57 protein-coding genes (1 of these 57 running past the window's edge) are annotated in these 57,671 nt (G+C 45.3%); 21 read left to right on the top strand and 36 right to left on the bottom strand.

Annotation, left to right across the window (positions count from 1 at the left end):
• Window positions 1-369 carry the 5' portion of an MlaD family protein gene (locus D2V93_RS08825; RefSeq protein WP_072879077.1) on the bottom strand. The gene continues 600 nt to the left of window position 1, outside the view, so the window shows 369 of its 969 coding nt (coding positions 1-369); the start codon lies at window positions 367-369; its stop codon lies off the left edge, out of view.
• Between the two features lie 70 nt (window positions 370-439).
• Window positions 440-1,645, bottom strand: a complete 1,206-nt coding sequence (locus tag D2V93_RS08820; RefSeq protein WP_119619208.1) for an N-acetylmuramoyl-L-alanine amidase family protein — start codon at window positions 1,643-1,645, stop codon at window positions 440-442.
• A 181-nt stretch (window positions 1,646-1,826) separates the two neighbouring features.
• Between D2V93_RS08820 and D2V93_RS08815 the strand changes: the two genes are divergently transcribed.
• Window positions 1,827-4,466, top strand: coding sequence for a putative LPS assembly protein LptD (locus tag D2V93_RS08815; RefSeq protein ID WP_245978157.1), 2,640 nt, complete (start codon window positions 1,827-1,829; stop codon window positions 4,464-4,466).
• Between the two features lie 52 nt (window positions 4,467-4,518).
• On the top strand, window positions 4,519-4,899 hold the full coding sequence (locus tag D2V93_RS08810) for a RidA family protein (RefSeq protein ID WP_119619206.1): 381 nt from the start codon (window positions 4,519-4,521) through the stop codon (window positions 4,897-4,899).
• Here the strand turns inward: D2V93_RS08810 and D2V93_RS08805 are convergent.
• The 4 genes from D2V93_RS08805 to D2V93_RS08790 all read right to left on the bottom strand — a co-directional run bounded on the left by D2V93_RS08805 (window position 4,892) and on the right by D2V93_RS08790 (window position 12,365).
• On the bottom strand, window positions 4,892-5,743 hold the full coding sequence (locus D2V93_RS08805) for an N-acetylglucosamine kinase (protein WP_072879070.1): 852 nt from the start codon (window positions 5,741-5,743) through the stop codon (window positions 4,892-4,894). The two genes, D2V93_RS08810 and D2V93_RS08805, sit on opposite strands and share 8 nt — an antisense overlap.
• Window positions 5,744-5,819: 76 nt before the next feature.
• Window positions 5,820-6,821 (bottom strand): type I glyceraldehyde-3-phosphate dehydrogenase, encoded by a 1,002-nt coding sequence (gene gap / locus D2V93_RS08800; protein WP_072879068.1) that lies wholly within the window; start codon window positions 6,819-6,821, stop codon window positions 5,820-5,822.
• 25 nt (window positions 6,822-6,846) lie between these two features.
• Entirely contained in the window at window positions 6,847-7,833 is a 987-nt protein-coding gene (pfkA, locus tag D2V93_RS08795) for a 6-phosphofructokinase (RefSeq protein WP_072879066.1), read from the bottom strand.
• A gap of 131 nt (window positions 7,834-7,964) precedes the next feature.
• Window positions 7,965-12,365 carry a translocation/assembly module TamB domain-containing protein gene (locus D2V93_RS08790; RefSeq protein ID WP_182849982.1) on the bottom strand — a complete coding sequence of 1,467 codons (4,401 nt, stop codon included), beginning with the start codon at window positions 12,363-12,365 and terminating at the stop codon, window positions 7,965-7,967.
• 128 nt (window positions 12,366-12,493) lie between these two features.
• On the opposite strand from D2V93_RS08790, the gene tsaD reads away from it, so the two are divergent.
• From tsaD to D2V93_RS08765, 5 genes are all read left to right on the top strand, one after another.
• Window positions 12,494-13,522, top strand: coding sequence for a tRNA (adenosine(37)-N6)-threonylcarbamoyltransferase complex transferase subunit TsaD (tsaD, locus tag D2V93_RS08785; RefSeq protein WP_119619204.1), 1,029 nt, complete (start codon window positions 12,494-12,496; stop codon window positions 13,520-13,522).
• A gap of 28 nt (window positions 13,523-13,550) precedes the next feature.
• Window positions 13,551-14,255 (top strand): 16S rRNA (uracil(1498)-N(3))-methyltransferase, encoded by a 705-nt coding sequence (locus tag D2V93_RS08780; RefSeq protein ID WP_119619203.1) that lies wholly within the window; start codon window positions 13,551-13,553, stop codon window positions 14,253-14,255.
• Between the two features lie 68 nt (window positions 14,256-14,323).
• A complete protein-coding gene (locus D2V93_RS08775) occupies window positions 14,324-14,971 on the top strand; it encodes a DUF4159 domain-containing protein (protein WP_119619202.1) in 648 nt (215 codons plus the stop codon).
• A gap of 6 nt (window positions 14,972-14,977) precedes the next feature.
• Window positions 14,978-16,078, top strand: coding sequence for an AI-2E family transporter (locus tag D2V93_RS08770; RefSeq protein ID WP_119619201.1), 1,101 nt, complete (start codon window positions 14,978-14,980; stop codon window positions 16,076-16,078).
• 7 nt (window positions 16,079-16,085) lie between these two features.
• The gene (locus D2V93_RS08765; RefSeq protein ID WP_119619200.1) at window positions 16,086-17,270 is read left to right on the top strand and encodes a class I SAM-dependent methyltransferase; all 1,185 of its coding nucleotides are present in this window, start codon (window positions 16,086-16,088) and stop codon (window positions 17,268-17,270) included.
• Here the strand turns inward: D2V93_RS08765 and D2V93_RS08760 are convergent.
• From D2V93_RS08760 to D2V93_RS08745, 4 genes are all read right to left on the bottom strand, one after another.
• Complete coding sequence (locus tag D2V93_RS08760; protein WP_245978155.1) at window positions 17,267-18,142, bottom strand: alpha/beta hydrolase; 876 nt, start codon at window positions 18,140-18,142, stop codon at window positions 17,267-17,269. The two genes, D2V93_RS08765 and D2V93_RS08760, sit on opposite strands and share 4 nt — an antisense overlap.
• A 66-nt stretch (window positions 18,143-18,208) precedes the next feature.
• Window positions 18,209-18,931: a M15 family metallopeptidase gene (locus D2V93_RS08755; protein WP_119619348.1), complete on the bottom strand. Its 723-nt coding sequence runs from the start codon at window positions 18,929-18,931 to the stop codon at window positions 18,209-18,211.
• Window positions 18,932-18,936: 5 nt separating this feature from the next.
• Window positions 18,937-19,650: a carboxylesterase family protein gene (locus D2V93_RS08750; RefSeq protein ID WP_182849973.1), complete on the bottom strand. Its 714-nt coding sequence runs from the start codon at window positions 19,648-19,650 to the stop codon at window positions 18,937-18,939.
• 25 nt (window positions 19,651-19,675) lie between these two features.
• On the bottom strand, window positions 19,676-20,197 hold the full coding sequence (locus D2V93_RS08745; RefSeq protein WP_119619197.1) for a 5' nucleotidase, NT5C type: 522 nt from the start codon (window positions 20,195-20,197) through the stop codon (window positions 19,676-19,678).
• Window positions 20,198-20,467: 270 nt separating this feature from the next.
• Here D2V93_RS08745 and D2V93_RS08740 point away from each other — a divergent pair, with 270 nt between their 5' ends.
• The 5 genes from D2V93_RS08740 (at window position 20,468) to D2V93_RS08720 (ending at window position 28,562) form a co-directional block, all read left to right on the top strand.
• Window positions 20,468-20,944 (top strand): CAP domain-containing protein, encoded by a 477-nt coding sequence (locus tag D2V93_RS08740; protein ID WP_119619347.1) that lies wholly within the window; start codon window positions 20,468-20,470, stop codon window positions 20,942-20,944.
• 326 nt (window positions 20,945-21,270) lie between these two features.
• Window positions 21,271-24,165: an Ig-like domain-containing protein gene (locus D2V93_RS08735; protein ID WP_245978153.1), complete on the top strand. Its 2,895-nt coding sequence runs from the start codon at window positions 21,271-21,273 to the stop codon at window positions 24,163-24,165.
• Window positions 24,166-24,199: 34 nt separating this feature from the next.
• Window positions 24,200-25,129: a PorP/SprF family type IX secretion system membrane protein gene (locus tag D2V93_RS08730; RefSeq protein ID WP_119619195.1), complete on the top strand. Its 930-nt coding sequence runs from the start codon at window positions 24,200-24,202 to the stop codon at window positions 25,127-25,129.
• 32 nt (window positions 25,130-25,161) lie between these two features.
• Entirely contained in the window at window positions 25,162-27,108 is a 1,947-nt protein-coding gene (locus D2V93_RS08725) for an OmpA family protein (RefSeq protein ID WP_119619194.1), read from the top strand.
• A gap of 161 nt (window positions 27,109-27,269) precedes the next feature.
• Window positions 27,270-28,562, top strand: a complete 1,293-nt coding sequence (locus tag D2V93_RS08720; RefSeq protein ID WP_119619193.1) for a M20/M25/M40 family metallo-hydrolase — start codon at window positions 27,270-27,272, stop codon at window positions 28,560-28,562.
• 120 nt (window positions 28,563-28,682) lie between these two features.
• On the opposite strand, the gene D2V93_RS08715 is transcribed toward D2V93_RS08720, so the two are convergent.
• The 5 genes from D2V93_RS08715 to D2V93_RS08700 all read right to left on the bottom strand — a co-directional run bounded on the left by D2V93_RS08715 (window position 28,683) and on the right by D2V93_RS08700 (window position 32,489).
• Entirely contained in the window at window positions 28,683-30,266 is a 1,584-nt protein-coding gene (locus tag D2V93_RS08715; protein ID WP_119619192.1) for an amidohydrolase family protein, read from the bottom strand.
• Between the two features lie 332 nt (window positions 30,267-30,598).
• Window positions 30,599-30,736 carry a hypothetical protein gene (locus tag D2V93_RS18650; protein ID WP_182849972.1) on the bottom strand — a complete coding sequence of 46 codons (138 nt, stop codon included), beginning with the start codon at window positions 30,734-30,736 and terminating at the stop codon, window positions 30,599-30,601.
• 84 nt (window positions 30,737-30,820) lie between these two features.
• Window positions 30,821-31,105, bottom strand: coding sequence for a hypothetical protein (locus D2V93_RS08710; RefSeq protein ID WP_072879026.1), 285 nt, complete (start codon window positions 31,103-31,105; stop codon window positions 30,821-30,823).
• A gap of 255 nt (window positions 31,106-31,360) precedes the next feature.
• On the bottom strand, window positions 31,361-31,678 hold the full coding sequence (locus D2V93_RS08705; protein ID WP_119619191.1) for a Cif family virulence factor: 318 nt from the start codon (window positions 31,676-31,678) through the stop codon (window positions 31,361-31,363).
• Between the two features lie 28 nt (window positions 31,679-31,706).
• Entirely contained in the window at window positions 31,707-32,489 is a 783-nt protein-coding gene (locus D2V93_RS08700) for an SDR family oxidoreductase (protein WP_119619346.1), read from the bottom strand.
• 135 nt (window positions 32,490-32,624) lie between these two features.
• On the opposite strand from D2V93_RS08700, the gene D2V93_RS08695 reads away from it, so the two are divergent.
• Window positions 32,625-32,879, top strand: a complete 255-nt coding sequence (locus tag D2V93_RS08695) for a winged helix-turn-helix transcriptional regulator (protein ID WP_245978151.1) — start codon at window positions 32,625-32,627, stop codon at window positions 32,877-32,879.
• Here D2V93_RS08695 and D2V93_RS08690 read toward each other — a convergent pair.
• Window positions 32,857-33,105, bottom strand: a complete 249-nt coding sequence (locus D2V93_RS08690; protein WP_119619190.1) for a GDP-mannose 4,6-dehydratase — start codon at window positions 33,103-33,105, stop codon at window positions 32,857-32,859. The genes D2V93_RS08695 and D2V93_RS08690 overlap by 23 nt on opposite strands.
• Window positions 33,106-33,795: 690 nt before the next feature.
• On the opposite strand from D2V93_RS08690, the gene D2V93_RS08685 reads away from it, so the two are divergent.
• The 4 genes from D2V93_RS08685 to D2V93_RS08670 all read left to right on the top strand — a co-directional run bounded on the left by D2V93_RS08685 (window position 33,796) and on the right by D2V93_RS08670 (window position 36,374).
• On the top strand, window positions 33,796-34,044 hold the full coding sequence (locus tag D2V93_RS08685; RefSeq protein ID WP_147377391.1) for a hypothetical protein: 249 nt from the start codon (window positions 33,796-33,798) through the stop codon (window positions 34,042-34,044).
• Between the two features lie 7 nt (window positions 34,045-34,051).
• Window positions 34,052-34,258 (top strand): hypothetical protein, encoded by a 207-nt coding sequence (locus D2V93_RS08680; protein ID WP_072880063.1) that lies wholly within the window; start codon window positions 34,052-34,054, stop codon window positions 34,256-34,258.
• Between the two features lie 125 nt (window positions 34,259-34,383).
• On the top strand, window positions 34,384-35,325 hold the full coding sequence (locus D2V93_RS08675; RefSeq protein ID WP_220473633.1) for an SDR family oxidoreductase: 942 nt from the start codon (window positions 34,384-34,386) through the stop codon (window positions 35,323-35,325).
• A gap of 140 nt (window positions 35,326-35,465) precedes the next feature.
• Window positions 35,466-36,374 carry a helix-turn-helix domain-containing protein gene (locus D2V93_RS08670; protein ID WP_119619188.1) on the top strand — a complete coding sequence of 303 codons (909 nt, stop codon included), beginning with the start codon at window positions 35,466-35,468 and terminating at the stop codon, window positions 36,372-36,374.
• A gap of 20 nt (window positions 36,375-36,394) precedes the next feature.
• Here the strand turns inward: D2V93_RS08670 and D2V93_RS08665 are convergent, their stop codons facing one another.
• Window positions 36,395-36,718, bottom strand: coding sequence for a winged helix-turn-helix transcriptional regulator (locus tag D2V93_RS08665; RefSeq protein WP_072880461.1), 324 nt, complete (start codon window positions 36,716-36,718; stop codon window positions 36,395-36,397).
• A 109-nt stretch (window positions 36,719-36,827) separates the two neighbouring features.
• On the opposite strand from D2V93_RS08665, the gene D2V93_RS08660 reads away from it, so the two are divergent.
• A complete protein-coding gene (locus D2V93_RS08660) occupies window positions 36,828-37,586 on the top strand; it encodes an SDR family NAD(P)-dependent oxidoreductase (RefSeq protein WP_119619187.1) in 759 nt (252 codons plus the stop codon).
• 239 nt (window positions 37,587-37,825) lie between these two features.
• Here D2V93_RS08660 and D2V93_RS08655 read toward each other — a convergent pair whose 3' ends face one another.
• The 12 genes from D2V93_RS08655 to D2V93_RS08600 form a co-directional block, all read right to left on the bottom strand.
• A complete protein-coding gene (locus D2V93_RS08655) occupies window positions 37,826-38,794 on the bottom strand; it encodes an aldo/keto reductase (RefSeq protein WP_119619344.1) in 969 nt (322 codons plus the stop codon).
• Between the two features lie 82 nt (window positions 38,795-38,876).
• Window positions 38,877-39,446 carry a Crp/Fnr family transcriptional regulator gene (locus D2V93_RS08650; RefSeq protein ID WP_119619186.1) on the bottom strand — a complete coding sequence of 190 codons (570 nt, stop codon included), beginning with the start codon at window positions 39,444-39,446 and terminating at the stop codon, window positions 38,877-38,879.
• A 138-nt stretch (window positions 39,447-39,584) separates the two neighbouring features.
• Entirely contained in the window at window positions 39,585-40,076 is a 492-nt protein-coding gene (locus D2V93_RS08645; RefSeq protein WP_119619185.1) for a lipocalin-like domain-containing protein, read from the bottom strand.
• A 112-nt stretch (window positions 40,077-40,188) separates the two neighbouring features.
• A complete protein-coding gene (locus D2V93_RS08640) occupies window positions 40,189-41,088 on the bottom strand; it encodes a helix-turn-helix domain-containing protein (protein WP_119619184.1) in 900 nt (299 codons plus the stop codon).
• Window positions 41,089-41,100: 12 nt separating this feature from the next.
• Window positions 41,101-41,451, bottom strand: coding sequence for a hypothetical protein (locus tag D2V93_RS08635; protein WP_119619183.1), 351 nt, complete (start codon window positions 41,449-41,451; stop codon window positions 41,101-41,103).
• A gap of 67 nt (window positions 41,452-41,518) precedes the next feature.
• Window positions 41,519-42,502, bottom strand: a complete 984-nt coding sequence (locus tag D2V93_RS08630) for an MBL fold metallo-hydrolase (protein ID WP_119619343.1) — start codon at window positions 42,500-42,502, stop codon at window positions 41,519-41,521.
• A gap of 203 nt (window positions 42,503-42,705) precedes the next feature.
• Complete coding sequence (locus D2V93_RS08625) at window positions 42,706-44,004, bottom strand: MFS transporter (RefSeq protein WP_119619182.1); 1,299 nt, start codon at window positions 44,002-44,004, stop codon at window positions 42,706-42,708.
• 17 nt (window positions 44,005-44,021) lie between these two features.
• Complete coding sequence (locus D2V93_RS08620; RefSeq protein WP_119619181.1) at window positions 44,022-44,453, bottom strand: DUF2147 domain-containing protein; 432 nt, start codon at window positions 44,451-44,453, stop codon at window positions 44,022-44,024.
• A complete protein-coding gene (locus D2V93_RS08615; protein WP_119619342.1) occupies window positions 44,450-45,388 on the bottom strand; it encodes an NmrA family NAD(P)-binding protein in 939 nt (312 codons plus the stop codon). The genes D2V93_RS08620 and D2V93_RS08615 overlap by 4 nt, the downstream gene beginning before the upstream one ends.
• A 13-nt stretch (window positions 45,389-45,401) precedes the next feature.
• Window positions 45,402-46,184: an SDR family oxidoreductase gene (locus D2V93_RS08610; RefSeq protein WP_119619180.1), complete on the bottom strand. Its 783-nt coding sequence runs from the start codon at window positions 46,182-46,184 to the stop codon at window positions 45,402-45,404.
• 27 nt (window positions 46,185-46,211) lie between these two features.
• Window positions 46,212-48,611 carry a TonB-dependent receptor gene (locus D2V93_RS08605; protein WP_119619179.1) on the bottom strand — a complete coding sequence of 800 codons (2,400 nt, stop codon included), beginning with the start codon at window positions 48,609-48,611 and terminating at the stop codon, window positions 46,212-46,214.
• Between the two features lie 146 nt (window positions 48,612-48,757).
• The gene (locus tag D2V93_RS08600) at window positions 48,758-49,615 is read right to left on the bottom strand and encodes a DUF2306 domain-containing protein (RefSeq protein WP_220473632.1); all 858 of its coding nucleotides are present in this window, start codon (window positions 49,613-49,615) and stop codon (window positions 48,758-48,760) included.
• Window positions 49,616-50,434: 819 nt separating this feature from the next.
• Here D2V93_RS08600 and D2V93_RS08595 point away from each other — a divergent pair.
• Entirely contained in the window at window positions 50,435-51,331 is an 897-nt protein-coding gene (locus D2V93_RS08595) for an NAD(P)H-binding protein (RefSeq protein ID WP_119619177.1), read from the top strand.
• A gap of 9 nt (window positions 51,332-51,340) precedes the next feature.
• On the top strand, window positions 51,341-52,252 hold the full coding sequence (locus D2V93_RS08590) for a helix-turn-helix domain-containing protein (RefSeq protein WP_119619176.1): 912 nt from the start codon (window positions 51,341-51,343) through the stop codon (window positions 52,250-52,252).
• Between the two features lie 301 nt (window positions 52,253-52,553).
• Here the strand turns inward: D2V93_RS08590 and D2V93_RS08585 are convergent, their stop codons facing one another.
• The 7 genes from D2V93_RS08585 to D2V93_RS08555 form a co-directional block, all read right to left on the bottom strand.
• Entirely contained in the window at window positions 52,554-52,934 is a 381-nt protein-coding gene (locus D2V93_RS08585) for a RidA family protein (RefSeq protein WP_119619175.1), read from the bottom strand.
• Window positions 52,931-53,458, bottom strand: coding sequence for a cupin domain-containing protein (locus tag D2V93_RS08580; protein WP_119619174.1), 528 nt, complete (start codon window positions 53,456-53,458; stop codon window positions 52,931-52,933). The genes D2V93_RS08585 and D2V93_RS08580 overlap by 4 nt, the downstream gene beginning before the upstream one ends.
• Before the next feature lie 130 nt (window positions 53,459-53,588).
• Window positions 53,589-54,044, bottom strand: a complete 456-nt coding sequence (locus tag D2V93_RS08575; RefSeq protein ID WP_119619173.1) for a DoxX family protein — start codon at window positions 54,042-54,044, stop codon at window positions 53,589-53,591.
• Window positions 54,045-54,062: 18 nt separating this feature from the next.
• Window positions 54,063-54,800 (bottom strand): SDR family oxidoreductase, encoded by a 738-nt coding sequence (locus D2V93_RS08570; protein WP_119619172.1) that lies wholly within the window; start codon window positions 54,798-54,800, stop codon window positions 54,063-54,065.
• Between the two features lie 8 nt (window positions 54,801-54,808).
• Window positions 54,809-55,216, bottom strand: coding sequence for a darcynin family protein (locus D2V93_RS08565; RefSeq protein WP_119619171.1), 408 nt, complete (start codon window positions 55,214-55,216; stop codon window positions 54,809-54,811).
• 70 nt (window positions 55,217-55,286) lie between these two features.
• A complete protein-coding gene (locus D2V93_RS08560; RefSeq protein ID WP_119619341.1) occupies window positions 55,287-55,862 on the bottom strand; it encodes a Crp/Fnr family transcriptional regulator in 576 nt (191 codons plus the stop codon).
• Between the two features lie 143 nt (window positions 55,863-56,005).
• Window positions 56,006-56,902: a LysR family transcriptional regulator gene (locus tag D2V93_RS08555; protein ID WP_119619170.1), complete on the bottom strand. Its 897-nt coding sequence runs from the start codon at window positions 56,900-56,902 to the stop codon at window positions 56,006-56,008.
• A gap of 81 nt (window positions 56,903-56,983) precedes the next feature.
• Here D2V93_RS08555 and D2V93_RS08550 point away from each other — a divergent pair, with 81 nt between their 5' ends.
• Entirely contained in the window at window positions 56,984-57,604 is a 621-nt protein-coding gene (locus D2V93_RS08550) for an NAD(P)H-dependent oxidoreductase (RefSeq protein ID WP_119619169.1), read from the top strand.
• Window positions 57,605-57,671: the final 67 nt, after the last annotated feature.

Genomic DNA, 57,671 nt, shown 5'->3' with positions numbered 1-57,671 from the left:
CCCGGACTTGGCATTGGGTGCTTGATCAAAAACAGGGATGATCTGTATGCCCTTGCCCCCGATAATACCCGTATCGAAAAGTTCCGCTACGCTATTCTCAGAAAAATCAAATTCGTTGCTCACGGTAAAAGTGACCAAAAGTTTACCTGAACTGTCCTTAAAATTGATTCCGGTCACATTGCCTACACCATAGCCGTTGATGGATACCTGTGTGCCGGCCTGTAACCCGCCCACATTGTCATAAACAGCATAAAATGTCTTGTTATTTTCAAAAAGTGGGGAGGATTTTAGATAGCTCAGCCCAAAAATAAAGGCCACAATCCCTACAATCACGATAATCCCAGTTTTAATTTCCCTGGATAGTTTCAAAAGATTCGGTTTATGGTTTAAAACAAAATTAGGAATATTTTTTACAAGGTACCCACAGATATTTTTTCTCTCAATCTTGGGCTTGGGACAAGGGGACCCTGTTCCCATCCTTATAGGCCACGATATAGGAGGTGGTATAGCCCTTGGCATCTGCTTTTGCCTTGAGGCGTTTGGCTTCTTCCAACGTGTTGGCATTGCCGTACAGGTAACGGAAAAGGTTCTTGTAGGGTTCCTTGGACAGTTGGTCCAATCCATTGAAATTTTCCCCCTTCAACGGAATGTTCTTTGCACTGGCCATGAGTTGCACCTTGAACACCACACCCGATTTTGAAACGGGCGCCTCTTCTTCCTTGACCGGCTTAGTGGCTGTAATGGTTTCTTTCTCTTTCTGCACTTTCTTAGTACTGGTCTCTTCCTTCTGTTCAACAACTTCTGGAACAGTTTTGGGTGTCTTGGCTTCTTTGACCGCCGGGGTACCGACACTTGCATCGCCCCCTATGCCCATTTCAGCCTTGTAGGCCAATATGGCATCGGCGATGGCCGTTCCCATTTCGTCCTGCCCCTTCTTGGAATTGAGATATCCACCCTCGCTCTTATTGGTCAAGAAGCCTGCTTCCACCAAAACGCTGGGCATGAAGGTCTGGTGCAGTACAATGAATCCTGCCTGCTTTACTTTTCTGTCCTTTCTACTGAGTTTTTTGGTAAAGTTGTCCTGGAGTTTTTTTCCCAATTGAATGCTCTGGTCCAAAAATTCCTCTTGCATAATGGTCAATCCAATAACGGATTCTGGGGAATTGATGTCATATTCGGCATAGCGTTGCTCATAATCGTCCTCCAAATAGATCACGGAGTTTTCCTTTTTGGCCACCTCAAAATTTTGTCGATTGGCGTGCAGTCCCAACACGTAGGTTTCCGCACCATAGGCATCCGAACTGTGTGCATTGCAATGCACCGACACAAAAAGGTCGGCCCCGGCCTCATTGGCTATCTTTCCCCGAACAAAAAGGTCGATAAAGGTATCATCGTCCCTGGTATAGACCACTTTGATGCCCGGATGCTTTTTGAGTTCCTCCCCGATCTTGAGCACAATGGCAAGTGAAATATCCTTTTCCAGATAACCATTTCCAATGTTCCCCGGGTCATGCCCACCATGGCCAGCGTCCAGTACCACCACAAATTCATCCTGCGGGGGGGCTTCGGTTTCATTTTTTGCAAAAGAGTTCAACGGAAGGACCAATAGGATGAAAACTAAAAATGCAGACCGACTTTTATTCATAAGAACTGAGTAATTATAGTGTTCCTTTAAGGTTAAAAATATTGTAATCCCCCATAAGTAGAACAAAAAATATATGTAAGTTTGAGGCCAAAAACTGGGCCAAACTAGCACAAAAATAGGATTTATCACGTTGCAAGCAAATAAACATCTTTTAGTTTTCCTATTTGTTCTACTATGTGGCATGGCAACCCTGACGGCTCAGGAAAACCCTATTGTACCTTTGCCCATCAAGGCCGTGGGCGACACCTTGACCGCACCGCTTCTCCCTGCAAATATCCTGAACGATACCATTGCCATTGATTCTGTTGAAACCGATACCGTGCCCAAAAAACAGCCCCTTCTGTTGGACAAAATCAAATACAAGGCCAAGGATTATGTGAAGCTCAGCCAAAAGGACAACAAGATTTACCTGTACGATGAAGCGGAAATCTATTACCAGGACACCGAGCTCAAAGCAGGGGTCATTGTGATGGACTATGTGAAAAATGAGGTCTATGCCGGACGGATGAAGGATTCCTTGGGCAATTATTCCCAATTGCCTTATTTCAAACAAGGGGAAAACGAGGTGAGACCAGACTCCATCCGTTTTAACTTTGACACCCAAAAAGCACTTATTTGGAACTCTAGGACCGAACAGCAAGCTGGATTGGGGCAAATGGGCAGTGATGCGATGAAGGTTTATGCCGAGGTAACCAAAAAAGAGAACGATTCCGTGTACTTTCTGTATGAAGGAAAGCTAACCACGTCCAAGGACACTGTTGACCCAGACTACTATATCAGGGTCAGGAAAGCCAAGTTCGTACCCAAAAAGAAGATCATTGCAGGATATAGCAATATGTACATTGTGGACGTGCCTACTCCCATTGCACTGCCCTTTGCCTATTTTCCTTTGACCACGGGACGTGCACCGGGCTTGATCTTCCCCACCTTCGGCAACGATCCCCGAAGGGGATATTTTATACAGAATGGCGGATATTACCTTCCCATCAGTGAATATGTGGACTTGGCTGTCACAGGGGATTTCTATACCAATGGAAGCTATGGTTTTAGGGGACAGTCCATCTATTCCAAGCGCTACAAGTTCAGGGGCAATGTCAATGTGAGCTACGAAAACCTCATCCAGAGCCAGCTTGGTTTTAGCGATTACAATCGCACGAGCAACTATAACATCCGGATATCACACACCCAAGATCCAAAGGCCAGTCCAAATTCACGGTTTTCGGCCTCTGTGAACCTGGGAAGCAGTCAGTTTTATACGAACTCGCTCAATCAGGTGAACCGAAACAATACGCAAACGAATACCTTTGCCTCGTCCATCAGCTATTCCAAGACTTTTCCGGCCTATCCTTCGGTCAACACCAGTTTGACCCTGAGCCATACCCAAAACTCCAGGACGCAACAGATCAATATGTCATTGCCCACCTTCCAGGCGAGCATGGAGCGTATTTTTCCCTTTGCCAAGCGGGACGGCATCAAAAAAGGGGTCATCCAAAATGTGAACTTTCAATATGATGTGAACGCCCAGAACAGCATCACTACCACGGAAGAGGACTTTTTTACCAGCAAAATGTTCGATGATGCGAAAATTGGTGCACGGCATAGGATTCCCATCGGCACCAACTTCAAAGTGGCCAAGTATTTCAGTGTGAGTTTGAACGGTAGCTATGAGGATGTCTGGACCTTGGAGACCATCCGTAGGCAATACAACGCTGAAGAAGAACGCGTGGTGACGGATACCATTCCAGGGTTTGACCGTTTTAATCGGTACAATCTTGGAGCCAGCATTGGTACCACCATGTATGGTACCTGGAATTTTGGTGAGGGAAAAAAAATACAGGCCCTTCGCCACGTCATGAGGCCTTCGGTGAGCTATAGCTATGCTCCTTCCTTTGAACAGTTCTATGAGACCTATATAGATGGTGATGGCGATGAGGTACAGTACACTCCCTATGAGACCAGTATTTATGGACGACCTTCCCTAAGTAGGGGCAGCTCCCTTAGTTTTTCCCTGCAAAACTCCTTGGAGGCCAAGGTGCGGGACAAGGATTCGACTGCAACGGAGCCCAAAAAGGTGAGTATCTTGAGTAACCTTTCCTTTTCTGCAAGTTATAACCTTGAGGCCGATTCCCTAAAGCTGAGCCCCATAAACATGAGTGGTGCCACTGAGATCATCAAAAATGTGCCCATCAATTTTGCAGCATCTTTTGACCCCTATGCCATCGACAACAGCGGCCGCAGGATAAACACCCTGAACATCAAAAATGGGGGTGGCATTGCCCGATTGACCTCGGCCCGATTGAACACCGGTTTTTCCCTGAACAGCGAGATGTTCCAAAAAGGAGGGGCAAAGAAAAAAGACCCCAATGAGCAAGAGGAACCCGACTATGGGGCCAACCCATTTGAACTGGACGGAGCGCGAACGGGTGAACCACACTTCAACAAGGGGGAAGACGAAAATGAAAACACGGACAATCCCATATACAACACCAATCTGCCTTGGGATGCCCGTTTTACGTATGTGGCCACCTACAACAACAATAACAGGCAAGGGGAAATCACCAATCACTCCCTTATGTTTTCAGGGAACATACAGTTGTCCCCTAAATGGGAAGTGGGCTTCAATTCAGGGTATGACCTAAAAAATCAAGGATTTGCAGATACCCGATTCAATTTCAAGCGTGACCTGGGCAGTTTTAGGCTAAGTTTTGACTGGACCCCTTTCGGGCGATACGAAAGATGGTATTTCTTTGTAGGCATAAAGAGCTCCATACTCAGCGACCTTAAGTGGGAAAATAGGAGCCAGCCTTATAGCAACAGATAATTTTTTTGAATACTTTGGTTTACTTAAAACAGACAACACTTACAATCACTCCATGAAAAAAATCATCAATACTTCGAAGGCTCCGGCCCCAATAGGTCCATACAACCAAGCCATACTCGTAAACGGCATCCTATATGTCTCAGGGCAGGTTCCGATGGACCCATCTACCGGAAAGTTAGTTGAGGGCGATATCAAGAAAGAGACCCAACAATGCATGGAAAACCTGAAAGCGATTTTGGAAGAGGCTGGTATGACCTTCGAAGATGTGGTGAAAGCTTCCATCTTTGTCAAGGACATGCATCAGTTTGCCCAAATCAACGAGGTATATGGCAGCTATTTTGATGCAGATACAGCACCAGCTAGGGAAACTGTTGAAGTGGCCAATCTCCCGAGGTTTGTCAATGTTGAAATCTCGATGATAGCGATCAAATAGTCTTTCGGTGGAATTCCACCAGACCTTCTATGGGTCTTCTGCGAATAACGCCCAAGATCAAATCGTTTCGTTCCATACAGGCCGTCAGCTCGTCCTTCAAAAAGTGGGCTATGCTCCCTACGAAGCTTACAGGCACTTTTGTGGCCAGCTCGAACTGCATGATGTAGTTGTTCACAAACTGTTGCAGTCCTTTTTCAATGACCCCTTTGCAATAAGGATGTTCCTTGTTCTCAATGATGAACCGGGCAAAAGTGGCCAAATAGGTATTGGGGTTGGGTTGTTTGTAGAGGTGTTCCTTAATTACATCCGCATCAAGGTCGTACTCCTTGGCAAACTTCATTCCAAGGTCTTGTGGCATTTTGTGAAAATAGTAGTCCCGTAACAGTTTTCTCCCAAAGAAGTTCCCACTCCCATCGTCCATCAAAATATAGCCCAGTGAGGTTACTTTTTGAATCAATTGATGGCCATCATAATAACTGCAGTTGGAACCAGTCCCCAAAATACATACGATACCCTGTCTACCTATCTGAGTAGTGGCATAGATGGCCGCATAGGTGTCTTCCCTTACCTCTGCTTTGGCATTGGGGAAAAAATCCTTGAAAATATCCTTTAAAAACCTTTTCATCCGATCGGTACCGCAACCTGCTCCGTAAAAATACAATTGGCTTACAGCTTCCTTGTTTTTGGAAAGCTCAAAGTTGTTGGCCAATCGGTCTTCGATGACCTGTCTGGTCAATACTTCCGGACTAAGTCCCAATGTTTGGGTCAGGAACAATTGTTCTCCCTTTTCATCCAAGGCAATCCAATCGGACTTGGTGGCGCCACTATCCACAATCAAGATCATAGGTTGATATTTTAATGTAATCCCAAAGGAGCATTGACTCCTTTGGGACTATAAATATGTATAAAAAGCTACTTAATTAAAGGCTTGCTGCATGCAAGGCAAGGTCAACCAATTTGTTGGAATAACCTGTTTCGTTGTCATACCAAGAAACCACTTTGAAGAACGTGGAGTTCAACTCGATACCTGCATCGGCATCAAAAATGGAGGTTCTTACATCACCAACGAAATCTTGGGAAACGACGAGCTCGTCGGTATAACCCAAAATTCCGGCCAATTCGCCCTCAGCGGCTTTTTTCATGGCCTTTTTGATTCCTTCATAAGAAGTTTCCTTTTCCAATTTTACGGTAAGGTCCACTACAGAAACATCAGCTGTGGGAACCCTGAACGCCATACCGGTAAGTTTTCCTTCCAAGGATGGAATCACTTTGGTCACCGCTTTGGCGGCACCTGTAGCGGCAGGAATAATGTTCAATAGGGCACTTCTACCTCCCCTAAAGTCTTTTCGTGACGGACCGTCCACTGTCAATTGGGTAGCGGTAGTAGCGTGTACTGTGGTCATCAAGGCCTCGGCGATACCAAATTCATCGTTGAGCACCTTTGCGATGGGGGCCAAACAGTTGGTGGTACAGGAAGCGTTGGAAATGATGGTGTCAGTCGGCTTCACTTCTTTGTGGTTTACACCCATAACGAACATGGGGGCATCTTTTGAAGGAGCGGAGATCACCACTTTTTTGGCGCCACCATCAATGTGGTACTGGGCTGTTTCCAAAGTAGTGAAAATACCGGTACATTCCGCAACGATCTCAGCACCTACGGCATCCCATTTCAAATTTTTCGGGTCGCGCTCAGCAGTGATCCTGATGGTTTTTCCGTTTACGACCAAATGGCCGTCTTTCACTTCCACGGTACCGTCGAACAGACCATGTACCGAATCGTACTTCAACAAGTAGGCAAGATGGTCCACATCCAACAAGTCGTTGATGGCCACAACATCTACATCGCCTCTTTTTACGGTTGCCCTAAATACCAACCTTCCAATTCTACCGAATCCGTTGATCCCTATTTTCAAATTTGACATTTCTACTTTTATTTATGTTTACCTTTTATGTTGTCATGATATCGGAAACCCTCAGGAGTTCCTCGTCAATTTCCGTGTGTGCCTTGATGGCGTCCGCTATCGGGGTAAGCACCAACTTGGTGTCCCTGATGCCTACCATGTAGTTGGATTTTCCTTCCAACAGGCTTTCCACGGCCTTTACTCCCATTCTACTGGCCAAGACACGGTCGTAACAGGTGGGGTTACCACCACGCTGCATGTGTCCCAATACGGATACCCGCACATCGTAGATGGGCAAATGCTGCTCCACATATTCCTTGAGTTCGAACACATTTTTCCCGGTCCTGTCCCCTTCGGCCACAATGACTATGCTGGAAGATTTTCCAGAGGCCTTGCTGCGTTTGAGGGATTCCAAAAGACGCTCAAGTCCCAAATTTTGCTCCGGGATCAGTATTTCCTCTGCTCCTGCTCCAACCCCGGCGTTGAGGGCGATATGGCCCACGTCCCTTCCCATCACTTCCACAAAGAAGAGACGATTATGTGAACTTGCCGTGTCCCTGATCTTATCCACCGCTTCCACCACAGTGTTAATGGCGGTATCGTAACCCAGGGTATAGGAAGTTCCCAAAATATCGTTGTCTATGGTCCCGGGGATTCCCATTACAGGAAAGTTGAACTCTTCATGGAACAACATGGCGCCATGAAAACTGCCATTTCCACCAATGACCACAAAGGCATCTATCCCTTCCTTGATCAATTGGTCGTAAGCTTTTTGTCTTCCTTGCTTTGTCCGGAATTCTTCACATCGGGCGGACTTTAGGATGGTCCCGCCTTTGTTGATGATATTGTTCACACTTCGTGCATCGAGGGTCTTGAAATCCCCTTCTATCATTCCTTGGTACCCCCTATAGATACCTACACACTCAATCTTCAAATACGCACAGGTACGGACTACGGAACGAATGGCGGCATTCATTCCCGGCGAGTCCCCGCCTGAGGTAAAAACCCCTATTTTCTTAATTTCTGAAGCCATTAAAAATTTTAAGAGGTCAAAACTAGGAAACTTTATCCAATTTATGAATGCTCTGATAATTTATTTGTTTTCAGGGAATTTCTCAAACGTTTTCGTAAAAAAACAATCAAAAAATGTAAAAAAAAATAAACTTAACCCTTAGGTTTTGAAGGATCGCTTGATTTGGGCCTAAAACGTATCAAACTATCCTTTCCCATGACCTCTTCTGAAGATACTTTTTCCTGAACGGGACCACTCTCTTCTTTTTCTTTCTTCTTGAAGACTTTTTGCATCAATTCCCTAAAGCTATCAAAATCGACTTGATAGGAAAGTCCCACACCCTGGGTATAACCCTGACGTTCGGCCAAAAACTGCTGAATCTGGTTTTCCCGGTTGAATATCTTGGCACTGAGGGTCCCTTCATCGTTCAACAGTACCTGGACCTCTACATCGCCTGCCACTACAGTTTCCGAAACCCCTCCTACTGGAACCCCGACCCTACCGTTCACCAAGATCCGGTCCGAAATCTGCGTGGAGACAGTGACCCCAATCCTGTTTTCGGTACGGATGTCCGCATTGGGATCCAAAAGTCCTTGTTCGTAAGACACTCCAAGGTTGAACTTGTCGTTGTTGCTGCCCAAGATCTGGTTGAGCAGACCAGAGGCTGTTTGGATAAGGTTCCCCGTGACCGCTTGCTGATTGATGCCGCTCTGGGCGTTCACAAAGGTTCCTTGGGCGAGCAGGAAAAATGCGTTCCGCTCCTTGACCGTGGGATCCTGAAGCCTATATTGCAACTCGGACTGTACCACGGAATTGGTGCCTGGAAAATCAATATCGAAATTGATGTTGGGACTTTCCAGTTCGCCGTCCAATCGGACGACCACTTCGGTAGGAATCCTTCCCGTGAAGCCTGCATTGTCCAAAAGGGGGCCGGGGTTCGCGTTGAGGGAATAGACCGCTTCAAGGTTCAACTGGGCCGCCAATGGATCCCGTTCCCAAAGTATGGTACCTCCGGGACGCACCTTGAATTTCTTGTCGATGACCCCGCCATATTTGAAATTGTACTCCCCGGTCACCGCAACAAATTCCCCGTACATATTGAACTTCCCATTGGTATTGATCTCGATCAACAGAATCCCTTCCCCTGTTCCTTTCAGGGAACTTCCAGAGCTTCTGTCCACCACGATTTCCACCTCCGCCTCGGGTGTCACGGCCAAATCAAAGGCCATTTCCAGACCCTGGTAATCCTCTAGGACCCTTTCCTCTTCAAAGGATTTGGACTCCCCTTTTTCTATAAAATTGATAAAGGAATAATCGCCCACGCTGGTGACATCGCTCAAGGGAATTTTTAACGAGGTTCCCCGTGCCGTGGTGGCATCCACGGAAATGGTAAGTGCATCTGTAGGACCATAGATGCTGCCCGTGCCATTGATGAACCCTGTTCCGTAATACAACGACTCCTCATCGTACTCCGTATTGAGGATCAGAAACCGATTGTTCTTGGTATCCACATCCAACCCAAGATACCAGTCTTCGAAACCCGAATGGCTGATGGTCCCATCCAAGGTAGCGGTGGTGCCTTCGTCCACATCGGAAAGCCCTACATTTTCAAAATAGAAGGTCTGGTCAAAAAGGCGTACCCGTGAATAGGGCGCAAAGTTGTAGTCCACATTAAGGTAAGGAATGCCAGTCCCTGCCTCATTGAGGGCGAGCTCCCCATTTATGGATGGGTTTTCTACACCTCCACTGATCTTGGCCGTGCCGCTGACCCTGCCCCTGATATTGGATACCACACCTTCGCCCAAGGGGCTAAAGGGTTCCATATCAAAGTCCGTGAAATTGGCCATTAGGTCGAGGTTCTGTTTGTTGTTGAAGTTGGTCACCTTTCCATTGATGCTCAATTTTTCCTTCCCGTTGTCGTTCAACCATGTGCTCACGCCAAATTCAGTAAGATCGTTGTTGCCAAAGATCCCCACTTCCAAATCGCCCAAGCGGATGTTGTTTACACTGAAATCCTGGATATTGAGACTGGATGTGGGCAGGTATTTCCCGTCTTTTTGGAGAATATTGAGGAATCCGTCCACAGATCCATTGAGCTTGAGGCTATCGATGGCGGGAGTGATCTTGTTCAGGGAAACGATCTTGAACTGAAGATCCAAATCCTTATAGGTGGAATCTGCAAATTCTCCCCGCAAACGGATCTGCTCCTTGTTATCGTTGTCCATGACAACATCTTCTATCAGGATGCTGTCCAGGGCACTGTTAAAAATGACCTTGTTCTTACTGTTCCCATCCTTGTTCAGCACCCAGGTACTGCCCTTAAAACTGACCTCGGATTTCTTGAGGCCAATAACGGACTTGTTGTTCTCATTGAAAGTGTGGTAGAAATTGAGGTTATAGCTATCGTTGTACTCACTCCCCCCCTTGAATTCCGTCCTAAAGAAAAGTGTATCCTTGAGTGTCGTATTGATCAAACTGAAATCCTTGATATCGTAATACACTGTTGACATATCCTCCACGGAGATGAAGGTATTGAACAGGGGGTTTTTGTTGTCAATCTTCAGCTCGATGTTGTCGAACTTATTGTCAAATGCCTCTATGCTGGGGGATTTGAAGGTAAGCTTGAAGTCGCCTTCGTCCGCCACAATGTTTCCGCGTATAAAGGTGTTGGGGTCGAAGGCCACATCAGGGAAGAAAACATCAACAATCTTATTGTAGACCTTGAAATTGAAGTCCAGATACTGCCCCTTGGAGATTTCAAAGGGTTTGTAGTTCGTGTAGATGCTCCCCACGGAATTCTGGACCAACCTTCCTATTTCATTTACCTTGAATTTTCCCCTCATGTACCCAGTGATGATGTCCGGAGAGTTAATCTCTACCGTTCGCACCGTATCTTGGTCAAAAGAGGAATTCACCGTAAAGTCCTCAAAAAAATAGGTGTCGTTCTTGTTCTGATAGGTGGTGTTGGTGAAATTCATCTGACCGACGATATCATCAAGGTTACTGCCCTCGATGTCCATATTGATGTACCCTTTGAAAATGGAGATGCTGTCCTCTATAAAGTTGAGTTTCTTCAAATCGGCATAATCCACTGCCGCAATAAAGTTGAACTTGTTCTCTCTACCGCCAAAATCCGCAAGGCCTTTAAAATCGAACCGGAAATTGTCATCATTGCACAAAAGGGACCCATCAAATAGTTGGTCCTTCAAAATTCCCGATACTTTGATTTTTTTGTATTCATAACCGTTGTATTGCAACTTGTAGATTTCCCCAATAACTTCCGTGTTCAGGCTTTCGGCCACAAATCCTTTTCCTTCAACGTTCATATCAAGGGAAGTGAGCCCCAATTGATCATCATTGGTAAAATCACCGAGGTCAAAATCTATCAATGATATGAATCCTATGTACGAGGCATCGTCAATGGTCTGGATATTGGTCATTTGAAGATCTACGTAGCTACTCCCAATGGCGGTGTTCAGGTTGACCTTGGCATCCAAGGAAGTTTCGGTCACCTCCGCATCCCCCCGAACGGTGAACTGCCCCAATTTCTGAACCGATTCAGGAATGTTCTTGCCCAAGATATTGGGCAAAATGCTCCTCAATTGGTAATAGCTCGAGGTCAGGTTATCGATATCGCCCCGCAAGACAAAGGGGGCCTGTTCGCTGAAAAGGTTATCGAACTCGAAATCCCCTCGGATTCCCGTATTGTCCGTAAACAGGAATAGGTCCTTTACCTGCAGTTTATTGAGCACCCCAGTGAAATTCCCTGTAAAAGTGACTTCCTTATCCTGACCAAATTCATCGTAAAAGGCATTCACCTCGTTGAGCGAAACGGTGGATTCTGTAAAATCCGCCTCCACATTGACCCTATCCAGAAACTCGGCGAAGTCTTCCCTGTTGTACTTGAACACCAAATTTCCCTTGAGCTCCGATTGCTCGGTGTCAATCAAGAGGGAGTCAAAGCGCATTTCCTCTTTGGTATATTTGAATCTGGCCGCCAATTTCTTTAACAGGATGCCCCTTTTGGCCTGCATGTTCAGGTCCAGGATGTCCAAGGTCACTTCTGGTCCCAATATCTGGAAATCCTGGGCCAGAATCTTAATCTCGTTGAAATCCAGTATTTTTTCGGATTCGAGGTTCTCATCGATCAACCTGAATTTTCCACTATTGATCTGTATTTCGTCCGAAGCCATAAAGAAAGGCGGAGTTCCGGGATCTCTGGGCTTTCCATCGTCCAATTTTGCCACAAAAACATCCAGATTGGTGTCATCTTCACCCTCGTAGGTCTTTAGGTTAAAGATCAATCCATCCACCTCTATATCGCCAAACTCCATCTTGCCATTGGCCATGTTCCTGAGATTAAGGATGGAAGTACTCAGTTTATGAATGTAAAAAAGTGTGTCCTTTTTGTAATCCTCCACATAAATTCCTTTGATTCCCGCATCAAGCGTGAAAAGGGAAAGACTTACCCTATCAATTTGCATGTTCGTGCCAAACTCCTTGTTCACCGAATCCATAGCGTACTTGGCCAATTTGGTCTGGACCACGGGCATGGAAAGTACCAATGAGGCCAACACCAATAACACGATGATGGCCAAGAGGGAACGCAACAGTATTTTGCGAAGTTTTTTGATAGGGCTTTATGTTTTACCTTTGACGACCAATTTTTGTTCCAAAACCTGTGACAGACTTAAAAAAATATATCCTTGCCATTGAATCATCCTGCGATGACACTTCCGCTGCCGTACTTTGCAATGCAAAAGTACTGAGCAATGTGGTAGCCACACAAGAAATCCACAAGCAATATGGAGGTGTTGTCCCAGAGTTGGCATCGAGGGCACATCAACAGAATATCGTTCCCGTGGTACACCAAGCCTTGGCCAAGGCAAATATCGATAAAAAACAGCTATCCGCCATAGCTTTTACACGAGGTCCGGGATTGATGGGCTCATTGCTGGTAGGCACTTCCTTTGCGAAGTCATTGGCCTTGGGACTGGACATCCCCCTGATCGAGGTGAACCATATGGAGGCCCATATCCTGGCGCATTTCATTGCCGATGAAAACGGAACCTCCCCTTCGTTTCCCTTTTTGGGCATGACGATCAGTGGAGGACACACCCAAATCGTAAAAGTTTCCGGTCACTTTACTATGGAAGTGCTGGGGGAAACCTTGGACGATGCCGTGGGCGAAGCTTTTGACAAAAGTGCCAAGTTGATGGGACTTCCCTACCCAGGTGGCCCCTTGGTGGACAAGTATGCCAAATTAGGAAATCCTTACGCTTACGATTTTCCCAAACCCAAGGTGGATGGGCTCAATTTCAGTTTCAGTGGCTTGAAGACCAGCATCCTATATTTCCTGCAAAGGGAGACGCAAAAGAACCCCAATTTTGTTGCCGAAAACATCAACGATATCTGTGCTTCGGTACAGCACACCATCCTGGAAATCCTGATGGAGAAGTTGAACATGGCCGTAGAGCAGACCGGCATCAAGGAAGTGGCCATTGGCGGTGGTGTTGCCGCAAATTCAGGCATACGCGCAAGGCTCAAGGAGGCAGAGGACACCTTGGGGTGGAAAACCTATATCCCAAAGTTTGAATATTGTACGGACAATGCCGCTATGATCGGTATCGTCGGTTACCTTAAATTTGAAAAAGGACAGTTCACGGACCAGCGTGTTGCGGCAAAAGCCCGATATGCCATAGGGAGCTAAGCCTTTCAACGCTATAAATCGAGAAACCATGCAACTTTTTTACGATCCTTCTTTGGACAACAGCGTCAAGCAGTTCACCTTTTCCCCCGAGGAGAGCAAACACATTGTCCGGGTGTTGCGAAAAACCGAAGGCGATCTCCTCCAGATCACCAACGGCAAAGGATATCTATTCGAAGCCGAGATATTGCTTCCAGACCCAAAAAAGTGCGTGGCCCAGATCATCTCGCGGACCAAGGCCATTCCGAAAAGGTATAGGCTGCACATGGCCGTGGCCCCCACAAAAATGAACGATCGGTACGAGTGGCTTCTGGAAAAAGCGACCGAGATAGGGGTGGATGAGATCACCCCCATCATCTGCGAACACTCCGAACGCAAAACCATAAAGCCGGAACGAATGGAGCGTGTGATCCAGTCCGCCATGAAGCAATCCCTTCAGACCGTTCTGCCCAAATTCAATCCGCCCATATCCTATCCCGAGTTCATGGAAAAGGAGTTTTTGGGGCTCAAGTTCATTGCGCATTGCCACAATGATGAGAAAATGGAACTGAAGAGAAGGGTCATCGCCGATATGGACCTTGTCATCCTCATAGGGCCAGAAGGTGATTTTTCAAAAGGGGAAGTGGACCTGGCCAAGGAAAAGGGGTTTGTACCCATCTCCCTGGGCAACAACCGCCTCCGCACCGAGACTGCCGCTATTGTGGCCTGTGCCACGGTATCCATGATCAACAGCTGAACAAAAAAAGTATTTTTCCTTTTTGTGGACCGAATGCCTTACTTTTGGGTCAATAGGTACGTTTCACCATGAAAAGCACATTCCTACCGATCATTGCTTTGATTTTTGTTATGGCTTCTTCCGATGCCCAGCAGATTGCCGTATTGAAGTATGGCGGAGGAGGTGACTGGTATTCCAACCCTACGGCACTTCCCAACCTGATAAAGTTTTGCAATGCCAACCTAGGCACCAAGATAGATCCGCAACCCGAGACCGTCGAGGCCGGTAGTGTCACTATATTTAAATATCCTTTTCTGCACATGACGGGGCATGGCAATGTCTTCTTTACGGACGATGAGGTCCAGAACTTGAATACCTATCTCATGTCCGGAGGTTTTTTGCACATCGATGACAACTATGGCATGGAGCCTTATCTCAGAAGAGAGCTCCAAAAGCTTTTTCCTGACAAGCAATTGGAAGAATTGGGCGCCAATCATCCCATTTTTGACCAAAAATTCAAATTCCCAGGAGGGCTTCCCAAAATCCATGAGCATGATGGAAAAAGGCCCCAGGCATTTGGTGTTTTTGACAATGGCAGACTGATCCTTCTCTATACTTTTGAATGTGATCTTGGTGACGGATGGGAAGACCCGACAGTGCACAACGATCCCGAGGAAGTCCGACAGAGAGCACTACAAATGGGTGCCAATATTGTAGCATACGCCTTTAAAAGTTGATTTTTCATGAACTCAAAAACAATAGCCAACGGAATATTACGGGCAGTGGCCATTATGGTCGGCGTGGTCCTCATGGCCCTTTTCATCTATAAGATCCGGTCCGTATTGGCCTATTTGGCCATAGCAGCCGTCATAGCATTACTGGGTAGGCCTATCGTACTCTTTTTACGGAGAAGACTGAAGTTCCCCAACACGCTTGCCGTGGTGGTGACCATGGTCTTTATGCTCTCCATTTTTTTGGGCATATTGGCCCTTTTCATCCCACTGATTTCGGAACAGAGCAAAAATCTCTCCCTGTTGGACATTGACACCCTCAAAGCGGATATCAATAGCCTGTACTACCAAATCCTGGATTACTTTGGGGCCACAACTAGAAATGTGGATAACCTTATCGAGGACGCCAAAATTGAAGAAAATGTACTCAAGGGCCTCGACCTGAAATTTATCCCCAACTTCATCAATTCTTTCATCAATACCCTTAGCAATTTTAGTGTCGCCCTATTTTCAGTACTCTTCATTTCCTTCTTCTTTCTAAAGGACAGTAAATTGTTCCAAAACGGAATGTTGACCTTTGTGCCCGATGATAAGGAGAATAATTTGGTAAAATCCGTGGATAAGATCAATGGTTTGCTCTCCCGATACTTTGCCGGGATCCTGTTGCAGCTTTTCATCCTTTTTGTGATCTACACCATTGCATTGTTGATCGTGGGGGTTGAAAACGCCATCGTGATTGCGTTCCTTTGTGCCTTGTTCAACATCATCCCTTACGTTGGTCCGCTCATTGGCGGGGCCATCATGGTCACGCTCACTATGACCAGCTTTTTGGGAGAGGATTTCAGTGCGGTCATACTGCCCAAAACGCTCTATGTTTTGATCGGTCTGGCCGTGGGCCAACTAGTTGACAATTTCTTTTCACAGCCCTTTATTTTTTCCACCAGTGTGAAATCTCACCCGTTGGAAATCTTCTTGATCATCATCATTGCAGGTTTGCTATTCGGTGTTGTCGGCATGGTCGTTGCGGTGCCCGGATATACCGCCATTAAGGTGATTTTAAAAGAATTTTTGGCCGAAAACACCTTTGTGAAAAAATTGACCAAAGGTTTATAGTATTAGTTTGAATAAATCAATATTACATACTGGTCCACAATTATTTATATCTGGAAATTTGAATACTGACACGATGTCAGTTTTGCTGCAAAAGCCCCAATTTGAAGGAGTATCCCAAAAGGAACTGGTAACGCAGCTCGAGGCCAAAAAAAAGAGCCGGGACAAGCTGCCCACTTGGTTCCATTCTTTCAACATCTACTACCCCAACAGACTCAATATTGAACAGACCAGCTCCGAAGCTACGGCAAGCTACAAGGCCAAAATCGTGAGTGGAAAATCACTCGCCGACCTAACGGGCGGGTTTGGTGTGGACTGTTATTTTTTTTCAGAAAGAATAGGTTCCGTAGTGCATTGTGAAATCAATCCAGAATTGAGTGAAATCGCCGCCCATAATTTCAACATATTGGGCCGAAAAAACATCGATTGTATTGTTGGGGATGGAATGGATTTCCTGAAGGGTACCACACAAAAATTTGATTGGGTCTACATCGATCCCTCAAGACGAAACGACAAGAAAGGAAAGGTATTTTTGCTTGCCGATTGCCTTCCCAATCTGCCCGAAAACATTGACCTCGTCTTTCAAAAGACCCAAAATGTCTTGCTGAAGACCTCCCCTTTGCTCGACATCAAACAAGGCATCAGTGAACTGGACCATGTGAAAGAGGTGCATGTTGTTGCCCTCAACAACGAGGTCAAAGAGCTTTTGTTCGTGCTTGAAAAAGATGTTGTGGGCAGCATTGCCATCCAGACCGTGAACATCATCAACGGCAAGGAGGACAAGTTCCGATTCATGCTAGAGGACGAACAGAACAGTACCGTCACCTTTGGCGGACCATCAGCCTATCTGTACGAACCGAATGTGGCCATATTGAAGTCAGGGGGATTCAAATCCATTGGTGCCGCCTACCAACTCCACAAACTGCACCCTCATTCCCATTTATATAGCTCTCCCAAACTAATCGATTTCCCCGGCAGATCTTTTATGGTCGAAAAAGTCCTTCCCTACTCCAAAAGCTCGATGAAAGCACTTGGCGTGGCCAAGGCCAACATTACCACTCGCAATTTTCCATTGTCCGTGGCCAATCTCCGCAAAAAACACAAAATCAAGGATGGCGGAGACACCTATCTTTTTTTCACGAAGGATCTCAATGACTCCCTATTGGTTTTACAGTGTGCAAAAACGAAGGACTAGTCCAGGTTGGCAAGCCAATCAAAAAGCAGGTCCATCCAATTCTTCAATCGCTCGTCATTCAAAGCCAAGGAAAAACCATGTCCCCCAGTGGGATATACATGCATGGTAGCAGGTACCTGATGCTCCCTCAACGCCCCTAAGAACAGAATGGAATTTTCTACAGGAACAGCTTTGTCATCCATGGCATGTAAGAGAAACGCGGGAGGAGTATCCCCATTCACGTGTTTTTCATTGGACAGGTAATCCACTTCCTCCTGCGTGGGATCCTCGCCCAACAGTGAAGTCCTGGAACCTGTGTGTGTGCTTGGCTCGCCCAAAGTGATCACCGGGTATATCAAAGCCATGAAATCAGGTCTTGCGGACAAATCATCAGCAGCATCCTGTCGCTGATAAACCTCATCGTTGTAATGGGTACCCAAAGTAGATGCCAGATGGCCTCCTGCCGAAAACCCCATGATCCCAATCTTGTCGGGTGCGATGCCCCACTCCGCTGACCCCGCCCGTACCAGCTTGATGGCCCGTTGCGCATCTTGCAGAGGCACTACATTTTTACCTTTAGTTATAGATTTTGACCACGGCAATCGATATTTCACTACAATACCGGCCACTCCTTTTACCGTTAGGGCCTTTGCAATATCCGTCCCTTCCCAATCGTAGGCCAGACCATGGTACCCGCCCCCTGGAAAGATGAGCACAGCCTGACCAGTGGCATTCTTTCGAGAAGGCAAATAGACTTCCAATGTGGGGTTTTGGACATTGGTAATCCAAGTTATCCCATCATCCTTATGGTCGACGACTTCCTTCTCCCCCGACGCTATCTGGTTAGGGACTGCTTGGGGCCACAAGGGCATTATCGTATCCTGTGCTGACATTCCAATGGACATTATTGTAAGGACTAGCGTTGCTTTTCTGAATATTTTCATCGGTCTGAATTTAGGTCAATCATTGCATTCCCATTTAAAATTGGCCACCTTATCGTTGGAGGCGGCAGATAGGTTATAGTGCCACCATTCGGTCCGGATGGACCAAAACCCATGCGATTCCATGGTTTCCTTCAACAATTTTCTATTGGCAAGAATCTCTTCGGGCAAATCGGTATTGTCGTGATAGGCCCTTTTTCCAAAATAATCAAAATCGGTCCCCATATCCAGTTCGTTGCCCTGCATATCCACCAACGTGATATCCACCGCACCTCCTTTGTTATGGATGGATCCTTTATCCGGATTGGCCACGTATTGCGGATTGGGCACAATTTCCCACATCTTGTACTGCACGGAATTGGGCCTGTAACAATCATAGAACTTGATCTTTACCCCTTTGTCCAAAAAATCCTTGTTGGCAGCAATGAGCGCCTTTGCCGTTTTGACCCGAGTATAGCATTCGGCACAGTCATAGACCTTGGTCTTTAGAAAGTTGTTTTCCGTGGCATAGCGAAGGTCGTAGGCAAAACCGTCACTGAAATCGGCCAAACGGACAAAAGTGGTATCGGCCAGTCCCTTAAAAGTTTTCAACCTTGGTTCTCGGGAAAGTGTATCCACGCCCTGCGAGGTGGTTTCCTTTTTTATTTCCACAATTTCATTTCCCATGTTTCTCCCTTCCACATTTTTCCCGCGGCAGGCCAAAAGGGCAACAAGGCCCAAAAAGGGCATCAAGTATTTCATCAACATCAATTTATACGTTTCTGTTCAGCAAACCAAGTGTAAAGGGAGTCGGTGGTATAGGCCCTGTCCCATGCATTATGTCCCACCCCTTTATATCTGGTATAGCGGACATTGTATCCCATTTCCTTTAACTTATCCACCATTTGGTCAGATTCGCCCACTCCAATGACATCATCCTTGTCCCCATGGAAGACCCAAATGGGCATTTCCTTTTCAATCCAATGGGCGTAGGGCAAAGGCGCCATACCACAGACCACGGCCATGGCGGCAAACTTATCTGGATACTGTGTGGCCAGTTCCCAAGCCGCACTTCCTCCCCTACTGAGCCCTGTCAAATAAATCCGCTTGGCATCAACATTACTGGAGCTGACCACCGAGTCCAGTAATTGCATCACCGCATGGGTATTCCACCATTTCTTTTCATGGGGGTTTTGCGGAGCCAAGATCAAAAATGGAAATTGCTTTCCTTCAGCCAGAAGTCTGGGCGGACCATTTCGCTTTATCCATCCCAATTCCCCACCAGACTCGCCTCCGCCATGCAGAAAGAGTAGAATCCCAAATTCTTTGTCCCCCGATGGAGAATACTCCTCTGGATAATAAAGATAATATTTAAGGTTTTCCTTGGTCACGGTCTCCAGTTCATCCTTTATCAATTGGGATTGGGCGGCACAGGCCTGAAGCAAGAAAACAATGGCCAAGAAAAGTATCCGGGATAGCATTTGGTCTATTTTTGAGGTTTACAAGTTACAAAAGTTTGTCGGCTACATCCTTCCATGTATCTGCGCGCTCAAAGAGGGTAACATTAGTATTATGCGGTGAGGCAAACATAATGGACCTGCCGTCGAACGGCCCAAGATTTTTACTCCGGTCGTCGATTAAGACATCCCCTTTCAATACGTGCTTGTTGCCACACAAAATCCGGTTCTGCCAGGGGATGAATGGAAAGAACTCATCCAGCCAATCCGATTTTTCGCGTAAGGATTGTGGAAATTCCATGGCGGCAGAGGCGATGTAGACCTCATGTTTTTTACTCAGTTCAAAAAGTACATCCTGGCTATCCGGAATAACTTTCAAGCCTTTAAAAAAGCCATCCCTCCAAGTATGGTCCTTTATGGATTGTTGGTGTTCTTGCGGAACACACTGCCATGCTTCCTTTCCATAACAATCCTCCCTCTTGAGTTGGGCGTTGAACTCTTCATTGTACAGGTCAAGATGCGCCCCAAATGCATCGGCGATCACCTCGTCCATATCCACAAAAATGGTCATGCTGTTGTTTTTTGGTGAAGTACGTCAAAACTCGTGAATTTTTCAAAAAAAAAAACCAAACGGTAATCTTTCTCTTACAACGGGCCACGATGATGTGAAGGTTTTTCCCGATAACATATTTTCATCATACATAGATCGAGGCCCATTGGGCAAAATTTGAGCCTTTTATCGAAGATAATGGCCACTTCATATAAAGAATCCCAAGGGTCTTTATCAAAGGAAAATGTCAGGGTACTTTTGCACCCGAATTTAAAAAAATACGCCTTGAAAATGTTTAAAATCCCCCCCTTCATCCTTACCATAGTAGTGCTGTTTATGGCTTCGTGCAGCACTCCTTCCCTGAAGGATGAACTGATACTTTCCCCCGAAAACATAGCATCGGAAATCGAGCTGGAAATCCTTGGTCTTGTTAACGAATATAGGTCGTCCAAAGGGTTGAATGTTTTGGACTTTGATGGTATCGCTTACAATTATGCGGCCCAACATACAGATGAGATGATCTCAGATGGCCAAATAAGCCATGACAATTTTGATGTGCGGTCCTCCAATCTGGCCCAGCAGGCCAACGCCAACTATGTATCTGAAAATGTTGGGAAGAGCTTTACAACCGCTAAAGCCATAGTGGAGGCATGGATCAAAAGTGACACCCACAGAAAAGTAATGGAAGGAGACTTTCTTTACACCGCTGTAAGCGTAAAGGCAGATAGTTCAGGAACCTTATACTTCACACAACTTTTCTATAAATAGTATTTCAATATCATTAGAGCATAATAATTAACAATATATAACCTACTTATTATATTTATTTTTACTTCAGAAGTATAGTATTTATACTATTTTGTTAAATTATTAATAATACTTTTTATATACTATTTTCTTTCTTTTTATACAGAAATAGACTACTAAATAAAATAATTGAAAAATAACTGAGTTATATATAAAAAATTATGACTTTTGTTATGGATCAATCATTACTTTATTCGAAAAAATCATTATTCCTTATTTTACTTGTTGTATCGGTTTTTTCAGTCAATGGACAAACCTTTGCCACAAACATTATAAGTGAAGATGAAGTGGACAATTCTGCCAATGCAATCGATGGTAATCTGTCCACATCTGCAACAGTAAGGGCAAGTACCGGAATTGCATTGGGAATCGGCGCCTATGCCGGTCATTTGGAAGTGGAGTTTCCTTCCACTTTGCCATCGAATACAACTTCCTATGTAAAGTTGGATACTGAAGAGGACCTGCTCCCTCTTTTACTGGGTGGAAGCCTCGGAGGACTATTATCAGATATTGTTGGCGTATTGCTCATTGGAAACCAAGAATTCACGGTCTCCATAAAGAACAACGCTGGTACGGTGATGGAGGAATCTTCGGGTAATGCCAATCCCTTCGCTACAGATATGTTACGGGTTGTGACCAATGTGGACAATGATTACTTTTTGGCCATAGCCCCCGATTCGGATTATAACCGGGTAAGGCTCACCAACAGTATAGGTTCATTGATAGGCTTGAACAACACCCGCGAGCTGAATCTTTTTGGGGCATTCCATGGACCCGACCCCGCTCTGTGTGGTACGCCTACCTACACTTCATTTGACGGAAGCGGGCTCACCTTGGACCTTTTGAACCTCGGAGCAGGGGTAACCAATCCCCATTTGGCCATAGATGGAGATCTGGGAACTTCATCACTGATAGGACTTGGCGTTTTGGGCGTGGCCGCAAGCATTGAACAGACTGTTTATTTTGATACGCTTTCCGAAGCAGGGGAAAATTTCTATATCCGGTTGGGCGTGGATCCGGAGTTGGTGCAGGCTGGTGTCCTGAACAATATTGAAGCAATCGTTCAAAATGGTTCTCAAGCTCCCTTTTTTACGGAAAACATATCCAGTCTTTTGAATGTTGACCTGTTGGGTCTACTGCAAGGTGGGGAAATAGTGACCATTCCACTGGACCCAGGTGCTCCAGCAGATAGGGTCACACTTCGTTTATCCTCCCTGTTGAACATTTCACTGGACCAAAATCTGAATCTCTTTGAAATATACCGTGCACCTGCCATGCCGGAATTAAATCCGGATTCTCAAGATGTAAGCATTTGTGATGGCTCAACGGTTGATTTGACGGCCACCACATCCGTGGGTAACCAATTAAGATGGTACGATGCCGAAACTGGTGGGAATCTACTGGCCACGATAAATTCCGGTGAAGCCTATACAACACCTGTTTTGAACACGGACACAACATATTATGTAGCAGCGGTAGAAGTGGGTTGCCCTGAAGAATCCCCCAGAGTTCCCGTAACGGTGAGCGTAGTTGACATCCCAACGGCCAGTGACATCACCATAATAGGTGATGAGAATCCCATTTGTTCTTCCAATGATGTGGTATTGATCCCTACCAGTGATGTAGAAGGTAGCTACAGTTGGTATTTTGATGCCAACGCCACAAATGAAATCACGGATGGACAGGTCGTGGGGTCAGTGACCTACAACATTGACCCAGATGACGGAACGCTCACCATTAACGGATTGAACCAAGCAGGCAGCCCATATTCCTATTATGTGAGGATCACCGAAGCCACAGCAGGTTGTGAAAATGCCCCAGGAGATCTTCAGGTCGCCAGTGTGGTGATTGTGGATTCCGGAGCAAGCGTAAATATTGTTTCAGCCCCCATCATTACTTTGGACAATTTGATCGACTTCTTTTTGGGAACACCCACCTATGCAGTTACGGGTAGTGTTACCGGGGATGCAAATGTCGGGGATGTCATAACCCTTACCATCAATGGCCAAACCTATAATGGCGTTTTGGATGCCAACCTGGATTTTGACATTGACGTTGATGGATCGGATTTGGCTCTCGATCCCGATGCGGCCATTGAGGTATTTATCAATGGAGGGCTTTGTACACTAACCGGGGACATCGACATTGACATTCCCGTGTTGATCGTGGATGACCTCCTACAAATATTCTGCGCCTCGGACAACCCTACATTGCTCGATTTGGAAGTGGACAGCAATATTTCGCTTTTCGATAGCCTGGATAGTGTTGTGGAATTGGACCTTGGCACTCCCTTGGTGGACGGAGAGGTCTATTTTGCAGGGATTTTAGGTGTTCCCATATCGGTATTGGCCAGAGTGGGCATTACCGTGAACATCATCAATCCGCCGACACCCACCACCACTTCCAGCACACAGACCTTTTGTGCAAGCGATGAACCCACTGTGGGAGATCTTCAAGTGAACGAACCCAATGTCGTATTTTATGACAGTCCAAACGGGGGACAAGAATTAGACCCCTCCACCACTTTGGTTGACGGAATGAATTATTATGGAGCCATACGGGATTCCGATGGATGCGAGAGCACCACCCGATTGCAGGTTGCTGTTACGGTTGATGATGGTGGACCGATCACCCTCACAGGACAGACCGAAGAGGCCTGCCTCAATGGAGAGGAATACACCTACACCACAGAGACCGGCAAACAGATGTACTCATGGACGGTCACTGGAGGAAGCATAGTAGCAGGAGGAACGGCAACGGACGATTTTGTGACCGTCACCTGGAATAGTCTACAGGACACATCCATCAGTGTTATCTATGAAAATCCCGCCGGTTGCAACCCTGTTGAAACGTTCCAATTGGATGTAGCGGTCATAAACTGTGTTCTGGGTGAGGAATTCTGCCTAAGGGTCTATAATGAGTTCTCCCCTAACAACGATGGCTTTAATGACTTTTTTGAAATAGAGTGTATTGAAAACTATGCCAACAGCATACAAGTGTTCAGCAGAAATGGGAACAAGGTCTTCGAGACCGTGGACTACCAGAACAACTGGGACGGGATAGCCAATGTAAACGGCATCCTGAACAAAGGGGAACACTTACCCTCCGGCACCTATTATTACGTCATCAACATTCCGGAACTGAGCAGAAACCTCGTGGGTTGGATACAACTGGCACGATAGGTCCCATTTTCAAATCAAACAATACCATTTAGCAATGATACAGATCATAAAAAACAAGATAGGAGTCCTACTGTGCCTCACATTGGCGTTGCAATGGACCGGGGTCAAAGGACAGCAAGCCCCGCAGTACACACAGTATATGTACAACACAACGGTCTTAAACTCTGGATACACAGGGACCAGCGCCAATTTTGAGGCCAATGTGCTCTACCGTTCCCAATGGGTGGGACTCGATGGGGCACCCGAGACCCAATCGTTCACCATACAGGGCAGGACAGGCAAAAGGACCGGTTTGGGCCTCACTGCGGTGAACGATAATATAGGCGCCTCCAACAACGTGAAAGTGAACGGTCATTTTGCCTATGAGATCCCAACAGGCCAAAAAACCAGGTTGTCCCTTGGGTTGAATGCCGGGTTGGACATACTGAACATTGATTGGTCCAAAGGGGTCTTCGCGGACGATTTGGATCCTGTTTTCAGTGAAAACCTCAATGAGACCAGACCCATGTTCGGGGTGGGTGCTTTCTTTTACAGTGATCGTTGGTACCTCGGACTCTCCACGGACAATTTTTTGAACTCAGAAATCTATAGTGATGACGACAGAGCGGTAACAGACAGAAAAAGCCAATACTACTTCATGGCGGGTTACGTGATGGATCTTTCCAGCAGTGTCAAGTTCAAACCGGCCATGCTCACCAAGCATGTTGCAGGAACCCCCCTCACTTTGGATGTTTCCGCAAACTTCCTCTTACAGGAAAAGGTGAACGTTGGTCTTGCCTATAGATATGATGATGCCGTGAGCATATTGGCTGGCCTCCACTTTGCAAAGCGGTTCTTCGTGGGCTATGCCTACGACTATTCCCTGACAGGCCTGGACAACTACAATGATGGTTCCCATGAAATCATCTTGAAATACAATGTATTCGATATAAACAAAAGGGCACTGTCCCCTAGGTTCTTCTAAAGGGCCAATGGACGTCATAAAAATCAATACCAATGAAAAAAGCGATACTTCTTATAGCGTTCTGTTCCTTTATCAGTACGACGGCACAGAACAAGCTTGACAGGGCGGACGAATTGTTCAATGACTTTAAGTTTGACAAGGCCATTGTCCTCTACAAGGATCTGGCTTCCGAAAAATCAAGACCATCCCTGCACGTGGTGCAACGATTGGCGGACAGTTATTTCAATATGAGCGAATACCAAAAGGCCAAGGAATGGTATGCCAAGCTCTATGCCATTGAAGGGAAAAACACGGGAGAGAGCAATATCATCAAACTGGTGCAGTGCCTGAAGGCCGACATGCAGTTGGAGGAAGCGGACCAACTGCTCCGCGACTTCTATTCCGACCAAAAAAGACTGGACATGATCATGGCCCAAAAAACATACTTGGATAGTCTCTTGATGAAAGACCCCAGCTTTGAAGTACAAAACCTGGCCTTCAACAGTAAAAAATCGGATTTTGCACCATCGTTCTACCAAGACCTATTGGTTTTTGCATCGGCAAGGGATACCGTAAAATCCAGCGGACAACTCTATCCATGGAACAACCAGCCCTATTTGGACCTCTACGTCGCCAACCCCAATGTATCCCGATTTGTCCCTGAAAAGTTTTTGGACAACCTGGCATCATCCTACCACGATGCCAACGTAGCCTTTGCTCCTGGGGCACAGACCATCTATTTTACCCGAAACTATCTGAAAAAGGATAAACTGAACGCCAATGGCGACGGGCTTTCCAATATGCAGATCCTCAAGGGGAGCATCCTCAACAATGAATTGGTGAATGTGAGCTCACTATCCTTCAACAGTAAAGATTACTCATGCGGACACCCAGCCCTTAGCGCAGATGGAAAACACCTTTATTTCACCTCCAACATGCCAGGCGGCTATGGGGAGAGTGACCTGTACATGGTGGAACTTGGCATTGACGGAGATGCAATGACCCCGCCCAAAAACCTGGGTCCCAATGTGAATACCAGAGGTAGGGAGATGTTTCCCTATGTGGACGGAAACACCCTTTACTTTTCTTCCGATGGGCATTATGGCCTCGGAGGATTGGATATTTTTTCCACCATCATCCAGTCAAAAGACAGTTACGCACTGCCCAAGAACATCGGACCGCCGATCAATGGCAATATGGATGACTTTTCTATGATCCTACGCGGTGAAACCGGAAATGGATATTATGCTTCCAATCGTTTTGGCGGTGTAGGGGACGATGATATCTATCGCATCAAAAAAGCCAAACCCATCAATTGTTTGGTCTATTCGGGCTATGTGCTCAATGAAAAGACTGGCGACCCCATACCCTTGGCCAATGTGGAACTTTATGACACCTCCACTGGATTTGTCACGGGCATGAAAACGGATGACAATGGGGCTTTCAGTGTCACGTTGCCCTGCAACAAGGAAAGCAAACTTGTTTTCTCCAAACCAAGGTTCACCAAGAAAGAGATAGTGGTCAACACGGGCGAAGATCCCCAAAGTCCATCCGAGGAAAACATGGTGTACCTTACCCCTTTCGAAAGTTTGGTGGTGAAGGAGGGCGATGTAGAAAAAATCAAGGTTGACCCCATTTACTTTGAATACGACAAATCGGAGATTACCCCCAGGGCCGAAATCGAATTGGAAAAGGTGCTTTTTGCCATGAAGGAATTCCCCAGCATCAAAATAAAGATTGAGTCGCACACCGATTCCAGGGGATCGGACCAATATAATTTTAGATTGTCGGACGACAGGGCAAAATCCACCATGTGGTACCTCATCTCCAAAGGAGTGGAACCGGACCGGATAGTGAGCGCAAACGGTTATGGCGAATACCGGTTGAAGAACAAATGTTCCAATGGCGTGAAGTGCAGCGAACAGGAACACTTGGTGAACAGACGGTCCGACTTTGTAATCGTGGAAAAAGGGGGAAACCTGGAAAACGTGCAACGATAAAGTAAGAAATGTAAGGCCTCAGTTTAGTTTTAATTTAGGAAAATAACCGTTACCTTCACGGGGATTACGGACATAAAAGCGCATGTATTTGCGCTTTTGTGCTTAAAACTGACCAATCATCAAACCAAACTAAACCCTAGAAGAACACAAGAACAACAATCATGAGACAAATCACATGGGGTCTGCTTATGACCTTCGGACTAGTATCCCTTTCGACAATGGCCCAAGAAAAAATCGAAGCAAAATACACCAAGCAAGTCGAGCGTTTGGCCAAGTCAAAGCAGGTCAAGGTCGCGTTCGATTTCATTCGGCAGCAAAAGGACAGCACCACAATGGATCTGATCACGCTCACCGAAGTGTTGGCGCCTCCTTTTATGGAAGACCAACGTGGAAAGGTTTTCTCCAAAATGCTCCAAGAAGCTGGTGTGGACAGTATTTGGACCGACAAAGCCGGTAATGTGATCGGCCTGCGCAAGGGAACTTCTGGCGAACCGGGCTATGTGGGCGTTGATGCCCACTTGGACGTTGTCTTTCCGGAGGGTACCGACGTCACCGTAAAAAAGGTCGGCGACACCTTGAAGGCTCCCGGCATTGGAGACGACACCCGTGGATTGGCCATGCTCATCAGCATGCTGAAAGCCATGAACAAGGCAGAGATCAAGACCCAAAAAGACATTCTTATCGTAGGGACCGTTGGCGAAGAGGGACTGGGTGACCTCAGAGGAATGAAATACCTCTTCAACGAATCAGGTCTGAACATTGATTCGTGGATCGCCATAGACGGCGGCAGTCTTGGGCGAATCAGCAATGCCGGATTGGGTTCCAAACGTTATAAACTGACCGTAAAAGGACCGGGCGGTCATTCTTGGGGTGCCTTCGGGCTTGCCAACCCGCACCATGCCTTGGGGAAGGTCATCGACATTTTTTCCAAGGACGCTTGGGACTATACTTCGGGAGATATTCCAAGAACCAGTTTCAATGTGGGGCGAATCGGTGGGGGAACCTCGGTGAACTCCATTCCCTTTGAATCGTGGATGGAGGTGGATATGAGGGCCATCGACCCTATGAACCTGGACGAGATCGAGGCTATTTTCAAAACATCGGTGGAAAAGGCAATCACGGAATACAATAATAGCGGCGTACGTGATGAGGTAATCTATGAACTCACCAAAATTGGTGACAGGCCCTCCGGTGAGCTCCCCCCTTCCCTGCCCCTCATCCAAAGGAGTATGGCCGCGACGCAATATTTTGGGGTAACGCCAAGTTTGGGGCGAGGGTCCACGAACATCAACATCCCTGTTTCCAAAGGAATCCCTTCCGTATGCATCGGACGGGGTGGAAAAGGAGGCGGGGCACACTCGCTGCACGAATGGTATCTCAATGACGAACCCGGTGACGAATCCATCCAATTGGCACTTTTGATCACCTTGGCCCAAGCTGGATTGGGAAAATAGACATTTACGTGATGAAATAACAAACCCCCTTTAGCCAACAAAGGGGGTTTTGTTTTGTGGCACCATTTGCATGATGGCCACCTGCTTAGAAATAGTGATCTTCAGAAAACTTGGTCGATTTTATTTGCCAGCCCTCTCTTTCTTTTGTTTGTCCACCATGGTTTCCACGTCTTTCAACAATTGCTTGGCATCATAGATGATTCCATCCTTGATGGTATACTCGATTCCTCCTACCCTTTCAGGTTTTCCGGTTTCATCGTTCAGCCGTATGGCCCCAGTACCGTACAGTACCTTGAAGTTCTGAAGAGGATTTTCGTCCACTATGATCATATCGGCCAAAAGACCAGGACGTACCACTCCGAACTCGATGGGCTTGTTAAGGGGCTTGAAAATCTCCTCGGCACCGTGCATGGTAGCGGCACGGACCACTTCAAGGGGATGGAAGCCGGCTTCTTGCAGCATCTCCAGCTCCAAGATGGTCCCGAAACCATACAATTGGTATATAAACCCAGAGTCGGACCCCACGGTCACTTTCCCGCCCATGTTCTTATACTCGTTCAGGAACTGCATCCATACCTGATAGTATTTCTTCCAAGCCACCTCATCCTCGGTGGTCCAGTCAAACCAATAAGCTCCATGGTTCTTACGACTTGGTTCAAAGAAATCCATTTGTGAGGGCAGGGTATATTTTTCGTGCCAGTCGGCATTACGTGCACGCATCACATCCCTTCCAGCGGAATAAATGGTCATGGTCGGGTTGATGTAGAAATCCAACTTCAGGAACTCATCCAAGAGGGCATTCCACTTTTCACCCCCCGGTTTCACCAAATTCCATTGACGGGCCACCTGGCCAAAGCGATGCTGTTCATCGCCATAATTGATATCTATGGGGAAAGGTTGCACATCGTGGTTCTCGTACATGGACTCGAACAGTCCATAGAAATGTGTCATACTGGTCAATCCAAGTCTGGCGGCATCAATGGCATTCATCTGTGCGACACCGCTCTGCGCCAAGTGGGCGGTACTACCCATCCCCAAAGAGTTGGCTTCTTCCAGTACCGCTTTCATGATCGATGGCTCATGTGCGCCCAGCTTCAAGCCGTCAACACCTTTCTTTTTAGCATATTGCACCCAAGCCCTGGCATCTTCTGGGGTCAGGATCTTGCGGTCTTTCCACTCTTTTCCATTGCCAATGCGGTGGAATGAGACCATCCTTGGTGCAACGATCTCGTTCTTGGCACTCCTCTCACGTTCTTTAAGTGACCACTCCAAATCTCCAAAGGGCACTCCCCTCACCGTTGTGATCCCATTGGCCATCCACAATTTGTACACGTACTCTGCTTCTGGGGCCTTTGGGACTCCACCAGTGTGAACGTGAAGATCTACAATACCGGGCATAAGGTATTTGCCGGTGGCATCGATTTCTTTTGTGTTCCCTGTTCCCAGTTTTGGACGTCTGGATTCATCTATGGGCACGTGGGGGGCTCCGACATTGGCCACATCGACTATTTTGTTTTTTTCTACCACAATATCCACCGGACCGCGAGGTGGCCCCCCGGTTCCATCGATCAAGGTCACGCCACGGATAATAAGGCGGTCGTATGGACCCTCGCCCTCTCCAGGTTTACGATCGGGTCCACCCATCATCTGAGCGCTCAAAAGCATGGGTATGATCAAAAAGGTTGTCAATAAAAAATGTTTCATACAATAAAGGATTTAGAAGGTGTTGGTTATCTATGTTTTGGTTCCTACGATTTTAATGAGACACAAGTGTCAAATCCAAACTTGCTCTTTTCATCAAAAAAATCAAGTTCTCAACTTTATGTTGCCAAAATCCAAAGGAAGGGTGACAGAAGTTTGCTTTTTTTACAAAATATCCAATTTTTTTCAAAAAATATCAGGAAATCGGAAAGTCGGTGATTGCCATTAACACCCTTGATTGGGGGTCTTCAGAAATAGGTTGCAAATAAAGATGACGTTCCTTGGTCCAATGTGGTTTTCAAACAGGTCAATAATGAAACATTGCCCTGAATCCATTAGGCTCCAACGGTATCGGCCCTTACATATCCCGAGCGTTTATAGTTGGCCAAGATCACTCCCTTTGGGGTGATGGACCTTCGGTTAAAGTGAAGAAAGTGAAGGCTGAACGAGAATGCCTTCGGTGTGTAAAACATGATAGAAAGTATCACTCCAAATTAAAGACAAGTGGACCAAACAGTCATTTGTCAAATGGCAACTAAACAAAACTTAAGGATATCTTATTCCAAGACTGTCACCGATTTAGACACAATGATGATTGGGTCCATATCTTCTAAAATTTCATTTATTTCCAATTGTACCCTGTCCCCTACTTCAACATCCACATAATTACCGTTTGGAATGCTGATGACCGTTGTATATACCGTTCCTTTAGCATCTTCCAGAAACAATGTTTTTCCATCCTTGCCCTGTTCAATCTTCGTTATCGAAAAAATAGGTGCGTCAATTGGTGAATTGCAGGATATCACCCAAAAAAGGAGCAATCCTAGTATTCTTCTGTACATAATATGAGTTTATAGAAATAGGATCTGTTGAGTATTGCCATTGCAAACCAAATATACTTGTGAGGGTAAAATTAAAGATTATTGTCCTATTCTTGAACTGCCAAATTGTTTATATGAAAATTCCTTAAGCATGTTTCAATTTTTGTTAGAATTCATTTTTACACAATGAATCCAAACTTACTTTTAAAGTATTTGAATTAGGGGACCTAATATAATCTGTAAAGTTTTAAAAAGAGTGTCAACTTTTATTGACTTTTATTGAACAATTCTCAGGGATTGGATTTTTTTGCCTTTGAACCCAAATTTATAGGACAAAACGAGCGGACTTCCAGGAAAACTTCCTGAAATTTCGGCCTTCAAAGTTTGCTCGCCTTCCGAATATTCAAGTGGTTTCATGGTCACTTGATATTCCCTGTTCGCCTTTTCTATCCAATGTTTTATTTCCTTTTTCCCGTTATGTGTTTTCCCTTCGTCAAAGACTACGGCTGATTCGGTGAAACAATCGGCATAAGCCGCGCCGTCAAAATTGTCCTGTGCTTCCACTAGGGCCGATATTACTTCTGGTAACTTCATTTTGTTTATTTTTTGATGATTATTGAAATTAAATGGTAGGGATGGTACCTCCATCTATTACATATTCAGTGCCGGTCAGATAGCCTGCCCTTGGGGAGACCAAAAAGCCAACAAGTTCTGCTACTTCTTCCGGCTGTGCTGGTCTCCCTAAGGGAATACCCCCCAACGCATCCATTACCGACTGGGTCGCGGCCTCAATGGAGATATCGGAGCTTTCGGAGATGCGTTCCATCATCCTTTTGGATGCCGCTGTCATGATCCAGCCTGGAGAGACGGTCAGCACCCGAACACCTTTGGGAGATACTTCCTTTGCCAATCCTTTGCTATAATTGATCAACCCCGCCTTTGCCGCGGCATAAGGTAATGTGGAATCGTGCAGGGGCAATTTCCCTTGAATGGAACCAATATGGATGATCACGCCGCTTTTCCGTTCCAACATTTGTGGCAATATGGCCCTATCCAATCCAACTGGGGCCAGTAAATTGGTCCTAAGGGCAGACTCCCAATCTTCATGGGTAAGGGCTGCGAACCCGCCTCCAAGTGTTTCGGACCCTCCCATATTGTTGACCAGAATATCGATCTTACCGAATTGGTCCAAGACCTTGGATGCAACCATTCCAGGGCCATCCTGTGTACTGAGATCTGATGGAATGAATTGTATTCCATTGGCCACGGATTCCGGTTGGCTTCGGGCGATAACAATGACTTTGGCGCCTGCACTGTTCAAGCGTTCGGCAATTGCCTTTCCCGCCCCTTTTGTTCCCCCTGTGACCAAGGCCACTTGACCGGCCAGTTCGTTCTGATAATCCATTTGTTGGTTTATTTGAAATTGTTTTATGCAAATTTCTGCCGTATGATACTTTCCCACAAGTACGGACTTACGATTCACATAGGGACAAATTATTCCCCTATTGTCTATTTTGGTACATAGGTTTATTTTTGTCTTATGTATGAAAGAAAGATATTACCCAACCTAAGTTGTGGCCTTGACCTGATTGGTGAAGTCCTCTACGGAAAATGGAAGATGCGTTTACTTTGGTTCATAAACGAGGGTCATAAAAGACCAAGTGAGCTTCAGCGTAAAATTCCGGACGCTTCACGAAGGGTTCTGAACATTCAATTAAAGGAATTGGAAGACCACGAACTGGTCACCCGAAAGATCTATCCGGTTGTGCCCCCTAAGGTGGAGTACAGCCCCTGATCGCGTTTTCCCAGTTCTGGTCATGGTTCAGATCTGCCTCATAAAAGGACAATCCTTCAAGATTGGAGATCCCATTGTCCTTTAAGGTCTGTAACACCACTCCAATACTTGCTTTATCTCTTATGGTAGTTCTAACGGAATAGCCTTTCTGCACTAATTGGAACAGGATGTGCATCCCTAAAAATCCAGTTCCACCCGTTACCAACACGATTTCCTTACCGTTCATCACTTAGTTTTTAACTCCTGCAAATCTCTGTATACTTTGACAGTTTCAGTTTATTGAAAAGCCCAAACACACTTTATTGAAAAGTCCAAAACATACGTTCACAAGTCCCTTTGGCATGAAAGGGCAAAAAGGCATCGGACCTCTTGAGGGCCTTTCTTAAGGAACGACCATACCGGTAAACCACATGTTGTCCGTGACTTTCCAAAAGCGATCGGCCACATCAATTTTCTAGATCTATCCGGAACAACTTCAAGCCTTCCTCAATAGAGATTCTCCTTCAATGGGTGATTCCATATACCTTCGAAAATAGGTGACATCCCACGAATCAAGTTCTCGTAATACAGTGATTTATGACTACAACAAAAGGCGTTTTAGACACGTCCGCCCATTCAATTAACCTGAATTTTGGGGTGTCATTGTTACTTAAAAGAATGACATCCGGAACGGGCAATAAATCCACCTTAAAAAGAAGTGGACCTTAAAAAATCGGAGCCTATTCCAACTTTCTTGAAGGTGAAAAAATGAATTGGGGATCAAATCGAATTTAAACGAATGCTGTCAAAAGTAAGATCAATCAAAAGGGGGCATCAAAGGCTGTTATTGCTTTCATCCATTCTATTGGCTGCTTCATGCAGTTCCAATAAAACAATCTATATCAACAATAAGCATAAAGATGCCATAACCCTTTCAATGGATTCAAATTATCACGGCAAAAACGTCTTTGCAGATTCTTTGGACGGCAAAAAAATTGGAGCCCATCTCATCCTCCATTTTGGCAAGGGCAAATGGAGCAAAAATGACAAAATACAGTTAGAAAAAACATTACGGCACACTGCAGTGAATTCAGTGGACAGTATAGAAGAAAGAAGCTTTCGTCCAACGATTCGGGTGAATTACATCCGTCTATTTGTGGAAGAGCTATTGGTAACGATCAAATAAAAACAAAATGGAAAAAAACATCAAAATTGACAAGCTTTCAGTGGTTCAGACCCTACTATCAAACGCAATTCCGCCTGTTGGGTTCTTTTTATACTTCAGGTACAGGAACGATTTTCCCAACAAGGCCAAAAAGGCACTGATCAATGCCGCCGTAGGGATTCCCATTGCCGTGATTATGGGGTATATCTTCAATAATTACATTTTAACCACATAACATATTTACAAGTACTTCAAAAAACATTGCAATACCAAAAGTACAGTTCAAGTCGACATAGGGGTTTCACTGAAATCCCAACGAACCTCAGTAACAGTATAGCGTAAAACAATAGATATCAAAAAATGAAAAACGAAATCAAAAATTGGACAGCCTCCGATATTCCCAAAAGTAATGGAGGTCTGGCCGTAGTAACGGGCGGAACCGAGGGAATAGGCTTTCAAGATGTCCTCGCCTTGGCATCGTCCGGGTGGCACGTAATAATGACAGGGCGTGACCCTAAGAAAGGTTTGGAGTCCATAGTACAGGTCCACAAACTTTATCAAAAGGCAAACGTAAGTTTTGAAAAGATCGATCTTGCCGACCTTTCCTCGATCAAGGCCTTTGGGGACAGAATGCAAGAAAAAGGAAGGCCGATCGATCTTCTTATCAACAATGCCGGTATCATGACCCCGCCCAAACGGCTCGAAACCGCCGACGGTCTGGAAATACAGTTTGGCACGAACCATATTGGCCATTTTGCATTGACGGCCCATCTCATGCCACTATTGTCCATGGCGAACCATCCCCGTGTGGTCACCGTTTCGAGTATCGGAAACCGTAATGGCAAGATCAATTTTGATGACCTTCAGTCAAGATCTTCCTATAAACCCATGGAAGCATACGCACAATCCAAACTGGCCAACCTTATGTTTGCCTTTGAACTCCAACGTCAAAGTGATAAAAACGGTTGGGGTATCATGAGTTTATCCGCCCACCCAGGTGTTTCCCGCACAAATCTCCTGATCACCGGAGCGGGACGATGGAGTTCTTCGGGGATAATGAGGACCTTTCTTCCCTTTATGTTCCAACCGCCGGCCATGGGGGCATTGCCGACATTGTTTGCCGCTACCTCCCCAGAGGCGGAACCAGGAGCCTATTATGGGCCAAATAAATTGAGTGAGACCCGGGGATTCCCCACTCCAGCAAAAATACCGGTACAGGCCGAGGATAAGATCGTTGCCCAAAAATTATGGGACGTATCCCTGGAATTGGCCAATGTTACCTTTGATAATAGAAAGTATTAATTTTAGATATGTTATGAATGGTCTTATCGATTGGTTTGGCACCTCGGGCGGACAGCACCAAATTTGTTTGGGCCGGGATGCCCTTTAAGATCGTTCCTTAACAATCCATCAAGATATCCTTTTACCCAAAACCCAATTGGATGAATACCATTCGAATCAAATCAATAACCGAACTGCACCGGATGGTAGGTTTGGCCCCGCCGGAGCACCCCCTTATCAGTGTCATGAACTATGCGGATGTTCAAATGCCCGAGGGCTTCACAGAAATGAGGGCCATATTGGACTTTTATTACATCACCTTAAAAAGGGGATTCAAGAATAAGCTGCAATATGGACAACAGACCTATGATTTCGATGAGGGACTGATGGGCTTCATGGCCCCGAACCAATTGATATCGGGCGGTGGACCGTCCCCTGAGGATGACCTTAAGGGATGGATCATGCTCATCCATCCGGATTTTATATGGAATACCTCGTTGGCAACAAAGATCAAGAAATATGAATTCTTTGGATACGCCGTACACGAAGCACTCTTTTTATCCGACAAGGAAGAAACCATTGTCAATGGTATCGTCGGTGCCATCAAAAATGAATATCATTCCAATATCGATGCATTCAGCAAGCAGATCATAATAAGCCATATTGAAAATTTGTTGAGCTATGTGGAGCGATTTTACAACAGACAATATATCACAAGGGAAAAATCCAATCATCAAATCCTGGAAAAATTGGATATGTTACTGACCACCTACTTCAATGATGGGGATTTGGTTTCAAGAGGGTTGCCGACCGTACAGTATATCTCGGATACGCTGCATATTTCGCAGAACTATCTTCGTGGATTGTTAAAAATGTACACCGGTAAGAATACGCAGCAACACATCCATGACATGCTGGTCGACAGGGCAAAGGAAAAATTGTCCACTACCGATCTGTCCGTGGGTGAGATTGCCTATGAACTGGGGTTTGAACATCCACAAAGTTTCAGTAAACTGTTCAAGAAGAAAACGAATATGAGCCCTTCCGAGTTTCGGATTTTATACCATTAGACAAAATCCTTGTAAACCATTCAGTTCTTTTCAAATTTTAGGACCCAATCCTTTAAGGAGTCCAGGATAGGCAGCATTGCCTTTCCCTGATCGGTAAGCTGATATTCCACTCGTGGTGGTATTTCCTTATAGGCCGTTCTCAAGATGATGCCATCTTCCTCCAATTCCCTCAATTGTTCGGTCAAGACCTTCCTCGTAAGATCGGGAATGATCGCGTCCAGTTGTCCAAAGCGAATGGTCCGGTCATTGATTACGTTGATGATAATGGGCTTCCACTTGTTCCCAACCTTCCCAATGGCCCTTGTAAGGGGACAATGTGAATTACAAAATTTTTCATCCCTCATGTTCATTGTTTTTGTAGTTACCCAAATGTAACCACTATTTACATAATAGTATCTTTTTCATCCTATCTATAGTATACTTTTGATACCATAACAAAAATACAAAAATAACATGAGTAGATTAAAAAACAAAGTGGCCATTGTAACAGGGGCTTCCAAAGGAATTGGCGCCTCCATCGCAATACATATGGCTAAAGAAGGCGCAAAGGTAATCGTGAACTATGCCTCGGATAAAAATGGTGCTGAAAAGGTTGTAAAAACCATATTGGATGCAGGAGGGTCGGCACTGGCCATACAGGGAGATGTATCCAAGGAAACCGATGTCATCCGACTTTTTGAAACGGCGGAAAGAGACTTTGGGGGGTTGGATATCTTGGTAAACAATGCAGGTGTTGGTCAATATCAACCCATTGAAGCGTTCACGGAAGAATCATTTCAAAAGCAATTCTCCATAAATGTACTTGGAACATTGTTATCCATTCGAGAGGCCCTTAAGCTTTTGGATAGCAAAGGTGGGGCCATTATCAACATCAGTTCCGGGTTCAGCAAAATGCCTTCTCCCGGGATGTTGGCATACTCCGCTACCAAAGCATCCATTGATGCCATCACCGTGGCCTTGTCAAAGGAACTGGGTGCAAGGCATATCCGTATAAATTCCATTCTTCCAGGTGGGGTTGAAACAGATGGTGCCAAAGCTGCCGGAGTGACAAAAGGAAGTGATGCCGAAAAGAACCTAATTGCACACACACCGTTGGGACGTATGGGAATGCCTGGGGACATTGCAAAAGTGGCCGTGTTTCTTGCCTCGGATGAAGCCGCTTGGATCACAGGGGAACAAATCTCGGTTTCCGGTGGTATTTATGGTTTTTAACTATGGCCATAAGCCAATATACAGGTAGGAACTAAGCCTTTTTATTGGTCTGGGATTTTTGATGGATTGAAACTTTGTGGTATTGTAATTCATCATCACCGTCAGTTTCATCCCCATTGGATTTCAGGGTATCTTTAAACATTCCATTCACTACTAGCCACTTCACTGGAGCTGGCTAGTAGTAGAAATGGGATGATACGGTTCAAAACGTTAGCCAATCTTCCATTAGTATTGCTAAACTATTTGCCAATCTTCTTTTGAATTTGTGAGGGATAGCGCTCCCCAACAATTTTAATGGTCTCCAAAGCACCTTTAATTTTCACCAGCTCGTCCTGTGACAATGTCACCTTTGCCCCATCAATGTTTTCCTGTAAGCGATGTAACTTGGAAGTTCCTGGAATGGGAACAATGAAGGGTTTCTGGGCAAGGAGCCATGCTAGGGCAATTTGGGCCGGGGTGGCCCCTTTGTCATTTGCCACGGCAACCACCAGATCCACCAGAGCCTGGTTGGCCTTTCTGTTCTCCTCTGAAAAACGGGGCAAAAGATTTCGTGGATCTGTTTCGTCAAATGTGGTTTCCGCAGATATCGTACCTGTTAAAAATCCTTTGCCCAAAGGACTGAAGGGAACCAATCCGATCCCCAGTTCCTCCAAGGTTTGCAGCACATCTGTCTCGGGATCCCTATAAAATAGGGAGTATTCACTTTGTACGGCCGAAAGGGGCGTTTCCCCATGTGCCTTTCGAATGGTTTTTGAATCCACTTCGCATAGTCCAAAATACTTTACCTTACCCTCTTGGATCAGGTCGTTCACGGTTCCTGCCACCTCTTCGATGGGAACGTTCGGATCTATTCTGTGCTGGTAGAGTAGATCAATATGATCGGTCCCCAATCGCCCCAACGAAGTTTCTACCGCAGATCGTATGCTATTTGGACGGCTATCCACCTCAAATTGCGCATCCGGTTTGAACCCAAACTTGGTCGCGATGACCACTTCGCTTCTGATGGGAGCAAGGGCCTCCCCTACCAAAAGTTCATTGTCCCCATAGCGAAGAGCCGTGTCAAAAAAAGTGACCCCCTTGTCAAAGGCGGATCGCATCAATTGAATAGATTCCGCTTTGGAAGGGGCGCCAGGGAAACTCAATCCCATACACCCGTATCCCAGGGTAGAGACTTCCAATCCACAATCGCCCAATTTTCTTGATTCCATTTTTCTTGATTTTTTGATTATCATGGGTACAAAGGTTGTCCTTTATACCATGGAACCTTTTGACATAAGGCAAAAAGCAGGATTACCCAATCCTTTTTCGAACCCTGCTCAAGGTCGATTGGGTGATTCCCAGATAGGATGCGACATAGGACAAAGGAATTCGATTGACCAGATTCGGGAATTTCTGCATAAATCCAAGATACCGTGTTTTGGCATCCTGTTCGATCAATGGACTTCTTCGCTCCAATTTTTCCTTTTGTTGCCTGGCCACGATTTTTTGGACAATCGCTTCCCATCCCACAATGGTTTCCGAAATATCCCGCCAATTCTTCTTGGAGAAAACCACAAGTTCACACGGTTCAATGGCCTGCAAATATTCGGAGGGAACGTAGTTGGATCCGATATCATGGCCATACAGGATCAATAGGTTTTCCTCAATGAAATAGCGGGTGATCTCCTCCCCTTGGTTATTGTAGTAATACACTCTCAGTACACCCTTTTTGGTAAATCCGACATGGTTGATCGGTTTCCCAGCTTCCCAGAAATAATCATCCGTGGAAAGCTCAATAGTCTCCGCTTTTTTGGTGATCAAATCCCTTTGCTGTTGGTTCAGGTTCCCGAACTGTAGCATAAAATCGAGGAATTCTTCCATGCTTCTAAATTACCCAATATATTCCCATAAGTTTTGCCTTTTGGCAAAAACAACCCTCAATCATGGATTACCTGGAATCTCTTTAGGGACCATATTGCCATTCGGCATGGATTGAATACCTTCCACGATGCAATACTATCAATCCTTTATTTTCCGCCATTCGATCACAACCACCCCTCCATTTTCCAAGGGTAAGTTTTCCACCAAAAGATTTCCCTTCCTTTCCAGCGAAAGTTGCCTGTTGTCCCTATTCAATCCGTTCCAATTGGGGAATGTGGAGCCAATGACATGCTGGCTTTCAAAATCACCATTTTCATCGACCGAATAGGTGCCATAGAGGGCCAAAGACCCGGTCACTGCGGCCCGCAGTTCCTCACAGGTACCTTGACTTCTATCCTCTGCATGGAATGCCGGTACATCCATATCATTCAATATCACATTGAAACGCATGTTTTCCGTAAAGATCAAAGAGCCGCTCGGGTGCTTTCCAAAAAGGGCCAAGGTGTCATTTTCCATGTGCAGGTTGCCCGAGACCAGTTCCCAAGTTCCCTGTATCCTGTTATTGTCCATAGTCGTGCAGGCATTTAAGGTCAAAAGAGCCAACATCCCATATATTTTGCTTCGTTTCATCGTTTTCTTTTTTTTAAACCACTCTAGTTGGTCTTAATTTTTGCCCCTTCCGTAACCCTGTCAAAAGTTGGATTCAACGATGGATCGACCATTGGATGAGGTTTTGCTAAATTCAATTAAAGCTGGCCCTGAACTCCAAAGGACTTTGCTTGGTCTTTGTCTTGAACAACTTACTGAAGCTCTGTGGATGCTCAAACCCCAGTTCATAGGCAATCTCACCCACGGACAGATTGGTAGTGGACAATTTTTCCTTGGCCTTCTCTATCAATTTTTGATGGATATGCTGTTGGGTGGTCAGTCCGGTCAATTGCTTGGACATACTGCTCAAATATTTGGTCGAGACATTCAGTTTGTCGGCCACATATTGCACAGTGGGCAAGCCTTCAAATAGATTCCCATTTTTGAAGTACTCCGTTAAAATTTCCTCCATCTGTGTCAGTACCTTGGCATTGGTCACTTTCCGGGTGATGAACTGTCGTTGGTAATAGCGGTCTGAATAGTTCAACAAGGTCTCTATATGCGAAACAATGATATCCTGGCTGAACTTATCGATGTTGGTATCACATTCCTGTCTGATATTTTCAATGATCCCATTGATGGTCGCCTCTTCTTTTTCGGAAAGGAACAGAGCCTCATTCACTGCATATCCGAAGAACTCGTATTTCTTGATCTTTTTGGCCAGGGAGGTACCCCAAAAAAAATCCGGGTGCACCAACATCACCCAACCTTTAGGGGCATAACCGGGTTCATGCTCCTGACCCCTCAACACCTGGTTGGGTCCGACAAAGGCCATTACCCCTTCGTCAAAATCGTACTTTTGCTGTCCGTAGGTCAAATTGTCACAGTTTCTTTTGAGGGAAATCATATAAAAATCCAGTACCGCACTAATGTCCGCGGCCCCTTTGACGGCCCCGACATCCGTAATGCTTATCAGTGGATGCGAAGGCGGTGCCATGCCCCTTATCCTATGGGCCATGGAAATGGAATTCACTCTAATGGGTAGCTTGTTCATCGTTCTTGGTATTTAATGTTTAAAGGGATATTTGAGATAGATCAATAGCAAGGGCATGGCCAAAAAAGGAATTTCGATCAAGGCCATTTTATAATTTCCCGCCCTCAGGGACAATACCATGATGATCAAAATGACCATGGCATTGAGCATATTGCCCAAAAAAAAGGTCCTGTGCCAGATCAACATCAACCCGATGAGTATTGAGAATATCCCAAAATAAGGCATTGCTGTTTTGGTGATGCCCAATTCGGCCATCATTTTTGATTGCTCCTGACTGGGTGCTTGAAAAGCATCCCACCCGTGCTTGAGGGCCAAAAAAACCGATATGCCCAAAAGCACCATTGATATCACATTCTTTATCATTCGTTGTATAATTTAGTTATCGTTTTAAAAAAATAAATCGGGACGGATAACCGTCCATGTTCTCTTTTTACCCTAAGGAAAGGGCTTCCCCAACTTTTGCAATTTTCAATTCCCCCTGCACTTTATTGTTCCTGGCCAAGGACTTCAGTATGGCCTCGGGCTCGGAAAGTGGTTCATCGGACATATCAAAGGTTCCGTAATGAAAAGGCACCATCATTTTGGCCTTGGTATCATTAAATGCCCTTACGGCATGCTCCGGATCTTGGTGGTTGGGTGACATGAACCAACGGGGAGCATAGGCCCCTGCACCGATCAGGGCCACATCAATATTTGGGAAAAGTTCCCCTACTTCCCTGAAATGGCTCCCGTATCCGGAATCCCCTCCAAAGTAGATGGTCCTTTCACCACTCTTTAACACAAAAGCACCCCACAAGTAGGCATTTTCATCCCCAATCCTGCGGTTTGACCAATGCCTAGAGGGTAAAAAGTAAATTTGCAGGCTGTCATCCAAGTTATATTCCTGATACCAACCTGCTTCCTGTATCTCGCTTGTTTTCACCCAATCCTTCAACAGGGTGGACATGTTCAACCCGGTTAAAAACTTGGCATTCGGGTTCTGCCGATGAAGGGTCACCAAACTGGCCTTGTCACAATGGTCATAGTGCGCATGCGAAACCAGTACATAATCGATATCCACCAGTTTATCCGTGGCTATCGGAAATTCGGTGTACCGCTTTTTCAGCGGAACCGAACCCATAATCGGATCTATCAAAACTTGCCTTCCCCCCACTCGGATGAAAAAGGAGGCATGCCCCAACAATACGATCACATCTTCCTTGGAACGCAAAAACGAATCATCCTTCACCACTTGCATCCGCCATTTGTCCTCTTTCTTGATTTTCCGTTTCGGGTTCCTTTGCAGCATCCATTTCAGTGCATCCCCGAATGAATTCTTCATAGGGAATTCATGGTTCACAAAGCGGCCATTTTCATCGATCGGATTTCCCTCCCAAGACGAGAGTATGGTGTTCAATTCTGGATTTTTAATCATAGGTGCCCTATTTTTTGTTTTGACTATGGAACCCGTGGCCCATTTACCCAATACCATTGACAAAGCTAAGATTCCCGTGGATTTCAAAAACGTTCTTCTCTCCATAATATGGATATGGCATTTAGGTCCGATTAATTTCAAAAATGGTTGGATCCAGGTCCATAAATTTGTTGTTATGGCAATACACTGATAGCCCCCTGTGTTCATTCCTTTTTCTTATTCATACCGATCTTAAGGTAGGCACTCAATTTATCGCTAGCGATAAAACAACCAACACTAGAAAAAACGCAAAATAAGGGAACCACCAACATTCCTATCTGCAATCCATTGGCTCCAGGTTCCGTGGATGCGGCGTCACTGATCATCCCTACCAGTAAGGGGGATAGGGCAACAGATAGCATTCCTGCACCCATCATAAAAATCCCCGTTGCCAGGGCCTCTTTCCCTGGCCCTGCCGCCACATGACCCGATCCAAAGGCAAAAGGCAATAGGAAGGCAAAGGCGAACATGGCCGGCACAAAGAGCGCAATGGTCATGAATGATGAGGGTGCAAAGAGCCCCACCATCGTTGAGACCGCGGCTATGATCAGTGCGACTGCCGGAGGGTTCATCAGTTTGGTCGATCCGCGCTTGACCGCCCTATCGAACCATCTTCCCCCAAGTAAGGTTCCCAATATCCCCATAAGGCCCTGTAAAAGCCCGAACGACAGTCCCACCTCGGATACGGTCAGGCCATGGGTCCTGATCAAAAAAGGAGCGGTAAACGTATAAAAGGGTGCGGTGGCGAAACCCAATAAATTGGCCACAATGAACAACCAGACAAAAGAGGGTTTGGAGAACAATTTTTTGGCCGATACCAAAAAGCCTTCATCATCGGACTTGGAACGCAACACCCCATAGTTTCCCTTGGCGAACAAAAGGACCAATAGGACCACCAACAACCCAATAACACCGGCACCGATAAAAGCGTACCGCCAGCCCAGATGATCGCTTATCCATCCCCCCAAGGCAAAGCCGATCATGGTCCCCAAGGGAATTCCCATGGCAAACAACCCTATGGCCCGTCCCCGAAAAGCGGCGGGTATCCGATCCACGATCATGGCATGGCTTGCAGGGGTCCCTCCTGCCTCACCAAGGGCAACGCCAAAACGTGAAAAGGCAAGAAGAACAAACCCGAAGGCCAATCCACCCAATACGGTCATGGCACTCCAGAGCAAAAGGCACAGCACCAACACTTGCTTTGCCCAGCCTTTATCGGCTATTCGCGCAAGGGGCAGGGAGGCCAAGGAATAGCAAACGGAAAACGCGACCCCTGTAAGGAGACCGAGCTGGGTATCATTGAGGCCAAGGTCCAGCTTGATCGATTCCCCCAAAATAAACGGCAGCACCCTATCTATCTGACTAAAGATGCTCACCAATACCAAGGTGATCAAAAAGGCGGTCCTTCTCCAACAGGACAACAGGACATTTTCATTGGGGTGTGATACCAGGGGTCTATTCATTCCTTTGGTTTTTTCGGTTATGGGACACGGGTCCAGTGAATAGTCCTACCTAACAGGGTCACTCCTTTAAAAGCCCTGCTTTCAAGTTCATTTTCACTTTGTAGTTCCCCCTTAAAACTATAGGTATTGCCGTCCTGGACACTGTACAATTTGCCATTTTTGTACTCCCCATCCCCATAGGCCAAGCCGGTAATATGGATTATCCCTTTTATGGGACGGTCCCGTAAATTTTCATCTGGATTGTGCACATCTTTTTTGGGGGTCTTCCCATCCGGTTCGAACATATCCTTGGACCACAAAAGCTTGGCAGAATATATTTCTCCCTCCTTAAAGAACTCGATCTTATAGTTTTCACTTTGCCATACACCAAGGATATGGTCGGCCTCCAATTTTTGGGCCATTGCGCTAAGGGATACCAATAGTATCGCTGCCAATAATACATTTTTCATATAACTGATTTTTGATAATACACTTTTGCAAACTCTTTGGCGAAATCGGTGAGTTTCACTTTTCCCAATTCCGGTCTGTTCTTATAATAATCTTCATATAGAAGCCCATTCACCCTACTGGCGTTCATTTCGGTCAGGCCCATGGCCACATCGGGGTTCATTCCCAAATACAAAAGGTCGTAGACAAACTGCTCATCGGACACCTGTGTCCATTTGAGATCTGGCATTCCAATCGCGGACCCCAGCACATGTGCCACCTCATCGGGCGAAACCTCATCACTGGCTATGTATCGAACCGTCCTTCCAATAAAGGGCAGTTCCATTTCTTCGGAAATGACCTCCGCAATGTCCAAATGGGAGACCCAAGGCTCTTTTTCTCCACCGCCATAGTTTTGAAAGATGGTACCTTCTTCCCGTATACTGGGTATGTAGGAGAACATGTTATAATAGAAACCCACCGGTCTCATAAACTTGATATGGATATCATCCGGGAGTGCCCTCAAGGTTTCTTCCACATAATAGTGCGCATTGAGCAACCCGACCCCATAACCGGTATGCGCTCCTATCGTACTGAGGTGGATGACTTTGGACACCCCGGAATTTTTAATGGCATGGGCAAAGCTATCGGCCAGCTTAAAATGTTCCGCATCGATATCCATGGCATGGTTGAAATAGGCCCCGGTATTCGCATTGATGGCTTCCATGAGGTAAACCACATCGGCTCCCCTGAACGTTTCTGTCAAAAAGCCGACATCTTGCAATTTTCCAATGGCGGCCCTTACTTGTTTCCCATCCCATGGTGGGTTCAAGGCCTCAATGGCCAATTGCCGTTCCGGTCTACTGCTTATGATGGTCACTTGATGTCCCTTTTCGATCAAGGACAAGGCCAATGGTTTTCCGATATGGCCCAAGGAACCTGTTAAAACGATTTTCATACGATCCGCCATATCAACCCGTAACCCTTAACTGTTTCAACTTTTTAAACTCACCATGCCCATATTTGATCAGGGTGTTCGGCAAGATCCTTCCCAGGACCTTTACGGTCTTGGCCAGGCCCGGTGTGATTTCCGGTCTATCCCTCAAAATCCCATCGATCGCATCCCTGACCATTTTCTCGACATCCATCATCCTTCCCTCCGGGGGTGGCAATTCCCAATGGTTTTGGAGATTGGTCCTCACCCCTGGTGGCAGTATCTCGAACACTTTGATATTGGAATCTTCCAGTTGCAAACGCAACACCTTGGTATAAGCATGGGCACCCGCTTTTGAAGCACTATAGATGGGGGCAATGCTATACGGTAGATAAGCAATACTGGAAGTGACATTGATGATTGCCGCCGAGGTCTTGGTCCTTAAGCGGGGCAAGAACTTATGGGTCATCTGAATGGTCCCCGTCAGATTCGTTGCAATTTCTTGATTGATGCTCAAGAGATCCATGGCATTGTCCTGAAGATCGATCTGACGCATTAGCCCGGCATTGTTGATCATGATATTCAACTCGGGAAACTGTTGGACCACCTCGGCATAAAGCCTTTCGATGGATTCAGGTTCACTGACATCGCTTTGGATGATATGTGCTTTTGGAAACCTTTTCTTGGTTTCCTCCAACGTGTGGAGATTTCGACCGGTCACAATGATCTTGGCGTCCAAATAGGTAAGCTGTCTTACGAATTCAAGCCCGATACCACTTGTACCGCCCGTAATCAATATGGTGCTATTCTTTAATTCCATTTTTTGCTATGTTTCAATGCTTCCTTTTTATAGTTCAACCCTGATCCCAAAGGTGGGGAACACCCCGAGGCCAATATTGGAGATCACCCCTGTCTCTGGAATGAAGGTCTCCATGTTCACATTGAACCTGTTGGTGATGTTCACCAAATCCACAAAGGCGGAAAAAGTACCCCAACTACGTAGGACGTTGTAATCCACCCTCAGGTCCAAACTGATGAAATCCGCTAGCCGGTCCCCATTGATCGCGGTGATTTCTTGGCTATATCGTAGCATTTCGGGGTCATTGAACACATCTTCATGGATGATATATTCATCGGTCGGCCTACCCGTGCTGTAGCGGAACTTCCCTGAGAAAATCCACTTGTCGTTGGGCTTATAGCTTCCCAGAAAACTGAAGGTATGGGGCACACTGAAGATATAGTCATACTCCCCCAGACCATCATTGTCGTCCCTGACGCTCTCCATATAGGAATAACTGATCTGTCCATAATAATTCTTCGATAGCCTTTTGGTCAGACTGATGTCGGCCCCATAGGCATGGCCCGTTCCGTCATTGGTCAAAAAGCTCTGGGCCCGGTTGGGCTGCACGATTAGGTCGTCAAATTCCTTGTACCAACCTTCCGCAATGAATTTCAGGTCACTGGAAATTTGGATCTTATAACCAAGAATGGACTGGAAGGAACGTTCATTTTTGAGGAGGTTCCCATCGGATTGCCCTGCCACATCCGGATAGGCCGCATCCTGATAATAGAGCCCCGTTGCAAAATTAAGACTGTGCTTTTCGCTTAAAGCGAAGCTTCCGCTCAATCTGGGAGAAAGGGTATGCTGCTCGGTAAATCCGGTATAATCGTACCGGACGCCTGGGTTCAAGGTAAACCGATTGGACACTTTCCAAGAGGCATTGATGTAACCTGAACCATTGAAGGCGTTATCATCGAACCTTGAGTTGAACAGGGAGGGATCCAACACTTCGTACAGTTGCGATGGGTTGTCACTGATGTCCCTTGTCCGGAACGTATAAAGGGTATCCATACGGCTCAATCGTCTTTCATAGTCCAGATCGACCATGGCGGCATCGACTCCCGCTGTCAGGGTTAGCTTATCAAAATTTTTGGTATAGATGGAACGATAACCCACCTCCTGTTGGTCATTGAGGATGGTCCGGATACGTTCCTCATAGCCCCCTGCCAATGGGTCCACTATGACCCCTTCGTCATCAAGGGACGGGTTGAACCTCCCGAAATTGTTGTCCACACTTGAGGAGCGGTAATACAGTACATTGGTGAGGTAACTACTGGAATTCAGCAAGGTCCTCAGATTGAGTCCCACTACGGCTTGGCTTCTTTCATGGTCCCACAGCACGGTACGGCCACTATTGTCCTCATTGATCTCCATACCCGGTTCCAGGTCATCAATGGTCCTACTGGCCGATTCGGGATTGATCATGGCAATGACCGAAAGTTTATTTTTTTCATTGAGCTGTGTGGTGGTCTTCACCAGGTAATCGCCAAATGATATGGAGGCCTGCTGTTCGTCCAACAGGTCGATCAGCATTCCAAAGTTTTGGTACCTGGCGGAAACGAAAACACTTGTCTTCTCGGATATCGGCCCATCGGCGATCAGGGTCGCCCCCAACAGATCGAACTGTCCGCTAACGGACCAGGATGCCCTGTTGCCCTCCTTGACCCCGAGACTGAGGAAGGATGAGGACCTCCGTCCATAGGTTGCCCCGAACCCACCATTCTGGAACTGGACATTGTCGATGATACGTGGGGCAAAAATGCTGAACCGGCCACCATTGGGGTCATTGAACCCTGAATTGAAACCCTCGGCCTCCAAGTGGGAAAGGTTGAACATGGGGATGTCATCCACCATATAGACATTGTCCCGGGTCCCTTGTCCCCTTGCTGCGATGGCAGAGAATTGGGAGCCACTGCTGACCACTCCGGGCAGACTTGATAAGGCCCTCATAATGTCCCCTTGTGCACCGGGATTCCTAAAAATCTCCTCTCTGGAATAGGAAAAGGCGGATACCGGTACCTGCGGATTGGTCTCCCCTTTGTAAACGCTCACCGTTACCCCGTCCAACTCGGAAACCTCCTCCAAAAGCTCATATTCCGAGTAATAGGTCTTATTGGCCGTAATGGTCATTTCACTGATCTTCTTGGTCTGGAACCCGATATAGGAAATGGTCACGGCATAGGTGCCCACGGGAATATCATCGACCTTAAAAACACCATTATCATCGGTAATGGCACCAAGTTCTGTATTGTCAATGGCCACACTGGCTCCCATTACGGGCTGTTTGGTGACCTGCTCAATGATCTTGCCCTGAAAGCTTCCCGTTGATTGGGCAAACACGGCCACATGGGCCAAAAAAAGGAACGCCCCTGTCAAAAGATGTTTATTGTCCAAAATAGATTTCATAGATATTTAAATTTTGTTTGGACAAAGTTCCCTTGAAGTTGACCGTAAAATGTAGTCGAAAGTCGCAGGGTTGTAGTTAAAAAGGAATGTCATATCAATAGCTTGCCATTCAAATCATTTATATAATAAGGGACGGTTCACCATTCCTAAAAATCCATTTGAAACCATCCAATGATGGCGGGGCCCCACGAGAATCGGGTCATAAAGAAAGTGCCCAACAATACAAATCCGGTAGCCACCAATAGCATCAATGAGGCGGCGAACTTCAGAAATGGGGCGGCCTTGAATGTTTTGACCCTGATAAAAACTTCGCCTATCATTAAATTGGGCACGTAGAAGAAAAAGTCCATGATCTGGTCGAAGGGTCCGCTAAAATTGCCTGCGCGTCCCAAACCACCCGTCAACAAAGTCCAAAACCCATAATCCATTCGGTACAGCCATGACCCTATGGCCAGGGCATACAAACGCAGTGCCCATGCGGAATGCCGTTCAAATTGTCCTTTTACCGCATAGCGATAGGTCAATACCGTGGCCAAAAACATCAGAACGCCATAAATGGAAAACCCAATGTCCATCGTCAACCCTCCAACGGTGCCCCGTATCGATATAAAAACAAGGCCTCCGATCGAGGCAACCAAGCTGGACACCAAATAAAGTTTTCCAATCCCCCGATGGACGGAAGGGTATTTGATTCGGATCCAATCCACCAATTGGATACTTCCCAAAAGCAATATGACCCCTCCTGCAAGGAAGTGTGCCCCTATCCCCGTTGTTGCCGCCACAGCGTTTTCTCGATAAAGGTTGGGCAACATCCGGTTCCAATCCATCATTTCACCACGGTAAAGGGGAGAGGCATAAAAGGCCAGGATATACAGGCCAAAAAGTGCTGCACTGAGCCATACGGATGCGATCAATAGTATCCCTGACCAGCGAAGGGTTTGTGCGCTTATTTTGGCTATTTGGGAAGTATCCTCCCCTATGGAAACAGCTATGGATCTTGTCAAATTTGGTCTGGGATGGTTGTTGTTCATCGAAATATGATAACTGATTACTATTGAAAAATTACACTCGGAACGAAAGTCGAACATGCATATTTCGTTACTTGGTCCACAGGTTCAAAAATTAGCAAAGCATTCCTGAGTGATGTAGCCAAAACACACTTTCTTGAAGTCAAAAGGTCGCAAAGCGACATTACAAAAATGTTCCCAAGGCTATCAACAGACCGGTGGATGTCCTATACATGGTCCAACCCTGAGGAGAAAGCCCTTCGGTCCGCGGTTAACATCAATCAACTTTGAACAACCAAAAAAGTCATTTGTGACCGAAGGGGCATTCCCGTCTTAAGGGTAAAAAACAAACCTATCACACAACTAAACTTGTGCTGTACAAATGTGGTCATAAATCAAGGCAACGATGTAGTCGAATCGTCCCTAATTGTAGCCAAAAGGACAATGCCCACATAGGAGCCAAATAAATTATGGGATTATGGCAAAAAGGAAAAATCAGGTTCCATATATATAAAATTTTAGATCATCCGGGCACAGTTGGACCTTAGGGATACCCAAAAACCTTTGTAAAATGGACAGAACTGGGTACAATGAAGATAGAAGACCTTGATTTTTCGGTTGGGCCCCGGCCAAGGAGAAACGCGCATTGGGCAAGCATTGAAAAATAGGCCTGAGGGTGGGCAAGGTTGGATATCCATCAATATGCTTCACAAGGCACCAGAACCTGCCATTTGACTACAAGAACCTGAATTACGGTTAGCCGGGGCACAGGAAGTATGCGCAATTTTGAACCTGTTAATCCTTAAAAACGAAATCATGAAAATTACCCTAACAGGATCATTGGGCCATATTGGAAAACCCCTGACGAAAAAATTGATCGAAGGAGGGCATGAGGTCACCGTGATCAGTAGTAACCCCTTAAGAGGGGCCGCTATTCAAAAAATGGGAGCATCGGCACGTATTGGCAATCTTGAAGATGCCGGCTTTTTGACAGATAGTTTCCATGGGGCGGACGCGGTTTTCACCATGGTCCCACCCAACAACTATTTTGACCCAAATCTGGACCTTATTTCCTATTATGCCCGTTTGGGCAAAAATTATGCATTGGCCCTATTGACATCGAAGGCCAAACGGGTAGTCAACCTAAGTACCATTGGAGGGCATTTGGAAAAGGGGAACGGTATTTTAAAGGGAGCCAATCAGGTGGAGCAGACATTGAATACCCTTGTACCCGATATTACCCTGACCCATGTGCGCCCTACTGCCTTTTATTACAATCTCTACGGATATATGGAAATGATAAAAACGGACAAGGCCATCTTTACGAACTATGGAACCAAGGCCATCCCATGGGTATCCCCAAGGGATATAGCGGAGACCGTTGGAGAGGAGCTTGTGCGTTCCGGTTCTGCCCCCTCATTTCGATATGTGGTCAGTGAGGAACTCAATGGACAAGAGACAGCGGCAATTTTGGGTAGGGCCATTGGGGTGCCTGAGCTCTCATGGCAGGTCATTTCAGATAACCTCGTTGTGGACGCCCTGAAATCCATAGGGATGAACCCCGCAATCGCAGAGGGACTCACGGAGATGTACGCTGCCATGGAATCCGGTCTTTTGACCGAGCATTTCGAACAGCACAGGCCTGAACCAGGGAAGGTCCGGCTTACCGATTTTGTCAAGGAATTCACAGTCGCTTACCAAAATAACCATTAAATTGGTAGTATGGAGAAAAAGGCACCCCATGAATTTCAGAGCATAAGCGCATATCATCAATTCAGGGGCTTACCGGCCCCTGAACACCCCTTGATCAGTGTCATCAATTTTGACAATATCCAATTAAGGACGGATGAACCCGATCGCATGGTATCCAGTTACTTCACCATTGCCCTAAAGCGACATCCCGGGGCCCGGTTAACATACGGACAACAGGAATACGATTTTAACGAAGGGGTCATGCTCTTCATGGCACCAGGACAGGTTTTTGGAATCCGTTCGGCAATGGATGAAAGGCCCAAGGGGTGGTTATTGATGGTCCATCCCGATTTTCTATGGAACACCCATCTGGCCAGTGGCATAAAACATTATGAATATTTTGATTACAGTGCCAATGAGGCCCTTTTTCTCTCCCAAAAAGAGGAAGGCTCCATCATCGGAATCTTAAAGGGCATCACACAGGAATACCATGCGAACATGGACCATTTCAGCCATAGCATTATCATTGCACAATTGGACCTGCTGCTATCCTATTCCCAACGGTATTACAATAGGCAGTTCATCACCCGAAGGATCACCAATCATAGGATGGTGGAACGATTGGAAAAATTGTTGAACGCCTACTTTTCCGATGACACCTATCAACTGGAGGGTATCCCAACTGTGGAGCAAGTGGCGGGATGGCTGCATGTTTCCCCTAAATATCTCAGTGGGCTTTTAAAGGGGATTACTGGGCAATCCACACAACAGCATATCCATAAAAAACTTATTGACAAGGCCAAGGAGAAATTGTCCACCAGTAGCTTATCGGTCAGTGAGATCGCTTATGAACTTGGCTTTGAGCATCCACAAAGCTTCAGTAAGTTGTTCAAGTCAAAAACGGACCAATCACCCACTGCATTCCGTTCCAGTTTCAATTAGACATATCCCATCTACGGACCAATGGACCCATTCTCGTTGGGCTTCCTGCGTTGAGTGAATTGAAATTCAGATTTTGGTGTCGTGTTGGAGGATGCTCAATTTTATTCGGCGAAGGAGACATAGCATGTCCAGCATTTCCATACAAGAAGGGCAAAAAAAAGATGGTTACTACACTACTACCCTATCATTGCCGTACCCATTTGCGAAAAACAACCTCCATCGTAACTGGGTCTTTAATATTCAAAATATTTTGGGACCATTATCCTTTTTTTATCAATGCCATAAATCACTACATGAAAAATTATTCTTTCAATGCAGTCATTTGAATTTCAATTTTCATTCGAGGGTCTGCCAAATTTGCAGGGATCATGGTTGTCGCAGGTCTTACCTTCCCTAAATATTTTTGGAGTACCGGCCAGCATTTTTCAAAGTCCGAAACTTTGGGCAGAATATAGGTTACCCTAACTACATCATCCATTTTTGAACCAGCTTCTTTTAAGGCCTCGTCAATATTCAACATACATTGCTCGGTCTGTAGCACGACGTTATCTTCAACGGTCATGGTCTTGTAATCAAAACCGGTGGTACCTGAAACAAATATCCAATTTCCGGCTACCAACGCCCTTGAATAGCCTATTCTTTTCTCAAAATCGGAACCTGAACTAATTAATGTTCTTTTCATATTACATTATTTTCTTCAATAGGAATCATGTTGGAGGTATCTACAGGAAAACTATCGTATTTGTTATACAATTTTAAAAAGTTACTTGATTTTACAGGTACTTCACTTAATGTTTCAAATAATCCCTTAAAAAAACCTTCTCGTCTTTGTGCCGGATTGAAAACCAAAGTCAATTTTGCGGTTTCTTCGGTATCGTTCCTAAAACCATGCGGTGTAAACCTGGGAACATAGCTAACCGTTCCAGGTTTTGCATAATGCTTTTTGTTTCCTATTTCCAAGGTTACCGTACCTTCATTGATTATAAAAGTTTCGTCCATAAAACGGTGATAGTGCAATTTTGCACCAACCGTTTTTGGAGGTAAGGCGATTTCATAAACACCCAGTTGGTCATTGGACATTTCGCTGGTAACCTTGAACGAAACACGTATGTTACCCATTTCATAGCGTTCTCCCCCATTGGGTACTATTACGGTTGCCTCGTCTTTCAACCTGTCTTCGAAATAACTTTCCCTAAATGTTTTCATCGTTTTATTGTTATTTTAATCCACTTTTGCTTAATTCCTCTTTTGGTTCAGGATATGCACTGAACAAAGAGTCCCGATTTCTTAGCTCTAACTGATAAGCTTCATTCACATAATGATTGGTTCTCACAATTCAATAAACTTTAATGGCGGACAAATAGGTCCAAACCATAAAAAGAATTTGAAGCGGTATTCTGAACCACAAGTAAGATGGTCCGTTTCCTTCAAAAGTTCCATTTTGGTAGTCAATATGATTGAAGGCAGCATATATGTTGGCCGGAAGAATCAGCAAGAAAAAAGCCATCAATATCCACCCGGTAATTACCCTGAAATTAGGAAGAAAAAGTCCAATGGCCCCCGCAATTTCCAGAATACCCGTTAGATGGACCACTTCAGTTTTGTAGGGTACAAAGCTGGGCAACATCATGATCATGCCTTTGGTAAATACAAAGTGGCCAAGAGCTGTAAATAGGAGCATTACAGACATTGCAATTCTACCCGACAAAGCGAATTCGTAGTGTCCACGAAATATTTTAAAGGTCACAAGCAAAACTGCAAATACGGCAAGCAATACAAGTAATGGTTTCATAGGTATCTGTTTTAAATTTTACAATCCGTTTTTCATTATTCCGTCCGAGAGTTTTGGGGAAAGTCTGTTGATCAGTTTCAGCAATTTGGTTTTGCCTATATAGCTTTCGAACTTGTCGGCCTTAAAGTTGCACATAAATTCATCCACCAGTTGTTCTGGTGTCAGTTTCGATTTCCCCCGCCCTTCGGTCATGGGTGTATCGATCAATGCAGGAACGATTTCAAAGACCTTGATATTGGTTTCTTCCAATTGATACCGTAAGGTCTTACTGAAACTATGGATGGCCGATTTTGTCGCGCAATAGACCGGTGCCGATTTCTTAGGCGCAATAAAAAGACCACTACCCACATTGATGACCGCGCTGTTTTTGTTTCTCAGCAATAAGGGCAGCATCAAAGCCGTAAGTTTTATCGGTGCCATAAGATTGATGGAAATTTCGTAATCCACCTTGTACGTCAAATCTTGTTCTTCGCTAAATTGATAGTTGTACTGGACCGCTGCGTTGTTTACCAAAACATTGAGGTCAGAATGGTTTTGTTCAATGAAAAACACCAGCTCATCCAAAGAATTCTTGTTTGCTAGGTCACCCGAAAAGCATTCAATAGTTGGGTAAAGCGCTTTTATCCGTTGTAACTTTTCTTTGTTACGTCCGGTGATTATTACCTTATTATCGAGGTCCAAAAATCGCTTTGCCAAAGCAAAGCCTATCCCTGAAGACCCGCCCGTGATTAAAATGGTATTTCCTGTCGCTATCATTTTGTTCCTTATTTTAATTTGACGTTGAAATCTTCGAACAGGTTTTCCTGCCCCACAATAATGTCCTTGATCTCAAAATAGGGAGCACTATAAACTTTGGTGTCCCGTAGTAATTCGATCAACAGTTTGTATTCGTCCAAGTTTGTGGTGCTTATCAGCATAAAATCCGAGACGGAGGAATGAAAATATTCGCTGTCAAAAAAACGTACGTTCACCGTTTCGCCAACTCTTTGAACAATCGGCAACAGGTCCTTTTCAACAAAACTGCTCCGCTGATCTCTGGTCAATGAAAGCCAACTGGGTGTGGCGCTCATCAGCACCAAAATGGTGTAGGGTTTTTGTTCCATGGCATTTTTTGTGCGGGCATTTCCGGTAAGGGTCAAGGCCGCCAATAGAATTATAGTTAGTATCCTCATCCTGCAATATTTTCAGTGTTCAAAATTGCAATGCGGAAATAATAATTCCATTTACATAGGTTGATAAATGCTACTTACCTGTACGTTTTTTTCTGATGCGGCTTAATTGTGTGGGTGTGATTCCCAAATAAGAGGCGATGTGGTACTGCGGAATCTGTTGCTCTAATTGGGGAAAATTGTTTTGGAAGATTTGATAACGCTTGTCGGCATCCAAAAGGACAATTTCAATTTCCCGTTGTTCTTTCTGCACAAAAAACTGTTCTGCCAATATTCTTGCGGCCCGTTCAATATCTGGACAGGTATCGTACAGTTTCTGTATTTCCGTAAATTTTGCTACCTGTATTTTACAATCGGTGAGTGCCTGCTGTACAATTTGGTTAGGCCTACCCGTTATAAGGGAAGCGTAGCCACCAATAAAGCAAGGGCCGATAAAAAAATGTTTGTTGTATTCAATAGCTTCATCGTTTCTGTAGAACCCTCGAAGTATACCACTTTCCAAAAAACCGATTTCTTTTGCTACCTGTCCGTCGTCAATAAAATTGTCTCCCTTTTTTAACTCTTTCTGGATAAACAATGATTCCAATTTGTTCCAACTTTCCTTGGAAATGGGGGTAATGGAATTAAAAAATGTTCTCAAATCGCTCATTTTACCGTTTTTTGCGAGGTCATGTTCATATGGTTGAATCAATTTATAAAACCTCGGGAGCACTGTTAAAGTGAACAAATTAGCAAATACGTAGCGAATAGAAAATAGTGGGGGTTTGCAATAATGTACACAATTAGGGATGATCAATCATTCTCGGGTTTCGTATGGTTTTTCATTTCATTGACGAACTGATCGATTTCCTGCAAGTTCCTGTTTTTTAGTTTATAGGAGTAAAACAGTTCTTGTTCCACAGTTTTATCCAACACAATCGGGACCTGAATCAAATTATCTTTCAATTCTTCGGTACAGAGGTGTTTGGGCACAATACTACATCCCGAATTATTTTTTAAAACTTCTATGATGGCTTTATAAGAGGGTAAAATATACCTTGGGATGACTTTAGGATTTGTACCAAAATTAATTTCCCAGAATTTCTTAAGGTCGGCTTGGTCATTGTCATAGGTAAACCATGTTTGCCTTTGTAACCATCCGATGCATTCTTTTGTATTCCTTTTAATTGTAGCCGGTATAGCAATGTCAGTGGAACTAATCAATTCAAGTGTTTCACTCTTTAGATATTTAAATTGGTGCTCATAGACTCCATGCTTTTTAATGCCGACCAACAACTGAATTTTATCTGTGTCAAGAGCCTCAATAAGTTCCTTTTCACTTCCAAAGCATGTAACGATGTACATTTCAAAGGAATAGATTTTATCGATTAATTCTGTATTGAAAAAGTCCGTGGTGCAGCCTATGGTGATTGCGGAGCGCAACTTCTTTGCGCGCTGACCGGAATAGTATTCCACCTTTTCCAATTGTTGCAGCGGGTTGTTGATTTGGGCATATAAAAATTTCCCATATTCCGTAGGGGCCAATTTTCGAGTGGTTCTTTCAAAAAGCTTTTTGCCAATATGGCCTTCCAGTGCGGTCAAATGTTTGCTGACCCCCGGTTGTGTCATATGTAATTTTTTTGAAGCTTCGGTAATGCTATTGCATTCATATATAGCACTGAATGTTCTCAACCACTCTAGATTAATCATAACTACAGTTATTAATCAGCAAATAAAAATAATTAAAATTATTAATACCCTAGATTTATATTTGCTCAAAAGACGATAGTCATGACACAAACACTGGTACTTGGTTACACTCCTAGAAACGGCTCTTACACAAAAATCCTGGTTGATGAATTTTTGGAACGGGCCAAGGCGAAAACTAAAATCAATTTTTTGGATCTGGCGAAAAACCCACCCGATCTCTTGCTGACGGATAACCTGAATCTGATCATGGAATGGAATATGGGAAGAAGGGATTTTACGGATACTGAACTTTCAATCCTATCCAATCATCATAAACTTATTGCAGAAGTCCTGGATTCCGATAACATTGTATTGGCGTTTCCGATCTACAACTTTACCATGCCCGCAACAGTAAAGGCATGGATAGATGCCATTGTCGTGAGCGATAAGACCTTTTCCTTTAGCCCTGAAACCGGATTTAAAGGTTTGTGTACCGATAAAAAGGCTTTGTCGATTGTGGTAAGTGGGTTCGATTATAAGTCCTCGGATGGCATTAGGGAATATGCAACTTCTACTCTAAAACAGAACTTCGATTTCATTGGAATAGCTTCTGAACAGATCTCTGCCTTCGGGGTGGACCAAAATAGGGAACAATTGGATACAATCCTAGAAAGCGCAAAATATGAAATAAAGAACGTAATCGATAGTTGGTTTCAATTTTGAGGCCAACTTTTTATTTAAGAATAACAATGGACTAGTACCAAGTTTAAATTTAGAGGTTCAAACAATT

The organism is Flagellimonas taeanensis (assembly GCF_003584105.1).
GTDB lineage: Bacteria > Bacteroidota > Bacteroidia > Flavobacteriales > Flavobacteriaceae > Flagellimonas > Flagellimonas taeanensis.
Note: the sequence above shows the minus strand (reverse complement) of the source record. Positions and strands in the feature narration are given on the sequence as shown.

Bases quoted from the DNA above. Each gene is read 5' to 3' on its own strand.
- D2V93_RS08665 (WP_072880461.1), bottom strand. From the start codon at position 36,718: ATGAGGGATGAAAAATTTTGTAATTCACATTGTCCCCTTACAAGGGCC.
- D2V93_RS08565 (WP_119619171.1), bottom strand. From the start codon at position 55,216: ATGAGGATACTAACTATAATTCTATTGGCGGCCTTGACCCTTACCGGA.
- D2V93_RS08705 (WP_119619191.1), bottom strand. From the start codon at position 31,678: ATGAAGTTACCAGAAGTAATATCGGCCCTAGTGGAAGCACAGGACAAT.
- D2V93_RS08575 (WP_119619173.1), bottom strand. From the start codon at position 54,044: ATGAAACCATTACTTGTATTGCTTGCCGTATTTGCAGTTTTGCTTGTG.
- D2V93_RS08680 (WP_072880063.1), top strand. From the start codon at position 34,052: ATGGAAAAAAACATCAAAATTGACAAGCTTTCAGTGGTTCAGACCCTA.
- D2V93_RS08730 (WP_119619195.1), top strand. From the start codon at position 24,200: ATGATACAGATCATAAAAAACAAGATAGGAGTCCTACTGTGCCTCACA.
- D2V93_RS08590 (WP_119619176.1), top strand. From the start codon at position 51,341: ATGGAGAAAAAGGCACCCCATGAATTTCAGAGCATAAGCGCATATCAT.
- D2V93_RS08620 (WP_119619181.1), bottom strand. From the start codon at position 44,453: ATGAAAAATGTATTATTGGCAGCGATACTATTGGTATCCCTTAGCGCA.
- D2V93_RS08615 (WP_119619342.1), bottom strand. From the start codon at position 45,388: ATGAAAATCGTTTTAACAGGTTCCTTGGGCCATATCGGAAAACCATTG.
- D2V93_RS08580 (WP_119619174.1), bottom strand. From the start codon at position 53,458: ATGAAAACATTTAGGGAAAGTTATTTCGAAGACAGGTTGAAAGACGAG.
- D2V93_RS08555 (WP_119619170.1), bottom strand. From the start codon at position 56,902: ATGATTAATCTAGAGTGGTTGAGAACATTCAGTGCTATATATGAATGC.
- D2V93_RS08810 (WP_119619206.1), top strand. From the start codon at position 4,519: ATGAAAAAAATCATCAATACTTCGAAGGCTCCGGCCCCAATAGGTCCA.
- D2V93_RS08740 (WP_119619347.1), top strand. From the start codon at position 20,468: ATGTTTAAAATCCCCCCCTTCATCCTTACCATAGTAGTGCTGTTTATG.
- D2V93_RS08550 (WP_119619169.1), top strand. From the start codon at position 56,984: ATGACACAAACACTGGTACTTGGTTACACTCCTAGAAACGGCTCTTAC.
- D2V93_RS08635 (WP_119619183.1), bottom strand. From the start codon at position 41,451: ATGATAAAGAATGTGATATCAATGGTGCTTTTGGGCATATCGGTTTTT.
- D2V93_RS08805 (WP_072879070.1), bottom strand. From the start codon at position 5,743: ATGATCTTGATTGTGGATAGTGGCGCCACCAAGTCCGATTGGATTGCC.
- D2V93_RS08640 (WP_119619184.1), bottom strand. From the start codon at position 41,088: ATGAACAAGCTACCCATTAGAGTGAATTCCATTTCCATGGCCCATAGG.
- pfkA (WP_072879066.1), bottom strand. From the start codon at position 7,833: ATGGCTTCAGAAATTAAGAAAATAGGGGTTTTTACCTCAGGCGGGGAC.
- D2V93_RS18650 (WP_182849972.1), bottom strand. From the start codon at position 30,736: ATGTTTTACACACCGAAGGCATTCTCGTTCAGCCTTCACTTTCTTCAC.
- D2V93_RS08585 (WP_119619175.1), bottom strand. From the start codon at position 52,934: ATGAAAAGAACATTAATTAGTTCAGGTTCCGATTTTGAGAAAAGAATA.
- D2V93_RS08605 (WP_119619179.1), bottom strand. From the start codon at position 48,611: ATGAAATCTATTTTGGACAATAAACATCTTTTGACAGGGGCGTTCCTT.
- D2V93_RS08570 (WP_119619172.1), bottom strand. From the start codon at position 54,800: ATGATAGCGACAGGAAATACCATTTTAATCACGGGCGGGTCTTCAGGG.
- D2V93_RS08625 (WP_119619182.1), bottom strand. From the start codon at position 44,004: ATGAATAGACCCCTGGTATCACACCCCAATGAAAATGTCCTGTTGTCC.
- D2V93_RS08815 (WP_245978157.1), top strand. From the start codon at position 1,827: ATGGCAACCCTGACGGCTCAGGAAAACCCTATTGTACCTTTGCCCATC.
- D2V93_RS08715 (WP_119619192.1), bottom strand. From the start codon at position 30,266: ATGAAACATTTTTTATTGACAACCTTTTTGATCATACCCATGCTTTTG.
- D2V93_RS08745 (WP_119619197.1), bottom strand. From the start codon at position 20,197: ATGACCATTTTTGTGGATATGGACGAGGTGATCGCCGATGCATTTGGG.
- D2V93_RS08700 (WP_119619346.1), bottom strand. From the start codon at position 32,489: ATGGATTATCAGAACGAACTGGCCGGTCAAGTGGCCTTGGTCACAGGG.
- D2V93_RS08720 (WP_119619193.1), top strand. From the start codon at position 27,270: ATGAGACAAATCACATGGGGTCTGCTTATGACCTTCGGACTAGTATCC.
- D2V93_RS08820 (WP_119619208.1), bottom strand. From the start codon at position 1,645: ATGAATAAAAGTCGGTCTGCATTTTTAGTTTTCATCCTATTGGTCCTT.
- D2V93_RS08610 (WP_119619180.1), bottom strand. From the start codon at position 46,184: ATGGAATTAAAGAATAGCACCATATTGATTACGGGCGGTACAAGTGGT.
- D2V93_RS08630 (WP_119619343.1), bottom strand. From the start codon at position 42,502: ATGATTAAAAATCCAGAATTGAACACCATACTCTCGTCTTGGGAGGGA.
- D2V93_RS08670 (WP_119619188.1), top strand. From the start codon at position 35,466: ATGAATACCATTCGAATCAAATCAATAACCGAACTGCACCGGATGGTA.
- gap (WP_072879068.1), bottom strand. From the start codon at position 6,821: ATGTCAAATTTGAAAATAGGGATCAACGGATTCGGTAGAATTGGAAGG.
- D2V93_RS08685 (WP_147377391.1), top strand. From the start codon at position 33,796: ATGGATTCAAATTATCACGGCAAAAACGTCTTTGCAGATTCTTTGGAC.
- D2V93_RS08690 (WP_119619190.1), bottom strand. From the start codon at position 33,105: ATGAACGGTAAGGAAATCGTGTTGGTAACGGGTGGAACTGGATTTTTA.
- D2V93_RS08780 (WP_119619203.1), top strand. From the start codon at position 13,551: ATGCAACTTTTTTACGATCCTTCTTTGGACAACAGCGTCAAGCAGTTC.
- D2V93_RS08790 (WP_182849982.1), bottom strand. From the start codon at position 12,365: ATGCCCGTGGTCCAGACCAAATTGGCCAAGTACGCTATGGATTCGGTG.
- D2V93_RS08710 (WP_072879026.1), bottom strand. From the start codon at position 31,105: ATGTACAGAAGAATACTAGGATTGCTCCTTTTTTGGGTGATATCCTGC.
- D2V93_RS08755 (WP_119619348.1), bottom strand. From the start codon at position 18,931: ATGAAATACTTGATGCCCTTTTTGGGCCTTGTTGCCCTTTTGGCCTGC.
- D2V93_RS08750 (WP_182849973.1), bottom strand. From the start codon at position 19,650: ATGCTATCCCGGATACTTTTCTTGGCCATTGTTTTCTTGCTTCAGGCC.
- D2V93_RS08760 (WP_245978155.1), bottom strand. From the start codon at position 18,142: ATGTCAGCACAGGATACGATAATGCCCTTGTGGCCCCAAGCAGTCCCT.
- D2V93_RS08650 (WP_119619186.1), bottom strand. From the start codon at position 39,446: ATGGAAGAATTCCTCGATTTTATGCTACAGTTCGGGAACCTGAACCAA.
- D2V93_RS08770 (WP_119619201.1), top strand. From the start codon at position 14,978: ATGAACTCAAAAACAATAGCCAACGGAATATTACGGGCAGTGGCCATT.
- D2V93_RS08660 (WP_119619187.1), top strand. From the start codon at position 36,828: ATGAGTAGATTAAAAAACAAAGTGGCCATTGTAACAGGGGCTTCCAAA.
- D2V93_RS08675 (WP_220473633.1), top strand. From the start codon at position 34,384: ATGAAAAACGAAATCAAAAATTGGACAGCCTCCGATATTCCCAAAAGT.
- D2V93_RS08595 (WP_119619177.1), top strand. From the start codon at position 50,435: ATGAAAATTACCCTAACAGGATCATTGGGCCATATTGGAAAACCCCTG.
- D2V93_RS08775 (WP_119619202.1), top strand. From the start codon at position 14,324: ATGAAAAGCACATTCCTACCGATCATTGCTTTGATTTTTGTTATGGCT.
- D2V93_RS08725 (WP_119619194.1), top strand. From the start codon at position 25,162: ATGAAAAAAGCGATACTTCTTATAGCGTTCTGTTCCTTTATCAGTACG.
- D2V93_RS08695 (WP_245978151.1), top strand. From the start codon at position 32,625: ATGTATGAAAGAAAGATATTACCCAACCTAAGTTGTGGCCTTGACCTG.
- D2V93_RS08655 (WP_119619344.1), bottom strand. From the start codon at position 38,794: ATGGAATCAAGAAAATTGGGCGATTGTGGATTGGAAGTCTCTACCCTG.
- D2V93_RS08645 (WP_119619185.1), bottom strand. From the start codon at position 40,076: ATGAAACGAAGCAAAATATATGGGATGTTGGCTCTTTTGACCTTAAAT.
- D2V93_RS08560 (WP_119619341.1), bottom strand. From the start codon at position 55,862: ATGAGCGATTTGAGAACATTTTTTAATTCCATTACCCCCATTTCCAAG.